General features: G+C 53.7%; 44 protein-coding genes (2 of these 44 cut by a window edge). 30 read left to right on the forward strand and 14 right to left on the reverse strand.

The genetic code is table 11. The annotated features are described in order from the left end of the window. The 10 genes from KJS42_RS13620 to KJS42_RS13665 form a co-directional block, all read left to right on the forward strand. On the forward strand, positions 1-421 hold the final stretch of the coding sequence (locus tag KJS42_RS13620) for an aldose epimerase family protein (RefSeq protein WP_213623161.1). 524 nt of this gene lie to the left of the window's left edge; 421 of the gene's 945 nt are visible here — the last part of the coding sequence; its start codon lies off the left edge, out of view; it ends in the stop codon at positions 419-421. A 41-nt stretch (positions 422-462) separates the two neighbouring features. Further along, entirely contained in the window at positions 463-2,253 is a 1,791-nt protein-coding gene (locus KJS42_RS13625) for a sensor histidine kinase (RefSeq protein ID WP_213623162.1), read from the forward strand. Further along, entirely contained in the window at positions 2,246-3,877 is a 1,632-nt protein-coding gene (locus KJS42_RS23290; protein WP_213623163.1) for a response regulator, read from the forward strand. Before KJS42_RS13625 ends, KJS42_RS23290 begins: the two co-directional genes overlap by 8 nt. Positions 3,878-4,027: 150 nt before the next feature. Then, on the forward strand, positions 4,028-5,362 hold the full coding sequence (locus KJS42_RS13635) for an ABC transporter substrate-binding protein (RefSeq protein ID WP_213623164.1): 1,335 nt from the start codon (positions 4,028-4,030) through the stop codon (positions 5,360-5,362). A gap of 66 nt (positions 5,363-5,428) precedes the next feature. Continuing rightward, positions 5,429-6,307 carry a carbohydrate ABC transporter permease gene (locus tag KJS42_RS13640; RefSeq protein ID WP_155606814.1) on the forward strand — a complete coding sequence of 293 codons (879 nt, stop codon included), beginning with the start codon at positions 5,429-5,431 and terminating at the stop codon, positions 6,305-6,307. Further along, positions 6,307-7,125, forward strand: coding sequence for a carbohydrate ABC transporter permease (locus tag KJS42_RS13645; RefSeq protein ID WP_244868474.1), 819 nt, complete (start codon positions 6,307-6,309; stop codon positions 7,123-7,125). Before KJS42_RS13640 ends, KJS42_RS13645 begins: the two co-directional genes overlap by 1 nt. Before the next feature lie 35 nt (positions 7,126-7,160). Next, complete coding sequence (locus KJS42_RS13650) at positions 7,161-9,362, forward strand: alpha-galactosidase (RefSeq protein WP_244868475.1); 2,202 nt, start codon at positions 7,161-7,163, stop codon at positions 9,360-9,362. A gap of 71 nt (positions 9,363-9,433) precedes the next feature. Continuing rightward, positions 9,434-10,288 carry a DsbA family protein gene (locus tag KJS42_RS13655; protein ID WP_213623165.1) on the forward strand — a complete coding sequence of 285 codons (855 nt, stop codon included), beginning with the start codon at positions 9,434-9,436 and terminating at the stop codon, positions 10,286-10,288. Between the two features lie 394 nt (positions 10,289-10,682). After that, positions 10,683-11,684: a copper amine oxidase N-terminal domain-containing protein gene (locus KJS42_RS13660; protein WP_213623166.1), complete on the forward strand. Its 1,002-nt coding sequence runs from the start codon at positions 10,683-10,685 to the stop codon at positions 11,682-11,684. A gap of 94 nt (positions 11,685-11,778) precedes the next feature. Continuing rightward, positions 11,779-11,985: an Hsp20 family protein gene (locus KJS42_RS13665; RefSeq protein ID WP_306433135.1), complete on the forward strand. Its 207-nt coding sequence runs from the start codon at positions 11,779-11,781 to the stop codon at positions 11,983-11,985. Positions 11,986-12,075: 90 nt separating this feature from the next. Here KJS42_RS13665 and KJS42_RS13670 read toward each other — a convergent pair whose 3' ends face one another. After that, on the reverse strand, positions 12,076-14,301 hold the full coding sequence (locus KJS42_RS13670) for a molybdopterin oxidoreductase family protein (protein WP_306433136.1): 2,226 nt from the start codon (positions 14,299-14,301) through the stop codon (positions 12,076-12,078). Next, complete coding sequence (locus KJS42_RS13675; RefSeq protein ID WP_213623167.1) at positions 14,270-15,502, reverse strand: nitrate/nitrite transporter; 1,233 nt, start codon at positions 15,500-15,502, stop codon at positions 14,270-14,272. The genes KJS42_RS13670 and KJS42_RS13675 overlap by 32 nt, the downstream gene beginning before the upstream one ends. Positions 15,503-15,981: 479 nt before the next feature. Between KJS42_RS13675 and KJS42_RS13680 the strand changes: the two genes are divergently transcribed. The 5 genes from KJS42_RS13680 to KJS42_RS13700 all read left to right on the forward strand — a co-directional run bounded on the left by KJS42_RS13680 (position 15,982) and on the right by KJS42_RS13700 (position 20,746). Further along, positions 15,982-17,406: an aldehyde dehydrogenase gene (locus KJS42_RS13680; RefSeq protein WP_213623168.1), complete on the forward strand. Its 1,425-nt coding sequence runs from the start codon at positions 15,982-15,984 to the stop codon at positions 17,404-17,406. 52 nt (positions 17,407-17,458) lie between these two features. Further along, positions 17,459-17,791, forward strand: a complete 333-nt coding sequence (locus KJS42_RS13685; protein WP_193416812.1) for an L-rhamnose mutarotase — start codon at positions 17,459-17,461, stop codon at positions 17,789-17,791. 28 nt (positions 17,792-17,819) lie between these two features. Continuing rightward, positions 17,820-18,713, forward strand: coding sequence for an aldo/keto reductase (locus tag KJS42_RS13690; protein ID WP_155606803.1), 894 nt, complete (start codon positions 17,820-17,822; stop codon positions 18,711-18,713). Between the two features lie 213 nt (positions 18,714-18,926). After that, positions 18,927-20,348: a helix-turn-helix domain-containing protein gene (locus KJS42_RS13695; protein ID WP_213623169.1), complete on the forward strand. Its 1,422-nt coding sequence runs from the start codon at positions 18,927-18,929 to the stop codon at positions 20,346-20,348. 248 nt (positions 20,349-20,596) lie between these two features. Further along, positions 20,597-20,746, forward strand: a complete 150-nt coding sequence (locus tag KJS42_RS13700) for an aspartyl-phosphate phosphatase Spo0E family protein (RefSeq protein ID WP_244868480.1) — start codon at positions 20,597-20,599, stop codon at positions 20,744-20,746. Between the two features lie 289 nt (positions 20,747-21,035). Here KJS42_RS13700 and KJS42_RS13705 read toward each other — a convergent pair whose 3' ends face one another. The 8 genes from KJS42_RS13705 to KJS42_RS13740 all read right to left on the reverse strand — a co-directional run bounded on the left by KJS42_RS13705 (position 21,036) and on the right by KJS42_RS13740 (position 31,698). After that, positions 21,036-22,616: an oleate hydratase gene (locus KJS42_RS13705; RefSeq protein ID WP_213623170.1), complete on the reverse strand. Its 1,581-nt coding sequence runs from the start codon at positions 22,614-22,616 to the stop codon at positions 21,036-21,038. Between the two features lie 160 nt (positions 22,617-22,776). Beyond that, positions 22,777-23,373 carry a TetR-like C-terminal domain-containing protein gene (locus KJS42_RS13710; RefSeq protein ID WP_213623171.1) on the reverse strand — a complete coding sequence of 199 codons (597 nt, stop codon included), beginning with the start codon at positions 23,371-23,373 and terminating at the stop codon, positions 22,777-22,779. 108 nt (positions 23,374-23,481) lie between these two features. Then, on the reverse strand, positions 23,482-24,645 hold the full coding sequence (mmsB, locus tag KJS42_RS13715; RefSeq protein WP_213623172.1) for a multiple monosaccharide ABC transporter permease: 1,164 nt from the start codon (positions 24,643-24,645) through the stop codon (positions 23,482-23,484). Between the two features lie 4 nt (positions 24,646-24,649). Next, the gene (gene mmsA / locus KJS42_RS13720; protein WP_213623173.1) at positions 24,650-26,179 is read right to left on the reverse strand and encodes a multiple monosaccharide ABC transporter ATP-binding protein; all 1,530 of its coding nucleotides are present in this window, start codon (positions 26,177-26,179) and stop codon (positions 24,650-24,652) included. 91 nt (positions 26,180-26,270) lie between these two features. Next, on the reverse strand, positions 26,271-27,365 hold the full coding sequence (gene chvE, locus KJS42_RS13725; protein ID WP_213623174.1) for a multiple monosaccharide ABC transporter substrate-binding protein: 1,095 nt from the start codon (positions 27,363-27,365) through the stop codon (positions 26,271-26,273). Positions 27,366-27,516: 151 nt separating this feature from the next. Further along, on the reverse strand, positions 27,517-28,776 hold the full coding sequence (locus KJS42_RS13730; RefSeq protein ID WP_244868476.1) for a response regulator: 1,260 nt from the start codon (positions 28,774-28,776) through the stop codon (positions 27,517-27,519). Beyond that, complete coding sequence (locus KJS42_RS13735) at positions 28,755-30,710, reverse strand: cache domain-containing sensor histidine kinase (protein WP_213623175.1); 1,956 nt, start codon at positions 30,708-30,710, stop codon at positions 28,755-28,757. The genes KJS42_RS13730 and KJS42_RS13735 overlap by 22 nt, the downstream gene beginning before the upstream one ends. Then, a complete protein-coding gene (locus KJS42_RS13740) occupies positions 30,700-31,698 on the reverse strand; it encodes a substrate-binding domain-containing protein (protein ID WP_213623176.1) in 999 nt (332 codons plus the stop codon). Before KJS42_RS13740 ends, KJS42_RS13735 begins: the two co-directional genes overlap by 11 nt. Positions 31,699-31,919: 221 nt before the next feature. On the opposite strand from KJS42_RS13740, the gene KJS42_RS13745 reads away from it, so the two are divergent. The 3 genes from KJS42_RS13745 (at position 31,920) to KJS42_RS13755 (ending at position 37,822) form a co-directional block, all read left to right on the forward strand. Next, positions 31,920-32,966, forward strand: a complete 1,047-nt coding sequence (locus tag KJS42_RS13745) for a tellurite resistance/C4-dicarboxylate transporter family protein (protein ID WP_213623177.1) — start codon at positions 31,920-31,922, stop codon at positions 32,964-32,966. A 108-nt stretch (positions 32,967-33,074) separates the two neighbouring features. After that, positions 33,075-35,624, forward strand: coding sequence for a beta-mannosidase (locus KJS42_RS13750; RefSeq protein WP_213623178.1), 2,550 nt, complete (start codon positions 33,075-33,077; stop codon positions 35,622-35,624). 272 nt (positions 35,625-35,896) lie between these two features. Continuing rightward, a complete protein-coding gene (locus tag KJS42_RS13755) occupies positions 35,897-37,822 on the forward strand; it encodes an LTA synthase family protein (protein WP_213623179.1) in 1,926 nt (641 codons plus the stop codon). A gap of 67 nt (positions 37,823-37,889) precedes the next feature. Here the strand turns inward: KJS42_RS13755 and KJS42_RS13760 are convergent, their stop codons facing one another. Next, entirely contained in the window at positions 37,890-38,309 is a 420-nt protein-coding gene (locus KJS42_RS13760; protein ID WP_213623180.1) for a hypothetical protein, read from the reverse strand. 195 nt (positions 38,310-38,504) lie between these two features. Between KJS42_RS13760 and KJS42_RS13765 the strand changes: the two genes are divergently transcribed. The 8 genes from KJS42_RS13765 (at position 38,505) to KJS42_RS13800 (ending at position 49,030) form a co-directional block, all read left to right on the forward strand. Next, complete coding sequence (locus KJS42_RS13765) at positions 38,505-39,164, forward strand: MOSC domain-containing protein (protein WP_155606788.1); 660 nt, start codon at positions 38,505-38,507, stop codon at positions 39,162-39,164. Positions 39,165-39,389: 225 nt separating this feature from the next. Beyond that, positions 39,390-42,899: a copper amine oxidase N-terminal domain-containing protein gene (locus tag KJS42_RS13770; RefSeq protein ID WP_213623181.1), complete on the forward strand. Its 3,510-nt coding sequence runs from the start codon at positions 39,390-39,392 to the stop codon at positions 42,897-42,899. 158 nt (positions 42,900-43,057) lie between these two features. Then, positions 43,058-44,029 carry a phosphotransferase gene (locus KJS42_RS13775; protein WP_213623182.1) on the forward strand — a complete coding sequence of 324 codons (972 nt, stop codon included), beginning with the start codon at positions 43,058-43,060 and terminating at the stop codon, positions 44,027-44,029. A gap of 277 nt (positions 44,030-44,306) precedes the next feature. Next, positions 44,307-45,305: a glycosyltransferase gene (locus KJS42_RS13780; protein WP_213623183.1), complete on the forward strand. Its 999-nt coding sequence runs from the start codon at positions 44,307-44,309 to the stop codon at positions 45,303-45,305. Beyond that, the gene (locus tag KJS42_RS13785) at positions 45,302-46,072 is read left to right on the forward strand and encodes a GNAT family N-acetyltransferase (protein ID WP_213623184.1); all 771 of its coding nucleotides are present in this window, start codon (positions 45,302-45,304) and stop codon (positions 46,070-46,072) included. Before KJS42_RS13780 ends, KJS42_RS13785 begins: the two co-directional genes overlap by 4 nt. 154 nt (positions 46,073-46,226) lie before the next feature. Further along, a complete protein-coding gene (locus tag KJS42_RS13790; protein WP_213623185.1) occupies positions 46,227-46,700 on the forward strand; it encodes an RDD family protein in 474 nt (157 codons plus the stop codon). Positions 46,701-46,795: 95 nt separating this feature from the next. After that, on the forward strand, positions 46,796-47,698 hold the full coding sequence (locus KJS42_RS13795) for a polysaccharide deacetylase family protein (protein ID WP_213623186.1): 903 nt from the start codon (positions 46,796-46,798) through the stop codon (positions 47,696-47,698). 36 nt (positions 47,699-47,734) lie between these two features. Beyond that, positions 47,735-49,030: an MFS transporter gene (locus tag KJS42_RS13800; protein WP_213623187.1), complete on the forward strand. Its 1,296-nt coding sequence runs from the start codon at positions 47,735-47,737 to the stop codon at positions 49,028-49,030. Positions 49,031-49,052: 22 nt separating this feature from the next. Here KJS42_RS13800 and KJS42_RS13805 read toward each other — a convergent pair whose 3' ends face one another. Then, the gene (locus tag KJS42_RS13805; protein ID WP_213623188.1) at positions 49,053-50,780 is read right to left on the reverse strand and encodes a putative bifunctional diguanylate cyclase/phosphodiesterase; all 1,728 of its coding nucleotides are present in this window, start codon (positions 50,778-50,780) and stop codon (positions 49,053-49,055) included. Positions 50,781-51,150: 370 nt separating this feature from the next. Here KJS42_RS13805 and KJS42_RS13810 point away from each other — a divergent pair, with 370 nt between their 5' ends. Then, entirely contained in the window at positions 51,151-52,632 is a 1,482-nt protein-coding gene (locus KJS42_RS13810; protein ID WP_155606781.1) for a glutamate synthase subunit beta, read from the forward strand. Between the two features lie 73 nt (positions 52,633-52,705). On the opposite strand, the gene KJS42_RS13815 is transcribed toward KJS42_RS13810, so the two are convergent. Beyond that, the gene (locus KJS42_RS13815; protein WP_213623189.1) at positions 52,706-53,692 is read right to left on the reverse strand and encodes a LuxR family transcriptional regulator; all 987 of its coding nucleotides are present in this window, start codon (positions 53,690-53,692) and stop codon (positions 52,706-52,708) included. Between the two features lie 336 nt (positions 53,693-54,028). On the opposite strand from KJS42_RS13815, the gene KJS42_RS13820 reads away from it, so the two are divergent. After that, positions 54,029-55,180: an HD-GYP domain-containing protein gene (locus KJS42_RS13820; protein WP_155606780.1), complete on the forward strand. Its 1,152-nt coding sequence runs from the start codon at positions 54,029-54,031 to the stop codon at positions 55,178-55,180. A 99-nt stretch (positions 55,181-55,279) separates the two neighbouring features. Here KJS42_RS13820 and KJS42_RS13825 read toward each other — a convergent pair whose 3' ends face one another. Continuing rightward, positions 55,280-55,438 (reverse strand): hypothetical protein, encoded by a 159-nt coding sequence (locus KJS42_RS13825; RefSeq protein WP_155606779.1) that lies wholly within the window; start codon positions 55,436-55,438, stop codon positions 55,280-55,282. A 240-nt stretch (positions 55,439-55,678) separates the two neighbouring features. Here KJS42_RS13825 and KJS42_RS13830 point away from each other — a divergent pair, with 240 nt between their 5' ends. Together KJS42_RS13830 and KJS42_RS13835 are read left to right on the forward strand one after the other, a co-directional pair. Then, positions 55,679-56,485, forward strand: a complete 807-nt coding sequence (locus tag KJS42_RS13830) for a formate/nitrite transporter family protein (RefSeq protein WP_155606778.1) — start codon at positions 55,679-55,681, stop codon at positions 56,483-56,485. A gap of 175 nt (positions 56,486-56,660) precedes the next feature. Then, on the forward strand, positions 56,661-57,671 hold the start of the coding sequence (locus KJS42_RS13835; protein WP_213623190.1) for an EAL domain-containing protein. It continues 2,034 nt past the right edge of the window; the window shows 1,011 of its 3,045 coding nt (coding positions 1-1,011); its start codon is at positions 56,661-56,663; the stop codon falls past the right edge of the window.

Raw genomic sequence — 57,671 nt, forward strand, 5'->3', positions numbered from 1 at the left:
CGAATTGACGGAGATCGAGGTCTCCTATTCCGCGGGAGAACGGTTGGGCACCTTCGGCGACAAACATGCTTGGCCGCTGGCTCACGGCGCGGCCGGAGAGCCGATCGACCTGCGCACAGTGGAGCCCAATGCCGGCCGATTCGCGGAGAAATATTATTTCTCCGGCCGGCTCAGCGCCGGCTTTGCCGGGATCAGCGATCCCGCGACCGGCGAGGCGCTGACGTTCCGCTTCCCGGCGGACCGTGTGCCGTACTTGGCCGTTTGGGCCAACTACGGCGGTTTTGGCGGCAACTACCAGCTCGCCCTGGAGCCGGCCACGGGCCGCATGGATGAACTCGCCCATGCCGTGCGCCAAGGCGAAGCCGCCACCGTTCCGGCTCGCGGCGTGTATCGCTGGCATCTGGACGTAAACATGCTATAAACTTTTGAAACTTACCATCTATGACCCCAGGGGGAACCGATATGATCAAACGTCTATTCATGAACCAAAGCATCCGCGCCAAAATCGTCTGGAGCACCGTATTGATCTCGCTGGTCCCCTTGTTGGTTCTGTCTTACCTCTTTTACCAAAACAGTACCCGTTCCTTGGAGCAGGCGATGGTGCGCAGCTCGGACCAGAACGCCGAATATTTGTCCGATTATCTGGACGAGTATTTTCGCAGCTTCTCCACATCCGCCCTTCAGGTTTACGGCTTTAAGCGGGTCATCGACCTGATGGAGTACGGCACCAATTACAACGACGCCGATATCATCGACGTCAGGGAATCGCTGGCCAGCTATTACCGTCTGGCGGTGAGCAACAACGCGGACATCATCAAAATCATGGTCTACGGGAGCGATCATACGCTGCGGGACAGCTGGACCCGTGCCGATAGCTACAACGCCATCGCGCTGGATCGGAGGATGCCGCATTACGGCGATGTCGCCGAGCTGCCGTTTCAACATTCCCTTATGTTTACGTATCAGGATCCCGCGATCAAGCAGGATCTTTTTGTCTATGCATTGCCGATTTACGATCCGTTTTACCGCAAGAAGTTCGGGACCTTATTGTTTTACGTCCTTGGCAAAGACTTCACGAAAAAAGTAGAGACCTATAACCGGGCGCCTAATGTGATTGTGCTGCAAAACGGTCATGGGGAAACCTTCTACCGGACGAACGACAATTACAAAACAGAGATCAAGCCTTACCGGCTTCCTGACGAATTGAACGACAGCAACGAGCATACGCTGCAATTTACGGAGGGCCAGAAGCTCTTGGTCAGCAGCTCGCCATTGGATCACGCCAATATCGGTCTGAATATCGTTTATCCCAGCACGGAACTCGCCCATAACCGGCAAATGACGCTGAGGATTACCCTCGGAGCGTTAGTCCTGGTTATGCTGGTGATTGCGGCGTTCTCCCTGCTGGCCCAGCAGTTCATCACGAGGCCGATCCAATATCTCGGAAAAGCGATGAAAGCCGTTCGTAAAGGCAACTTTGACGTGACCCTGCCGACGAACCGTTGGCAGGATGACCTGTCCGAACTCACCGGAAGCTTCAACTTCATGACCCGGACGATCCAGGAGCTGATTGAAAAAGAATACAAAATGCAGCTGCGCAACAAGGAAGCGCAGTTTATGGCCCTGCAGATGCAAATCAATCCGCATTTTCTATACAATACGCTGCAGACGATCGGCGGCAAAGCGGTGCTGGCTGGCGATTACGAAATCCATGAGATGTGCCGGGCCTTAGGCGATATGTTCCGCTACAGCTTTTACGAGGGGAACATGGAATCGACGATCGGGGCCGAGCTGGCGCACCTGAACAACTATTTGTATATCCAACAGTTCCGATTCGAGGAATCACTTACAACCCGATTCGATGTGCAATCGGAGTTGATGGATGCCCGGATCATCCGTTTCGTGCTTCAGCCGATCCTGGAAAATATCATGGTGCACGCTTTGGGCAAAACGAGACGGAGCGTAGTACGGATTGAGGTGTTTGCGTTGCGGGAGGACGACCATATCCGGATGTCGATTTCTGATGACGGACCCGGTATGGAACCGGACAAGCTAGAGGCTCTTCGGGCGGCTTTGGCTCATCCTGCTTCCAAGGTGTTCTCGGGAGTATCTATCGGCCTTCGCAATGTTCACGAACGGATCCGGCTGTTTTATGGGACGCCTTATGGGCTTGAGATCGACAGCCGACCGGGGCAGGGGACGACGGTAAGTCTGACGATTCCTTACAGACAAGGGGAGACTGAGGATGTATAAAGTCATGGTCGTGGATGACGAGACGCTAGGACGCAAATCGATTCGAAAAATGATCAGCGAGCTATTGCTGGACGTCGAAGTGATCGCTGAAGCCCAGAACGGCGAAGAAGCGCTGGAACTGATCGAAATCGGCAAACCGCATATCGTGGTCACGGATATGAACATGCCGGTCATGGACGGACAACGCTTTTTGGAGGCGTTGCATGAACGATATGGCGATATTCGGGTCATCGTCATCAGCGGGTATTCGCAATTCGAGTATTTGAAGGCGGCGATCCGCTATCAGGCGTGCGAGTATTTGCTTAAGCCGGTGTCTGTCCCGGAGCTGCGCGAATCCATGGTTCAGGCGATGGAGGCGATCCGTCGCTACATGAGCTTGCAGCAGCAACAGAGGGAAACGCGGGAAATGCGCCGGATGAAGCGAGGGGCTTTCCTGCAAAATGTAACGGCACAGCGGATCGCCAATCGGGCAGATATCATGCAGCAAGCAAGGGAAATGCAAATGGACGCGAGTGAGTCCTACCGTCTCGTCGTGATTCGTTTCCGCCGCTTTTCCGAGGTGGCTCGTACCGGTTTTCACGGGAATGCCGAATTGTTAATGTTCAGTATCGATAATATCTTGCGTGAAATCCTTGGTGACGAGCGGATGCCTACTTTCATCTCGGACGACGGCATGGGTTGTTGCCTGATCGTCTCGGAAGACTCTCCCGAAGGTGAAGCCTTTGCAACGGCCGAAGAGGGAGGCACCCCCGGGTACAAATGGCTGGAAGCCCTTCACAAAGCCGTTCAGCGTACGCTGAAGCTTGAGGTGCTGGCCGGTGTTAGCGGTGTGTGCGAAGGGTACGCGGAACTCCCCGAGGCGTATCGCGCCGCTGAACGTACCCTTCTTCATGAATGTCTGCATGGGTCGGGATTGACGGTGTCGCTGGCGAATCCATCGGAGCAACCGCGGAACACGGCGGCTTTGACTTCGTTTGATGCCTTGGCGATCCGTCAGGCATTTGCCTCCGGCTCCGCTACGGACTTCCGTAGACTGTTGGAGGATTACCGAACGCGAACCAACCGTTCCGTCGACATTACGATCGGACAGGTCCAGCGGGAGCTCATGATCATCCGGGAGGCGGCGGAGTCAGAAATGAAAGGCATCGCCGCGGCGCATCCTGCGCTGTACGAAACCGCCGCCGTCGCAGGGGTCACCGAACCCGGTGAGCTTCGCCGATTGCTCGCCGAATGGGCGGATGCCGCCGAGGAATACGGGGCGGGTCGGCGTGAAACGGATTCGGCGCAATTGATCGGACAACTCGTCGACTATCTGGATGCCCATTATTTCGAAGACGTTAGCTTGATTGATGCGGCTACCCGATTTCATTTGGATCCCAGTTACCTTAGCAAGCTGTTCAAGTCCGTCACTTCTGAGAACTTCATCGAATACGTGACGCGCAAACGGATCGAGAAGGCGTGTGAGCTGCTTCGTTCCTCCGAACGGAAGATCAGCGATATCTCCGAATTGGTGGGGTACGAAAACCAGCGTTATTTCAGTCAGGTGTTCAAAAAAAATACCGGGCAAACCCCCTCCGAATACCGCAATGCCCATGCGGACCAAACCGGAAACACAAAAAATTGAACATCGGACGCACAATTTATTTTATTCCGGCCGGGGCGGCGGACCGATACGATAAAGACAGGACGAAGGCGCGCCGAGCTAGGCAAAAAATGGCTCGATGCGAAGGCCGTTCGTACCGACTTTAACGACCTAGACGAGGGGGAAGCTCAATTGAAGAAGTGGATGTCTATCAGCCTCTGCATCCTGATGTTAAGCGTTTTGCTAGCCGCTTGCGGCGGCGGGAACAATTCGGCATCGCCGACCACGGATAACGGCGGCGGAAATACGAATACCGCCCAAGGTTCCGACAACAAGGCCGATTCCGGTGAGCCGGTGACCATCAAATTCATGCATTTCAAAAGCGATTTCACCGATCAGATCAACCAAATCGTGGAGCAGTTCGAAAGCCAAAATCCGAACATCAAGGTCGAAGTGCAACCGGTGAAATACGACGATTACTATACCCTGCTGAAGACGAAGCTGGCAGGCGGGGACATCATCGACGTGTTCACCCTGAACGCCGGCTTCAACACCCAGTTGTTTGCCGATGGCGGTTACCTGATGGACTTGACCGGCCAACCGTTCCTAAGCAACTTCGACGAGAATGTGGTGAAAGGCCAAGCAACCGACGGGAAAAATTACGTCATGCCGCTGAACGCCAACCCGATCGCCGTGTTCTACAACAAGAAAATTTTCCGCGACTTGGGCCTTGAGGTACCCAAAACCTGGGACGCAATGATCGCCGCCGCGGAGAAAATCAAAGCCGCCGGCAAAACGCCGTTCGCCTTGGGGTGGAAGGATGCCTGGACGCTGACCATGTGGGATACCCGCGATATGCCAAGCAATTCGGCGTTGATCGGCCAACCGGACTTCTTCGAGAAGATCGAAACCGGCGAAGCAAAATTCGCCGATAATCCGGCCGTAAAAACGACGATGGAACACGCGCTCAAGCTGTATGAGCTGGGTAACAAGGATCAGCTTGGCGTGGATTACAACGGAGCTGTCGATCTTTTCGCCAAAGGGGATGTCGGCATGATGTACATGGGCACTTGGCCGTTGCCGGACATCGAGAAGAAGAATCCGGAGCTTTACAACAATGACCTTGGCTACTTCCCGTACCCGTTCAGCAATGACGAGAATGCCAACAAGCTCGATTTCAATGCGGACGCTTCGCTGGCGATCGGCAGCAAGACGAAACATAAGGAAGCCGCTTTAAAATTCCTGGAGTTCATGAGCAGCAAGGAAGGCGGGGACGCCTGGGTCGAGAACATCAAATCGCTTAGCTACGTGAAGGGTACCTCGACGGATATCGCTCCGGCGCTCAAAGACCTGCAACCGTACTTCGATAACGCGCAAACTTACGACTCTCAGCTCTATCTGGCTAAAACGACAATCGATTGGCGCTCTCAGTTCGACCAAAACCTGCAAAGACTGTTCTTTAATAAAACGACCGTGGATCAAATCCTGGCCGATATGGACGACTGGGTGAGCAAAAATCACAAATAGAGCGAACTAGACGGAAGGCATGGGCAGGGGCCTGTGCCTTTCGCCGGTTTAGGAGAGGGTGAACCGATGGAAACTTTAAAACGCACGGCGAAAAATGAAATGTGGTACGTCTTGTTTATGCTACCGGGGATGGCTCTGTTCGTGCTGGCGGTCGTGATTCCGCTGGTGATGGGAGCCCGGTATTCGTTCACGAATTGGGACGGGGTTTCCGATTCTTTTGCTTCCGTAGGCTTCGATAATTACGTGCAGGCTTTTGGGGATCCGAGCTTTTGGGACGCCCTGTGGAACACGTTTAAATATGCCATTATTCTAACCATTCTGGTTAACGTGCTATCTCTGCTGCTGGCTTTGGTGTTGGACGCTTTCTTGCCTTTGCGCAACCTGTTTCGGACGGTCTTTTTCCTGCCGAGCGTCATCTCGATCGTGCTGGCGGGGTTCGTTTGGAGCTATAACTATAGCACGGGAATTCCGAACTTGCTGAGCCATCTCGGTCTCGAGGTATCCAGTCCGCTCGGCAATCCCGATTACGCGCTGTTCGGCTTAATCCTGATCGCTTTATGGCAAGGGGTCGGGTCGCCGATGATTATTTACATCGCCGGCCTGCAAGGCATTCCGGGCGAGTTGTTCGAAAGCGCCCGCATCGACGGGGCGGGAACTTGGAAGACGTTCCGGCACATCACGTTGCCGTTGCTTGCCCCTTCCGTTACGATCAACCTACTGCTCGTGCTCACCGGCTCGCTGAAGGTGTTCGATCTCGTTTACGTCACGACGAACGGCGGTCCCGGCTTTGCGACCGAGGTCATGTCCACCTATATCTACCGGACTTCGTTCGCCTCGTTTAAGGGAGGATACGGGATGGCGCTGTCCATGCTGTTCTTCCTCATTCTCGTCCTCGTGACGGTCGTTCAGATGTCCATTTCCAGAAGACGGGAGGTTGAGCTTTAATGAAAGCGAACAAAGCCATCACCTTCATCCTGTTTCTGTCACTGGCGGTCTTATTTCTCTTTCCGCTGTATGTAGCTCTGCTGATGTCGCTAAAAACAGCGAAACAAACGTTCGATAACTTCTACGCGCTGCCGTCCAGCCTTAACTTCGCCAACTACGTCCATGCCTGGGAGACTTCGAAATTCCCGCTGGCGATCATGAACAGCTTGATCGTCACGGTGGTCTCCGTCGTGCTGATCGTGCTGGTATCCGCTTTGGCTGGCTACTCCATTGCGAGAAGAAACAAGCCCTTTTACAACCTTATGTTCATGGTGTTTCTATCCGGCATGATGATTCCGTTTCAAGTCACCATGCTGCCGTTGTATAAACTCGGCAAAACGCTTCAGATGCTCGATACCCATTGGGGAATCATTCTGATTTACGGCGGGTTCGGCATCCAGACGGGCGTGTTGTTCTACGCCGCGTTCATCCGCCAAATCTCTCGCGAGATCGAGGAGGCAGCCAAAATTGACGGCTGCAGCACGCCGGGGATTTTTGCCCGAATCATCATCCCGTTGCTCAAACCGGTGACGGCGACAGTTGTCGTTTTGAACGCCTTATATATCTGGAATGACTTCCTGCTGCCGCTCTTGTATTTGCAGGATAACCAATATCGTACGATCCCGTTGCAGCAGTATTTCTTCTTCGGACAATACAGCAGCGACCTGAACCTGGCATTTGCTTATGCCGTCATGGGCATGATTCCGGTTATTGCGTTCTTCCTGTTGATGCAGAAGTTCATCATCAAAGGCATTGCCGCCGGAGCGGTCAAAGGCTGAGGTTAGGGAGCAAGCGGGAAGGGGAGAGTGATCATATGCCGATTAACGTGTTGGAAGCATCAAAAATATTTGAACTACGCACGAAAAACTCGTCTTACGTATTTGGCGTCAACGAAAACGGGACGTTGCAACACCTCTACTGGGGCGAGCCGGTGGAGGCTGCGGAATGTGCCGATTTGCTTCGCCTCCGTCACCACAGCTCCTTTGATGCCGAGGTGAACCGGGAACGGGAGGAGTATGGAGGTTGGGGCGGTACCTTATATGCAGAGCCCTGCCTGAAGGTGAAATTCCAGAACGGCGTTCGCGATTTGCGGTTGCGATATGAAGGGTATGAAGTCGGGAGCCGCTTGGCGGCGGACGATTTGATCGTTCGGCTGCGCGACGAGTATTACCGTTTGCGGGTGGAGCTGCGCTACCGGGTTATCGAGAAATACGATCTGATCGAACGTTCGGTAACGATCGTCAATGAGGAGGACGTTCCCGTTCGAATCGATCAGGTCATGGCGGCGGCCTGGTCCGCTCCGGCCGAGCCTTCCGTCCGCCTGACGCATGTGACCGGCCGCTGGGCCGGCGAATATCAGCTCCGGCGGGCGCCGCTCACCGAAGGCAAGAAAGTGCTGGAATCGCGGCAGGGTTTCACCGGTGCGCATGCCAACCCTTGGTTTGCGCTGGATGACGGCAAAGCGGACGAGTTGTCCGGGAACGTCTGGTTCGGTGCGCTGGGTTGGAGCGGCAACTGGAAAATCGTCCTGGAGTCCTCCACCTTCGGCCAAGTCCGCGTCGTCGGCGGGGTCAACGACTTCGATGGGGCGTTTACTTTGGGACCGGGAGAGAGCTATACATCCCCCGTGTTTACGGGTGGTTTCGTCTCCGGCGGCTTCGGAGAGATGAGCCGGAAGTTGCACAACTATCAACGGGAGTACGTGCTGCCCGGATCCCGGGAACGGAAAGTGTTGTACAACTCCTGGGAAGCGACGGAATTCGCGGTGAACGTCCGGGAGCAAATCGAGTTGGCCAAACAAGCGGCCCGGATCGGCGCGGAGCGGTTTGTCGTCGACGACGGTTGGTTTGGCGCGCGCCACAGCGACCGGGCCGGTCTCGGCGATTGGCAGGTGAATCCTCAGAAATTCCCGAATGGGCTGCAGGAGCTGATCGACGAGGTGAAACGGCTCGGCATGGACTTCGGATTATGGGTCGAACCCGAATCGGTCAATCCGGACAGCGAGTTGTATCGGAACCATCCCGATTGGGTGTATCAATTCCCCACGCGCGAAGGAACGCTGCTTCGCAATCAATTGATGCTGAACTTAGGCAAGCCGGAGGTCAAGGCGTTCGTGCTTGAGTTCATGACGGGGCTGCTCAGCACCTACGACATCGCCTTCATCAAATGGGACATGAACCGAACGATCACGGAGCCGGGGGCCATCCCGCTGCGCGAGCATGCGGAGGAATCGGTGTGGATCAAGCACGTCGATAGCTTGTACGAGATTTGGGCCGAGCTCCGGCGCCGTTTCCCGCGGGTGGAGTTCGAGACCTGTGCCGGGGGCGGCTCAAGGATCGATCTCGGCATGCTGCGGTTTGCAGACCAGGCTTGGATCAGCGACAATACGGACGCCCGGGACCGGCTGACGATCCAGGAGGGCTTCTCGTACGCTTACAGCCCCTCCGTCATGATGTGCTGGGTAACGGAATCCCCGCATGGCCTGAACGGCCGGCGGCTGCCGCTGTCGTTCCGCTTCCACAGCGCCATGCTAGGCGGGCTCGGCATCGGCGCGAACATCGCCCGCTGGTCGGAGGCGGAAATCGTCGAAGCCAACCGTTATGTGGCGCTGTACAAACAGGTGCGCCATTTGGTTGCCGAAGGCGACCTTTACCGGCTTGCCTCCTTCGCCGAAGGCGATGTGGCCGCGTGGCAGTATGTCTCGCGAGACCGGGACGAAGTCGCCGTGTTCGCTTTTCGGCAGGCGCAGTATTTCGGCGACACGGAGCTGCGGCTGCGCCTCCAAGGCTTAGAGCCGGATGGGCGGTACCGGGTAGAAGTACCAGAGGAAGAGCTGACCGTGGAGGCGAACAACACCGCCGATCAGCGCGCGGCCGAATCTACCGGCATCACCACCGACTTGGCCGCAGACAACGTCCGGCACGGCTCCACCTTGATGCGCCTCGGCCTACCGCTGACCTTGGCAGGCGATTACGCCAGCCGGTTTGTATACTTGCGGCGACACTCTGTGACCTAAATTACGTCCCTTGCCGTGGGCCATACGCTAGAATGAGGACGAAACGAATCCATATGGAGGTAGGATAGCGGATGGCCCATAACAAGGGGAGCAATCGTAACGGCAGCGGGAAACCGGTTCCGAACAACAAGACGGCGTACAACAGGACAACCCAAGGCAAGAAGAACGCCGGTAAGGGGACTGTAGGCAAATCTGCGGGCGGAAAAGGAACAGGCCGGGGGACTGCGAAATCCGGTCTGATTTTTGTGATCTCGTTGATATTGATCGGGGCCTTGGTAATCACCCTGGCGATCGTTTTTCTCAAAGATTCGGGTTCTTCCAGTTTGAAGGATCTCCCAAACTACACGGAAATCAAAGGCGACTACGCCGCCGAAGGCTTGAAGTATGAGAAACAGCCGCATTTGGGAGAACCGAGCGCGAAGGTCAAGGTGATTGAATTCGCCGATTTTAAATGCCCGGCCTGCAAGAAGTGGGAAGAAACCTACATGCCTCAGCTTCAAAAAGACTTCATCGATACCGGAAAAATTGAGTTGTTCTTTACCAACTTCGCGTTCATTGACCGGGATTCGATCATGGCGGCCAGCGCGGGCGAGGCGGTTGCGGCGCAGAGCAACGAGAAGTTCTGGGAGTTCAAGAGCAAGTTATATGCGCATCAGGGCGATGAGACAAAAATTTGGGCGACACCCGAATTTTTGCTGGACTTCGTGAAGAAAAATATCAACGGTATAGATTACGACCGCTTCGCAAGCGATCTGAAAAGTCATGCCTACATGTTGCCGGTCAAAGAAGATTTCAAAACCGCCGGCTATTACGGAGTAAACGGAACGCCGCAGTTCATGGTCAACGGGGAATTGCTGCCGAGCTCCTCTTACGAGGAATTGGCGGCGGCGATCGAAGCGCAACTGGCGGAGGTTGGCGGGCAATAGGATCATTTCGCACGCTTTGCACGATTATCCCCTTTGATCAGATTGCCGAGAACTGGAGAAGAGCTCGACTCACTCCGGGTTCCTGGCCCTCCTGAATGAAAGGGATAATCGTGCAAAGGCAGCATAAGGGACATCAAGGCGCGCCGGAAATCGGCGCTGATGCACACAAGGTAGAAGTTAGCACCGGCCGACCGAGGACATCGGCCGGCTTTTTCTTATGCCGCATATTTTTCGATCGTTGGACCGGATTTCTCATACTTGCTTTTCGGCAGGAATTCCGACATGTCGGCGTTCCGGAAAAAAACTTTGTTGGCGCCCCCCACAATTTTTGATAGGGCAACGTAATAAACAACAAACCCCAATTAACGACAATCATTGAGGAGGACACAACAACATGAAAAAAAGCTGGATGATCGCATTTTTCTGCGTGGTGGCATTAAGCTTGACGACCGGCACGGCGTCGGCGAAAGCGGAGCAAGGGAATAACGGCAAGGGAGCCGATAAGAAAACGGAGGCCGGCATCCAAGTGGATGCACAGCAAACGAAAGCTAACGGCAAGAAGGTAGAGAAGCAGTTGGAAGGGACGGTAGAGGAGCAGGCGACGGAGGAAACGCAAACCCCGGAGGGCGAAGAATCCACGGATACGCAAAAATCCGAAAAGCCGGGCCACAACGGCTACAAAGGTTTGTTGAAAGCGATCCAAAACGTCAAGGACAAGCCGTCGGGCGCGGTATTGGCTGATTTGCTCCTGACGAAATACGATACTAAACTCACGGATGAGATGAAGGCGGAGCTTACGCAAATCAAGGAAGATGCGGCGGCTTTATCCAAGGCGGCGGACCTGTTGGAGCAAGAAGGCAGCGTGACTGATGCTGTTTATTTGCAGGAGGAAGCGGTTTTGGCGGACTTCACGAACATCGAATCGTACAAGAAGCTCGGCAAACTCTATGATAAGCTCGGGAAAAAAGGAGTTAAATTGTTCGTCAATGGCGAACAGCCTACAACAGACGTAGCTCCAATCGTACAGGATGGCAGCACGCTGGTCCCATTCCGGGCCATCTCCGAAGCCTTGCAGGCGGAAGTCGCCTACAACCCGGCGGACAAGTCGATCACGGTGACGAAGGACGGCGTAACGCTGAAGCTAATCATCAATAGCAAAACGGCTTACGTGAATGGCGAACAACAGACGCTGGACGCGCCGGCTACCGTCATTGACGGCAGCACGGTTGTTCCGGTCCGGTTCATCAGCGAGGCTTTTGAAGCGGTCGTGCAATGGGAGCCTAGCTCCCAATCGGTTGTCATCTATAATGAGAGCGCCGATCCGGCGGCAAGCAATGAAACCACGACCACGACCACAACCACCACGACAACGACTACTACAGAACAGCAACCCTAAATCGAAATAGGAAAAAGCGACCTTCCCAGGTCGCTTTTTATATTTGAACCGCCATTGATATAGCTCGAAGGTCAAATAAAATCAAAATACAGGATTGGCCGCGCCTTACCGTCTAGAGGACACGAAACAGCAAATCCTCCGTAAGGAACGCCGGTACGGTGAATACATGCGGAGGTTTTACGTGCAGGACATCGAGGAAGAAGGGATCCGCGCCTCTTTGAAGGATGGCGTCCTGAAGCTGGAGGTACCGAAACGGCAGCCGACCCGCTCCAAGCGCATCCAAATTCAAGATGGCGATTAATATACAAGTGGTTATTCCGCCAGTGGTGCTTTACAGGAGGGATAGCCCCCTTCTATTGTGCATTTTGCAGACTAACAGGAAACAATCCGACTAATCGCTGAGGGCGTCGGCCTTCGCCGAATGGACTAGGGCGGGGGCGGCCTCCTCAGTCCTAGCCCGTTCCGCTCGGACGGCGCAGATTTTGAATTCAGGCATTCGGCTGACGGGGTGCAGGGCATCGTTCGTCAGCCGGTTGATCGCTTGGTCGCCGCCCCAGTGGAACGGAACAAAAATCGTGCGCGGATGAATGTCCGGCGTCACCTTGGCGGCGAAATCCAGCGACCCGCGCCGCGTGGTCAAGCGGATGCGGTCGCCTTCGCGCAGGCGAAGCTGCTCGGCCAGAGCCGGGTGGAGCTCCGCCACCGGCTCCGGCGCCTTCTTCGCCAGGGCGTCCGTGCGGCGGGTCTGGGCGCCGCTCAGGTAGTGCCCGCCCAGCCGGCCGGTCGTCAGCAGATACGGGTACTCCGTATCTGCCGTTTCCGCCGGCGACTGCAGCGTGATTGCGTGCAGGCGGGCCCGGCCGCCCGCACGGAGGAAGACGCCGCCCGCGAACAGGCGCGGCGTCCCGGGGTGCGCCTGGCCGGGCCCGGGGCACGGCCAGAACAACCCCTGCGCTTCCTGCAGGCGCGAGTAGCTTAAGCCGCTGTAATCGGCTTTGCCCCCGGCGGAAGCGCGGCATAACTCGTCGAACACTTCGCTCATCGACGAGTAGGAGAAATAGCGCCCTCGGCCCAGCCGTTCGGCGAGGGCGCACAGCAGCCAGGCGTCCGGCATGGACGCGCCGGTCGGCTCAAACACCCGGGGCCGATAGAACACCCGGCCCTCAAGGTTCGTCATCGTCCCTTCCACTTCGAGGAAGGACGTGCCGGGCAGCAGCCAATCCGCGTAGGCGGCCGTCTCCGTCTCGAACAAGTCGACGACGACGAGCAGGTCCAGCTTCGCCAGCGCCTCGGCGACCCGGGCGTTATTCGGGCTGGACACGACCGGATTGGAGCCGAGAACGATCATCGCTTTGATGTCGCCGTCCAATACCTTCCCGAACAGCTCATACGCGGAGACCCCTTTGCCGGGCAGTTCGCCGGGATCAAGTCCCCAGACGCCGGCGACATGCGCCCGGGCGTCCGGGTCCTCGATCGACCGGTAGCCCGGCAGTTGGTCGGCCTTGAGTCCATGCTCGCGGCCGCCCTGCCCATTGGCCTGCCCGGTGACGGAGCCGAAGCCGCTGCCCGGTTTACCGATGTGCCCGCACAGCAGGCACAGGTTGATGTACTGCAGCGTATGCTCCACGCCGTTCACCTGCTGCTCCAAACCCCGCGCGGTCAGGATGATCCCGCGCTTCGCCCCGGCGAATCCCCGGGCCACCTGCCGGATCGTTTCCTCAGGGATCCCGGTGAGGACGGACACTCGGTCGGGCGAGAACGGCCGCACAGCTTCCTGCACCGCTTCAATCCCTTCCGTATGTTCGGCCACGAATTCCGCATCGTACAGCCGCTCTTCCAGGATCACATGCAGCAGCCCGCTGATTAGCGGCGAATCCTGTCCGGGTTCGATCGTCAGCTGGTGGTTTGCAATCTTGGACGTCATCGTCCGCCGAGGATCGATGGTGACGATGACGGCTCCTTGTTTTTTGGCAGCCAAAAGGTAAGGCATCAAGGTCGGTTGGCATTCGGCGATATTGGTGCCGGCAAGGATGAGGTAGTCCGCTTGGGGAATATCCTCGAGCGGAAAGGAGAGACCGCGGTCGATCCCAAACGCCAACTGCTGGGCCGCCGCTGCGGAAGACATGCAGTATCTTCCATTGTAGTCCACGTAGCGGGAGCGCAAAGCGACCCGGGTAAATTTGCCGAGCAGATAACACACTTCATTCGTCAGCGAACCGCCGCCAAACACGGCTACGCTGTCAGGACCGTACTGTTCCTGGAGCTGCCGAATGCGCTCGGCGATGCCGTCCAGCGCTTCGGGCCAAGCTGCGGGAGACCAAGCCGACGAGGTTCCTTCGGAGGACCGAGACCCCGCCTCCCCTTTGTCCCATCCCTGTTCCGAAAGCCTGCGTAGCGGCTGCATCACCCGTTCTGGATGAACCGTATGGTCCAAGGCGTGGAAGCCCTTTTGACATAATCGACCCGTGGCTACGGGGAAGTCTGGACTGGGCTTAACTTCATACCCCGCGAAGGAACCGGGGGCTGAGTGCAACCCCAGACTGCATTGCATACTGCAGAAGGGACAGTGGGATCGCATTCGTCCGTCAGGATGGGTGGCTGTAGGGGTAAGCGTCATAAGCAGCCTCCTTCCGCTCCAGAAACGTTCGTTTCCACTCGCCGTGAATCAGGATCACCGTGAGAATGCAAGCCAACGCGATGCCGCTTAGAATGAGGAAACCGGGCGTATAGGAACCGGTCCACTGCTTTAGGAGGCCAAGAATGTTCGGCAAGAAATAACCGCCGAGCCCGCCGGCTGCGCCTACAATGCCTGTGATGACCCCGATTTCCTGTTGGAAGCGTTGGGGGACGAGCTGGAACACGGAGCCGTTGCCCATTCCCAGACACATCATGCCAATGAATAGCAGCAGGGTCACGATCGACAGCGGCGGTAATGACGACACCAACGCCATCATGAGGGCGACCCCCGCGTATAAAGCGAGCAGCATGCGTACTCCGCCGACCTTATCAGCCAGCCAGCCGCCCACAGGGCGGAAGAAACTCCCGGCGATCACGCACAAAGTCGTGAAATCGGCGGCCCTTACCGCGCTAAGCCCATATTCCGTGTTAAAAAATATCGTCAAATAGTTTGACAACCCGACGAAACCGCCAAACGTCACCATATACAACAGGCAGAACAGCCACGTATCCCTTTGGCGGAGCACGGCGGCGTAGTCGCGAAGTTTTTTCGGCTCCGGTTGGTTGGGACTGTCTTTCGCCAGCAGCGTAAAGACGAGGAAGACCAACGCTACCGGGATGAGGGCCAACCCGAACACGACTTCCCAGCCTCCGTAATGCTGGGCGATCCGGTTGGCGAATAAGGTGGAGAAGACGGTGCCGCTATTACCGGCCCCGGCGATTCCCATCGCCAATCCCTGGTATTGCGGCGGGTACCAGCGGCTGGCCAAAGGCAGGGCCGCTGAGAAGGAAGCGCCGGCAACGCCCAGGAGCAAAGCCACCACATACAATTCGCTGAGCGAATCGACGAATTGCCAGCCCCAGACGAGCGGCACCAGGGTGACGGCCATACCGATCTGGCCGGTCCGTTTGGGACCGATCCGGTCGGCCAGCACGCCGAGCACGAGGCGAAGCGCGGAACCGCCGAGGATCGGCAGAGCGACGAGATTGGCCTTTTGCGCCGCATTCATCGGGTAATCCTGCATCATGATCACGGCCAGCGGACCGATCAGAACCCATACCATAAAGCTAACATCGAAGTACAGAAAGGCGCTCAACAACGAGGGCTTATGCCCACTTTTCATAAAACCGGTACGTTCCATCCTTTCATCTCCTCTCCAGGATTCATCCCCTTCAACCGGGACGTTTCTGTTTTCTTTGACATGCCCCAACGAGGGGCGCAAAACAAAAAGGAGCCCCGGGCAATCTAAAGATTGCCCGAATGGCTCCTTTGCCAACCGGCGGCACAGCGTTGTGCGAAACCGGATTATATGCGCCACGACGTTGTGAACGTAGTTAAATTATAGAAGCTTGAAAAAGATCATGTCAATATAAATTACAAAAAACGTTCATAAAGTTAACCGAAAACCATCTTGACGGTTGTGTAAACATGTATAATACGTTTAAAATCATAATTTTACTAATTTATATGTTAGTTAATATGACATAAACAACCTTTCTAGTTTACAAACCTATGCTGAGCCCATCATTCGTGTCGAAAGATGCCCAGCGACCTAATTTCGGGTTACAATAGAAGAACAAACCTAAATGACGCCGAATTCGAGAAAAAGAGGGATCCGCCTTGAGTGAAACCGAGAATCCGACCCAAGCGCCTACCGATGCACAGCCACCCGAGCGATCCGTCGCAGCGGTCGTTCGCGCTCAACAGCAATTCGTCCGCAGCGGCGCCACGCGACCGGTAGAATTCAGGCTGCGCCAACTGGAGCGTTTGAAGACGGCCATTGCCCGTTACGAAACGCGTATTTTGGAGGCGCTGCAGCGGGATCTGCGCAAACCCGAGCTTGAAGGCTACAGCACGGAAGTTGGCTATGCTTACGACAGTATCGGATACGTGATGAAGCGACTAAAGCAGTGGGCCAAACCGGAGCGGGTCCGTACGCCGCTAACCCATATCGGCTCCAGCAGCTATATCTACCGGGAGCCTTACGGCTCGGCGCTGATCATCGGCCCGTTTAACTATCCGTTTTTGCTGGTGATCGATCCGTTAATCGGGGCAATCTCTGCGGGAAATGCCGCGATTGTTAAGCCGTCGGAGTATACGCCGCACGTCTCCGGGGTCCTTGCCGAGATGCTCGGCGAATATTTTGATCCCGAGTACATCCGGGTCATGGAGGGAGGGCAGGAGGTCACATCCGCGCTGATTCATGCCCCGCTCGACTTTATCTTTTTCACCGGAAGCATTCAGGTTGGAAAAATTGTGATGACGGCAGCCGCTGAACATCTGGTGCCGGTCGTGTTGGAGCTTGGCGGGAAAAGCCCTTGTATCGTCGATCGCGAGGCGGATCTGGAGTTAGCCGCTCGGCGGATCGTTTGGGGGAAGTTTCTGAATACGGGTCAGACTTGCGTGGCCCCGGATTATGTGCTCGTTCACGAGTCGGTCAAAGCGGAGTTGATCGCCAGAATGAAGACACAGATCACGGCATTCTACGGGGATGATCCGCAGCAAAGTCCGGATTATGGGCGGATTGTGAACGAGCGGCACTGGAACCGGTTGATGGGGTTGTTGGACTCGTCGAAGGTAGCGGTCGGAGGCACTGGGGAACGTGAGGATTTGTACCTAGCGCCGACGATTATGGAGAACGTAAGCTGGGAAGACCAAGTGATGCAGGAAGAAATCTTTGGGCCGATTTTGCCGGTGCTGGACTATCTGGATCTGGATGCGACGCTTCGGAACATCGCTGAGCGGCCCAAGCCATTGGCGTTATATTTATTTACGAGCAACTCCGGAACAGAGCGGAAGGTGATGGAGTCGGTTTCGTTTGGCGGCGGGTGCATCAACGACACGGTCATGCATCTGGTCAGCCCGTATCTGCCCTTTGGGGGTGTGGGGTCCTCCGGCATGGGGGCTTATCATGGACGCTACAGCTTCGAAACCTTCTCTCACCGAAAAAGCGTGCTAAAGAAGTCAACGCGGATTAACCTCAGCTTCATTTATCCGCCTTATACCGCCGGTAAATTGAAGTTGATCCGACGCTTTATGAAGTGAATGGGGATCTGAAGGTGTCAAAGTAAATGAATTTTTCATGGGAGGGATTTTCATGGGAATCAGTCCAAGCCGGAAGTTCGCCTGGACCTGGCGCGTGAAGGAAGACCAGTTGGAGGCCTACGTTGACCTGCATTTGAACCCTTGGCCGGAGGTGCTCGCAGAGCATACCCAAGCGGGCATTCGAAACTATTCGATTTTTCAGCAGGGGAATCAGTTCTTTTATTGCTTCGAATGCGATGATCCGGACGCGGCCTTCAAGTACATTGCGGATAGTGAGGTTTGTCAACGGTGGAACGCGATTACGTCGGGGATGGTCGAGGGTTCGTTTGACTTTAACGAGCCACAGCCGATCGTGCCGATGCGCGAGGTTTTTTACTTGAAATAGAATCAATTCACATCGGGAGGATTGGAAGATGAAATATCGCAAATTAGGCAAAACCGGCCTGAACGTTTCCGTGGTCGGCATCGGTACTTGGCAGTTCGGCGGAGAGTGGGGCTTGAATTATACGCAAGCGGAAGTGGATGCTATTTTGGACCGGGGCCGGGAGCTTGGCATCAACCTGATCGATACGGCGGAGTGCTATGGCGATCATTTGTCCGAATCGTTTATCGGAGATTATCTAAGTCGGCGAAACCGGGAAGATTGGCTGGTTGCCACGAAATTCGGGCATCAGTTCCATGAACGGTTCACGCGGACGGATCGGTTTGAAGCTGAGGCGGTACTGCAGCAGCTAGACGCTTCGTTAAAGGCGCTGAAGACCGATTATATTGATTTGTACCAATTCCATTCCGGGCCGGATGCGGCGTTTGATCATGATGAACTCTGGACGCTGTTGGATAAGCAGAAGCAAGCGGGGAAAATCCTTCATCTAGGCACTTCGATCGGCAGCAACGATAACCTTCATCAGACCGAGGCTTCGTCCAAGGTTGGTTCGGAGGCGATCCAGGTGGTTTATAACCGACTGGACCGCGTGCCGGAGAACCGGGTGTTCCCATCCTGCGAGCGCCAGGACTTGGGCGTGCTTGCCCGGGTACCGCTGGCAAGCGGTTACCTCAGTGGCAAATATAAACCGGGTGCAGTGTTCGGCGAGACCGACGTACGCCACCATCATGACCCGGAAAGTACCCGCCGCAAGCTTGAGGAAGTAGAGGAGATCCGTCGGAATGAAGTGCCGGAGGGCGTAGATATGGCCCAGTGGGCTTTGGCCTGGTGCCTAAAGAATCCGATCGTTAGCACGGTGATCCCCGGCTGCAAAAATCCGGCGCAAGTGGAAGCGAATGCGGCTGCGGCGGAGCTAGAAATCTAGGAAACTACAATTAGACCGATAAGCAGACAAAATAGTTGCTTATCGGTCTTTTTTCTTATTGACGACTGTCAAATTTAGGATTATTATGTAAACATAAATTGGAATTTTAGAAGTATATGGTGTTGCTTGATGTCATTGGATGTCGTTTGGTTGCTCTATCAGTCGAGATTATTCGGCTCATAGAAGTAAGCGGAATTGGGGGGCGATAATTTTTTGATATCCACAACCACGATTCGCGCAGAACTGGAAGACTACATCAAGAGCGAAGGGACAACCCTACATCGCTTTTCGGAAACTGCCGGAGTTAATGTCGGAACGTTAAGCGGAATTATTAACGGAAACCGACCTATTGCGATCGGACAGTTGGACCGAATCACAGCGGCAATGGGGCTGTCTGAGGGACACTTCTACGATTTATACGCTGATGAGTGTTTTACTTCAACTGCTCCGCATTGGAGAAGGTTACGACCGTTCCTTCTAAGATGCGCTGAATTGCAGAAGCATGATTGCATTAATCAGGTATTAAGCCGATTACTAGAGGATTTGAAGCAGATTGCGGGGATTTTCGATACGGCGGAACAAATGTTTGTTCAGGGGTTGAAAGAAGCCGCCGTCATTCTGTATGAAGCCGTAATTGAAAGCGAGCGATCCAGTCATTCAGAACGGCTTGCAATGAGTTACTATAGAATCTTTCAAATTTTTCAAAGAGATAGTCTCCGGGGTTTTAAAGCAGCTTTGCAATTTTTACCCTATCGATACCGATTACCTGAAGAACTAGCACTTGACGGATTGTTAATGCTCATTCAGGTTTATGCCTTTCGATTTAATTGGGTGGAAGTTGAAAATTATGCGGATGAACTAAGTAAGTTGGCCTGGGCTTTCTATGAAAGGAAGATTTGGAAGCAGCCAGACTTTAAGCCGTCCCGACCTCTAGTCTTTTATTATGGCAGGGCCTTTTTGTTTAAGTCAGGCAGCTACGAATACCGCGGGATGTATGAAGAATCGAAGAAATGGATTGCTGAATATACGGATTTAAGCTGGTTTGAGGGGCTGGATGACGAGGCAAGGGAAGAAGTAGAACAATTAAAGATGTTCGCTAAAGCCAATTATTTATGTGTAGATGTTAAGGCTGGCAATCATTTGAGGATTCCTGAATATGTCTCTTTTCTTGAGTCTCATCCGGATGAGATTGTCGAAGGCTTAATCACTTTAGCAGAATCCGCCAACAGACACAATTTTTTTATTGATGAGGTATTCAATAAATTTGCCGACGAAATCGAAAAATATAGGAAATTCGGCAGGGATACTTGGCTGGCGAATGGAGCAACGAATATTAATTTTTCTAAGGATCCTCCCTATGTATTCCGTTATTCTTCCTTCTTTCAAAACTACGCGATTTATCATCTTCGAAGAAAATCATATGAAGAAGGATTAAATAACATCTTGGACAGCATGAAAATGTCCCTCCAAGTAAGCGGTAGGGATCTCCTCGTAAATACTGCTATGGCTATTTTTGAGCTTCATCGGCAGTATGCTTCGGAGGAGCAGATTCAAGAATACAATAAATTATGTAGAAGGGTGTGGGAAAATGAAAAACAAAATGTCTTGGGTGGTTTCGGGTATTCTAATGCTTAGTTTCACGGTGGTTAGCAAAGGTTTGATTACTACATTTATGCACGGCTGGAGCTAATAGTTTTAAATAGAGAAATGATTACATAATCTTGGGTCAGCTTACCGCTGGCCTTTTTTATTTCTATTTCAAAAAATGGAATTTTTTTGTTTCTTGCATTAGGTTTCATTATGCAATATTTGGCAACCTCTTCTAATATGTTCCTAGGGTGATAGCTATGAACAATTCTGAAAAAATCAGATTCCGCATTGAAATGGAAAGACAGGAATTAAATCGGTTAGCGCAGAGATATGGCTTGCGGCATGCACGGGTACTCCATCAGTCGGTTGTGCTTGACCGGTTGTTAAATAAATATAGTAAGGTCACGTACTCTGATTACCGAAGAAAAAAGCCCATCGCGTAGATGAGGCTTCTTTATCCTTCGGTCAATTTGTAATTGAATATTTTGTTGACTTCTTTGATCGGGAATGGGGTCGTGTCGGTGGCTTTTCTCCGACTTGTTGGACCGAGGATAATCTCATTGCTATGGACGAACAACACTTCCTTACTAAAACGCAAAAAAAGCACACCACGCACGCCAAGGATTGACGGATGCGCGAGTGTGCTTCGCTTCGCTTATGGATGGGATTCGATGCTGCCTAGCTTATCTGAAATAAGTCACTTTGGAAATACGGTTTCACTCTGCCCCGGACTTACCGGAAGGAGGTGACCAAGCCCTGCAGCAGCGTGCGCACATCGTACTGGTATTGATTGATCGGGGCAATGGGCTTATTTAACCCTAACAGTCCATACACCGCCATACGGGCTGCACGGACGGAATATTCTTCGGTGAATACGACATCGTCCGGAATTTCGCAGAATTGACTGATCAACGCCAGGTTGGTTGAGCCGTCCGGAATGACCTTTGGCCGATCATCGATCGCTCTAGGCATGAACTGCGCGGTGATGAACGGCATCATGCATGGAATGCAGTTCGCCGTGGAAATGATCGCCTCCATGTCCTGGTCGAAGTGGAGATGGTGCAGTAGCTCGGTTAGAATTTCCTCGCCGGTGCATTCGGACATTTTCTTAGGCACGTAATCCCCGACGCGATCCGGGAATAAGCCGTATCCCCAGAAGACCTTGACCTGCTCCGGCTGATTGCGGAAATGCGGCTGATGGGCCAGCACGATGGACATCAACCAGCTCGAATCCTTAAAGGTCACGAGCGCGCCGGTTCCCGCCTTGTTGCGGGAGAAGGCCTCCATCCGGTTAAAGAAGCGCGAGTCCTGACAGGTGACCGTAAACGACTCCCATTTTGACCCGTCGATATGATCGTCAAAAGAGGAGGGACGACCAAGCCCCGGTTTCTTTGCGGCCATGCGCTCCCACAGCAGCCAAGAGCTCCCTTTGCCGTTCAGCTTCGGCGCCGAGGTCATTGAGCCTAAGCTGTAGCTCTCCGTCATCGAACCATTGGTCACAATCACCAGATCTCCCTCTGCCAAATCTAGTTCCCCCGGAACCCCCTCCTTCAGATAGTGCATTCGGGTAACGGTGATCTCATCGCCTTCGCGGAAATCCAGATCCGTGACCGTGCATTTCAGCGAAAAGTCCACGCCGTGCTCCTCCAGATATTTTTGCAGCGGCAAAATAATAGAGTCGTACTGGTTATACGGCGTGCGGGTGACTCCCTCCAATGTATGGATTCTTGGGAACTCATGCATGAATCGAAGCATGTACCTTTTGAACTCCACAGCACTGTGCCAGGGTTGGAAGGCAAACGTCGTCGCCCACATGTACCAGAAATTCGTCTCGAAAAAATGTGGCCCAAACCAATCGTTAATCCGCGCTTTGCCCATTTTCTCCTCGGGGGTCATCATCAGCTTGACCATCGCTAGCCGGTCCGCCATATCAAAGCCCATGGAAGTGACGTCCTCCACCTGGCCTTCGCGGTTCACCAATCGGGCGTTGGAATGCGTCGGGTGGGCGTTATCGAAAGCGATGATTTCATCCCGCACCGAAAGCCCCGGATGGTCTATCGAAGGGATGGAACGCAGCAAATCCCAAGTGTTTTCGTAAGTCTCATCATTCAGCATCCTGCCGCCGCGGATCACATATCCTTGTTCACCGTTCCCGGCGCCGTCGTTACTGCCGCCCAGCACCTTCATTTCCTCCAATACGTGAATATTCTGACCGGGAAAATCACAGTCTCGCACCAGGAAAGCGGCTCCCGCCAGCGAAGCGATTCCTCCGCCGACCAAATAAACCTGTCTCGTGTTAAGTTCTACTGACATTACCTTCGCCTCCAAGGAATGTGATGAATGGAACAATCTCAATGTAATCTCTCTTTGAAGGAAACAAAATCATCAATGGAGCGCGGCTGTATAAAAAAAAGACACTCCTCAGGGAGTGTCTAGGATTCCGACGAAATCGGCCTTATTTCGAGCAAAACCATTAACGTTGATGACTTGAAACTTTGGACGTGCAGGCTTTCTGTTCATATCGCTGCAGCGCTCGTTCGAAATGGCCGTCAGCCAGTTCACCAAGCTTATCGACGATGTTCTCCGGACGTTCCTTCATGCCATCTTGCATCCATCTAACGATCAACCCGACAAACGCCAACGCATAGAAATTTGCCAGAAACCGTTGATCCGCTTCATCCACCTGCATTCCTACGGACACTTCTTCCACGACCTCCATGACCAGATGGTTTGTGACGTTATACAGGTACGAGTCCAGATGGCTTCGTGCCAGGGAATTCAGCGTGTTCAAACAAAATAATCGGTTCTCTTCGATATATTTGAATATTTTCAGAAAGCCGCTGGACCAGGTGTGGTAGCCGTGCTCCCCGGCGATGGCATCCACCGCTTCGGTCTGGTAAATCCAACCCAGGAGCTCGTAAATGTCCCGGAAATGATAATAGAACGTTTGCCGGTTTAGGCCGCAATCGTCCACGAGATGCTTAACGGTAATTTTATTGAGGGGGGTATGGTTCATCCTGTTTTTCAGCGCGGCGGCAAGCGCCCTTTTGGTGAGATGGGAACTGGACATGAGAATCACCTGCTTATGGAAAAAATAGGTGCATAATCCTGCCTCCCATTATACTCCGGCATGGGTGCGTATACAAAAAGGGCCCTCGGTTTCCGGAGGGCCCTAGGTTTAATTCGTCTTCGACTTATTATAAATATCAAAGGCGACGGCAAGGAGCAGAACAAGACCTTTGATCCCTTGCTGCCAATCGACCCCGAGACCGATGAGCGACATGCCGTTGTTCATGACGCCCATGACCAGACCGCCGATAATGGCGCCGATGACGGTGCCAATCCCGCCGGAGGCCGAGGCGCCACCGATAAAGCAGGCCGCGATCGCGTCGAGCTCAAAGTTCGTCCCGGCTTTCGGCGTCGCCGAATTGAGGCGGGCGGCGAAGATCAGTCCGGATAACGCGGCCAAGGCGCCCATGTTGACGAACACCCAGAACGTCACCTTCTTCGTCTTGACGCCGGAGAGATTGGCGGCCTTCTCATTGCCCCCAAGCGCATAGATATGGCGTCCGGCGATCATTCGGTTCATGACGAACGAGTAAATGATGATCAGGAAGAACAAGATGATCAAGATATTCGGCAGCCCGTTATAAGTGGCCAGCACAAAGGTAAACACGTTGATGATGGCAACGAGCAGCACGAGCTTGGTTACGAACATCCAAATCGGCGCTACCTCGAACTGGTATTTGATCTGGGTCCGGCGCTCCTTCCATTCCTGCCAAATCAGGAGGAGGGAGAGGACCAGGCCAAGGAGAACCGTCAGGGTGTGGAGGCTGCCGCCGCCGAACCAGTCGGGAATAAAGCCGGAACTGATCCGCTGGAACGATTTCGGGAACGGCGCGATCGATTGGCCGCCCAGCACGATCATCGTCAAGCCCCGGAACAGCAGCATCCCGGCTAACGTGACGATAAAGGCCGGTATTTTCACATAAGCAACCCAAAATCCCTGCCAGGCGCCGATCAATCCCCCTATCACCAAAGAGATGATAATGGCTAGGAACGTAGGCAACTGAAGATCGACCATCATGATGGCGGCCAAAGCCCCGATGAAGGCGGCGATGGAGCCGACGGATAAATCGATATGTCCTGTGATGATGACTAATACCATCCCGATGGCTAACACTAGAATGTAGCTGTTTTGCAAAATCAGGTTCGTAATATTAAGTGGCTTCAACAAGATGCCGCCTGTCAAAATTTGAAACAGCACGGTAATGAAGATTAAAGCGATAATCATACCGTACTGGCGGATGTTTTTTCTGAAAATCTCGCTAACCGCTTGCATCGGTCTACCCCCTGCCTCGAGTCATTGATTTCATCAGTACTTCCTGGGTGGCGTCCTCCCGTCTGACTTCTCCGGTGATCCGGCCTTCGCTCATGACGTAAATGCGGTCGCACATCCCAAGAATTTCCGGAAGCTCCGAGGAGATGAACAAAATGCCCTTGCCTTCGTCCGCCAACTGGTTGACGATCGAATAAATTTCGTATTTGGCTCCGACATCGATGCCGCGCGTCGGCTCATCAAGAATCAGAATTTCCGGCTGTGCGTAAATCCACTTGCTGAGAACAACCTTCTGTTGATTGCCGCCGCTCAGGTTGACCGTTTTTTGCAAAATGCTCGGCGTTTTAATGTTGAGCTTGCTCCGGTATTCCTCGGCGACCCCTACTTCCTCGCGTTCGTCGATGACACCGCGACGGGAGAGCTTCCTTAACGAAGCCAATGAAATATTGCGTTTGATATCATCGATCAGAACCAATCCGTATTGTTTACGATCCTCCGTGACATAAGCGACGCCATGCTTGATCGCTTGACTGATGTCATTAAACCGCACCTCTTTACCATGCAAGAAGAGTTGGCCTTTTATATGCCTTCCGTAGGAACGGCCGAATAGGCTCATCGCCAGTTCTGTCCGGCCTGCGCCCATTAAACCGGCGATCCCGACGATTTCCCCGCGGCGGATATTCAGGTTAATGCCGTCCAGCACTTTGCGATCCTCTTGCTGCGGGTGGGTTGCTTCCCAGTCCCGCACCTCGAAGATCACCTCGCCGATCCGGGGAACCCGCTCTGGATAGCGGTGGGTGAGGTCACGGCCAACCATGCCCTTGATGATAAGATCCTCGGTCACCTGATCGGCTTTCATATCCAAAGTCTGGATCGTCTTGCCATCGCGCAGAATCGTGATCGAATCGGCGACTTTGCTGATTTCGTTCAGTTTGTGCGAAATGATGATAGAGGTGATGCCTTGTTTCTTCAGCTCGAGGATCAGCTCCAGCAGGTTTTCGCTGTCGTTTTCATTCAAGGCCGCTGTGGGTTCGTCCAGAATCAGCAGCTTGACCTGTTTGGACAACGCTTTGGCGATCTCCACCAACTGCTGCTTACCGACGCCGAGTTCTAATACGTGAGTGGCCGGTGATTCATCTAAACCAACGCGTTCCAGCAGCGCTTTCGTTTTGACCGTCGTTTCGTTCCAATCGATTAGCCCACGTTTGCTTTGCTCATTACCGAGAAAAATGTTCTCCGCGATAGAGAGATAGGGGATCAGCGCGAGCTCCTGGTGAATAATAACGATCCCTAGCTGTTCGCTTTCCTTAATGTCCTTGAATTCGCAGACCTTCCCTTCGAACAGGATCTCGCCTTCATAGGAGCCGTGAGGATATACGCCGCTGAGCACTTTCATTAACGTCGATTTACCGGCCCCGTTCTCTCCGCACAGGGCATGAATTTCCCCGGAGGTTACCTTTAAGTTGACATTGTTCAGCGCCTTGACGCCCGGGAAGGTTTTCGTAATGCCCCTCATTTCCAAAATCGTGTTGCTCATTTGCGCCACCTGGCCTTTCGCTCATGGTAAGGGCATAGCGACGGCCGCCCCAATCCGCGTCCGCCGCTATGCCAGTCACCGTAAGTTGATGTTAGAGTCCCAGATCCTCTTTGGAGTAATAGCCGGTATCGACAAGCGTCTGTTCCACGTTGTCCTTGTCGACCGAAACCGGTTCGAGCAGATAGGATGGAACGACTTTGACGCCGTTATCGTAGGTCTTCGAGTCGTTGACTTCGGCCTCTGTGCCTTCCAGAATGCTTTGGACCATGGAGACTGCTTTTTTCGCCAACTCGCGCGTATCCTTGAAGACGGTCTGCGTTTGTTCGCCGGCAAGTATCGATTTGACCGAAGCCAGCTCAGCATCCTGGCCGGTCACGATCGGCATCGACTTGCTTCCGGAGCCGTAACCAACCCCTTTGAGCGAGGAGAGGATGCCGATGCTGATCCCGTCATAAGGGGAAAGAACGGCGTCAATGTTCTCCGTGCTGTAATGGGCGCTCAGCAAATTGTCCATGCGGGCTTGGGCGGTGGCGCCGTCCCAGCGCAGGGTAGCGATTTGCTCCATTTTCGTTTGTCCGCTGCGCACCACCAGCTTACCGGAATCGATGTAAGGCTGTAGTACGGACATGGCGCCGTCATAGAAGAAGTAGGCGTTGTTATCATCCGGCGAGCCGCCGAACAACTCGATGTTGAACGGGCCTTTGCCGTCCTTCAGGCCAAGCTTCTCCTCAATGTAGGAGGCCTGCTGCACGCCAACCTTGAAGTTGTCGAAGGTGGCGTAGTAGTCGACGTATTCGCTGTTCATGATCAGCCGGTCATAGGCAACAACCTGGATGCCTTGGTCGTGGGCTTTTTGCAGGACGTCGGTCAAAGCGCCGCCGTCGATAGCAGCAATGACGAGGACCTTTACACCTTTGGTGATCATATTTTCGATCTGCGACACCTGGTTTTCGATGACGTCTTCCCCGTATTGCAGGTCGGTACCATAGCCAAGCGCCTTAAACTCCTTGACCATGTTGTTGCCGTCGTTCACCCAGCGTTCGGACGATTTCGTGGGCATGGCGATGCCGATCGTTCCCTTTTTGCTCTTGCCCGATCCGCTGCCACCGTCGTTTCCGCCATTGGCGCAAGCCGCGAGGGCCAATACCATTGCCAGTGCAAGTAAAATGGCCGTTACCTTTTTCAAAACCGATTCCCCCTATACCTGAAATGAATGCGTTTACAGTAGGGAGTATAGCAATCGATGGGGGAGGTCGTATTTACAGTGAATTGACTCTTTTTATAAAAATCGTACCTTTGTGGAGGTTGGGGGGGATTTATATATCTCAGGGGGAGCGTTACTCCCCCTGAGCGTCTTCGCGTCCAAACGCGCCTTTGCGGTATTGCAGCGGGGAAAGGCCGGTCGCTCGCTTGAACGCCGTGCTGAAGTAGTGCTGGGTTTCGTAGCCGACTTGTTCAGCGATCTCACCGATCGTCAGGTCCGTGGCATTTAACAGCCGGGTCGCCCGGCGAATGCGAAGCTGCGTCAAATAGCTGTTGAACGTGGTCCCCAGCTCCTGTTTGATCATGCGGCTCAAATAAGCGGGGGAAGACTGCAAGGCTTGCGCCATCGCTTCCAACGTGAATCCGCTATCGCCGAAATGCTCCAGCATGTACTGCTTGGCCCGGCGCACCAGCGGCGAAACGACGGTTTCTCTCATCACGGCGGATTTGGCTTTCCGGTAAACGGCAGGGAGCCCTAGTACGTCGCCGGTAGCCTCGGCCAAGTGAACCTCGGCGGCAATTTTCAAGTGGGTACGAACCAAAGTTTCGATGCGGTAAAAATCGGCTTCGGCTTCCAAGCTCCAGAGCAGGATGACGATGAGGCCGAAGGGATCCCGGAAGATCGTCTTGGGGTAAGGGGCGAGCACCTCGGCCGCGATATTATCGACGGCAAATCCATAAAGCTGTCGATCGTCCTCCTTGAGGACAGCGGCGGAGCTCGCCGACTCTGGCAAACGGATGACACCCAGCCAATCGGGGCAGGCATCCGGCAGCTTCAAGAACTGCAATTGCTCGGCGATTTCCGCGGCGGTCATCCCACCGTCTAGCCATTGCTGGCAGAATCGCTCTCTTAGAAGCGGGTAGCTGCGCGTAATCTGCCGGGAGGCCTCCTGCCACTGTTGCTGTCTGGACGTCTCTTCCTCTAGTTCTCCGCGAACTTGGCGCAGCACCTTCGCCAGCTGCGCGGGATTGGCCGGCTTTAGAATATAATCCTTCACCTGAAGCCGGATCGCCTTTTGCGCATATGCGAACTCGTCATGACCCGTGATGATGACGATTTTGCAATCCGGCAGTTGTTCGCGGACCCGTTTCATCAATTCGATGCCGTCCATGATCGGCATGTTAAGATCGACGAGCATGATATGGACGCCATGCCGGATAGCTAACTCCAGGGCTTCCTCGCCATCCTCCGCCTCGGCGGCTACGGTAAGGCGCATGCCCTCCCAGTCGACGCTGTCGCGGATACCTTCGCGGATAATTTGCTCATCGTCGGCGATGAGCACCTTCCAGCGGAAATCGGATAATGCTGCGTTCATGATTCGCTCCTTTCCCATCGGGCGGGTTCCTCCCGAATGATAGGGTGGGTGACGGTAACGACCGTTCCACGGCCTACTTCGCTCTGGATCGTCATTCCATATTTGGCGCCGAAGGTCAATGCGATTCGGGCTTGCACGTTCAGCATCCCATAACCCTGGCCGACGTCACCTGCGCCGGATGAGCCTATCGGTTCAAGTCCCTGTTCCCGTCCATCGGCGGCAACCGCGGCTTGGAGGTCCTTTTGCAATTGGGCCAGTTTATCCGGCGGGATTCCTTTCCCGTCGTCCCGGATAGAGATCACCAGCATGCCGCCGTCTTCGACCGCTTCGATCACGACATGGCCCGGTCCTCGGCGTTCCTTGATTCCATGGTAGATGGCATTCTCTACGATGGGCTGAAGGATCAGCTTCAAGACATAGACGCCGCGAATTTCCGGGGCGATATGCAAAGCGTATTCGAGTTTGTTTTGGTAACGGACATGTTGAATTTGCAAGTAGCTACGGACATGCTCGATTTCATCATTCAGCGGGATGATGTCATTCCCTTTGCTGAGTCCGATTCGGAATAGCTTGGAGAGGGACTCCGCCATTTCTGCGATATCCTCCGCTCCTTTGCGGCGGGCCATCCAATGGATCGTATCCAGCGTATTGTACAAAAAATGCGGTTTGATATGCGCCTGTAAACTCCGCAACTCCGCTTCCCGTTTTTGTCGCTCCTGCAGTTCGGTTAGAGAGAGCAAGCGGTGAATTTGCTGCAGCATGGCATTGAATCGACGGCCGAGCAGGCCGATTTCGTCGGTTCGGTCGCTCCAGTGGCGAATCGTCAGATCCCCGGATTGCGCCTTCTGCATAAAGGAAGCCAATTGACCGATCGGCCTGGAAATCGTATGGGCCAAATAGAAGGAGGCCGTCATCCCCAACAGGCAGACGACAAAAACAAAGCTAACCACGTAAAAGCGAATTTCCCGCATTTCGGAGGCGGACTCCGCCATGGAAAATACGCCGACGGTCGTCCAGTTCGTAAACGGCGAGTGCCGGTAAATGAATTGCAGCTCGCGTCCGCCCATTCGCTCCGCGTAGGTTCCCGAAGCGTCCTGGCTAAGCCGCTCCAGCGGGACACGGTCGATGTAGGGATCCGGCGGGGCATAGATCAATTCGCCGTTTCCGTCCACCACCGTTAGATAGCCCGTTTTCCCCAAACGGACGTCCTGGGCGGTCTCAGCGATGACCCGCAGCTTGAGGTCGATTAATACGACACCTTTCACCTGCTGGGTCTCGGGGTCGAGAATCGCCCTTACGGCCGAAACGACCTCGCTGTCCTTGTAGTTCACATGCGTGGTCACGTTACGGCCCCGCGGATGGCCGATAATCTTAAAAATTCCTTTATTGCGAACCGCCTCTTGATACCACTCTTCCCGGGTCAGGCTTCCATCGGTCCTGGCATACATTTCATTGCTGATGTAGTCGCCGCGGCTGTTGACAATCAGCACCCCCGCGACTTCCGAATACAGGGTGGTAAAGCCCTGAAGGAACTTGCGAATTTCGTAGTGGTCGGCTTCGGCTTCAGCTACGGTTCGCGGTTGGGCGTCCGTGCTTCCAGTGAGGCGAGGTTCCCCGCCAGACGGTGTCGTTGAACCGTCTATCCCCATATCAGTGCGGCCCTCGAGGAACTGCAGCACCTCCGGGTTAAAGGAGATAAAGAACGTCATGTTTTGCAAATTTTCCACATAGGTCTCCAGCGACCGGTTGACCTTGCCGATGAGCTGAAGCGTATTGTCCGTGATCTGGCGTTCGATGATGCGGTCGACGGTCCAATTCGTCAGCACCCCCAGGCCGATGGAAGGCAGGATGCTGATCAGCAAAAAGTGAACGATTAATTTATAACGGATCGGCAGATTGTTAAGCGAAAAATCGCGGAACTCCCAGGACCGTTTTCCATACCTATTTCGCATAGTAATCATTCACATTCTGCCGCGTAACGACGGTGATGCCCGTATCCAACCGCTGCGGGACGCGGGGTCCGGGATGCTGGGATCCGTCCGGATCATGCTTCAGCGAAAAGAGCAATTGCAGCGACCAGTACCCCATATTCCAGGTTCCCTGGGCCATCGTGGCGGAGATGTCTCCGCTTTTGACCAAGTCCAGGGTGCCTTTATCGGTGTCAAAGCTGATGATCTTCGGACCGGAGGAGGTCAAGCCATATTCACGGACCGCCTCCGCAACGCCGATGCCACCGTTGGCTTCGGTGGTGAAGATGCCGGCGATCCCGGGGATATCTCGCAAAATCTCTTCTGCCGACTGCCGGGAGTAAAGCTCGTCGCCTTTTCCGTTTTTTATCGCGGCGATGTGCATGTCGGGAAACTCCTTTGAAACGGTGTCCGCAAAGCCGTCTGTGCGCTCCTGGTGATTTTGCTGATCCGGGACGGTCACGATCGCCACCTCGCCGCGTCCGCCGGTGAGCTCGGCCATTTTTCGTGCAGCCTCAATTCCGGCGGAGTAATTATCCGTACCGAGGAAGGAAAAGGCTCGGCTACCCGGGGCGTCGGAATCGAATAGAACAACGGGGATGCCGGCGTCAACCGCTTTATTGATCGTGGCGGTGAGCTCGGTCGGATGGATGGCGGAAATGGCAATGCCAGCCGGTTTTTTGGCGATAGCTTGCTCCAGCACCGTGATTTGCTCGTGAATGTCGCGCTGGGTGGAGCCGCGGTATTCCACGGAGACGTTGAGCGCTTGGGCCGCGTCCTCAAATCCTTTCAACCCGCTTTTCCAATAATCGATCCCCCTTTGAAACGTCACCATCACGTACTTCTCGTCGATGGATCCCTGCATGCCTCCGGAATTCCATTGGTCGTTTAAACGGGTCTGCGAGCGATAATCCAGCACGTATAACGCAAAACAGGCAAATAACAGCAAATATACAATCCAAATCTTCTTCATATGTAACCCCTTTCATGAGAACGTTCCAAAAAAGAGATGGACTTCGACATCATCATACTATGATTCGCCATAAAAGATAATGATGTAATTTAGGAGATCCCTCGGGTTGGGGTTAGCAGAGTCACAAAGCCGTAGATTCTCATCGTGCTAAATTGAAATTAGGTTTCTCGTTGGCTGGTAAGCACCGGGGGCTGAGTCTTTTGAGGCAGGGATGGATAACAATGTGGAAGACAATTGAACAGAAAATTGAACGTTTATTTCCGGGGTATTTCTCCATGGCGATGGCGACCGGAGCCTTGTCGATTGCGATGAAGTTGCTGAAGATTCCGCTTGCTCCCGAGATTCTGCTATATCTGAACACCTGCATTTATATCACGTTGTGGATCCTCACGTTGATTCGCCTAATCCAATTTTTCCCGCGAGTGCGGGCCGATTTGACGAGCCATAGCCAAGGTCCCGGTTTTTTTACCTGCACGGCAGCGACCTGCGTATATGGCAGCCAGTGGGTCATTGTGGCGCATAACGGTACGATATCGACCGGGTTGTGGTTTTTTGGCATTTTGCTTTGGGTTGTTATTATGTACACCTTCTTTACGGCCGTTACCGTGAGAAAAGAAAAGCCGTCTCTGGCCGAGGGGATCAACGGTGCGTGGTTAATCGCCGCTGTCGCCACCCAATCCGTTTCCATTCTGGGTACGCTGATCTCATCCTACCTAACGGAGGGGCGTGAGGTCGTGTTGTTTTTTACGCTATGCATGTATTTGCTGGGGTGTATGCTTTACCTGAATATCATCACCTTAATATTCTACCGGTTTACCTTTGTCGATCTGAAATATGCTGCGTTGACCCCGCCCTATTGGATCAATATGGGCGCCGTTGCGATTACGACCCTGGCCGGCTCCACGTTGATGCTGCATGCTGAAAAATGGCCGTTTTTGACGGAGTTGATCCCCTTTTTGCGCGGATTTACGTTGTTCTTCTGGATTACCGGCAGTTGGTGGATTCCGTTATTGTTTATTCTGATGATATGGCGGCACGCCTACCATCGTTACCCTTTGACGTACGACCCCCAGTTTTGGGGAATGGTGTTTCCGTTGGCCATGTATACAACCAGTACGTATCAGTTGTCACAGGCATTGAAGTTGCCGTTCTTGGTCGCGATTCCGCGCGTCATGATCGTCGTTGCCCTGACGGCTTGGGTCGTTGTAATGACTGGTTTTCTCCATCACCAGGTGCGCTCGTTCCGATGGGAGGGGAAAACGAGATGACAATAACAAGATCGCTCCTTGTTGAGTGAAGGTGAATAACAAAAATATAACAAGTTGCATCTAAATTAGTATATAATAGAGCATAACTTACGACTTCATGGAGGGCTTATGAACAATCATAACTATGCGATCCAACATTGGAAATTCAAGGCTTGCGACGAAAAGGAGTGGAAGCCGGCCCGAGTACCGGGCACGGTGCATACGGATCTGCTCAGCAACGGGCTCATCTCCGATCCGTTCTATGGAACCAACGAACATGACCTGCAGTGGATTGATCGAAAAGATTGGGAATACGAGGCCTCCTTCGATTTGGATGAGGTTTGGTTCGCTTTGCCGCAAATTGAACTCGTCTTTGACGGCTTGGATACGTATGCCGACGTAACGGTCAACGGGGTACACGCCTTGTCGGCCGACAATATGTTCCGCGTCTGGCGAATCGATGTGAAGCCGCTTTTGCGCCAAGGCACCAACACAATTGCCGTTCGCTTCCGCTCGCCGATCGCGGAGGATTTGCCCAAGCTTGAGAAGCTGGGTTACGACCTCCCGGCGTCGAACGACCAATCGGAGCTGGGCGGTTTAGGCGACCGCCGGGTCAGCGTGTTTGCCCGTAAAGCACCGTATCATTACGGTTGGGACTGGGGGCCCCGCTTCGTGACCAGCGGAATCTGGCGCGAGGTTCGGCTGGAAGGATGGAGCGGTCCGGTGATCCGTGACCTGCACATCCGCCAGGACCGCGTGAACGCCACGGCTGCAGAGCTCACCGCATTGGTTGAGATCGAAACCGCCGAGCGCTGGGAGGGCCAGCTACGGTTATCCACCGGCGAACTGGGTTGGATTCGTTCGGTTGCTTTGGAACCGGGAACTCACATTGTGGAGGTGTCCGCAGTGATCAACCAGCCGAAGCTGTGGTGGTGCCGGGGGCTGGGAGAACCGGCGATGTACCATTTCCGGGCCGAGCTCGTCGTGGTGGGCGGGCAGGAAACGGTCGCTCAGGCGTCCGTCCATACCGGGCTGCGTGACATCAAGCTGGTTCGGGAGAAGGACGCTGCCGGAGCTTCCTTCCGATTCGAGTTGAACGGTGTACCGGTGTTCGCCAAGGGTGCAAACCATATCCCGAACGACAGTTTTTTAACGGAAGTAACGGACGAACGCTATCGCCATGAGATTGCCTCAGCAGCTGAAAGCGGTATGAATATGCTTCGCATCTGGGGCGGCGGCATTTACGAGCAGGACATTTTTTACGAGTTGTGTGATGAATACGGGATTCTAGTTTGGCAGGACTTCATGTTTGCCTGCAGTATGTATCCGGGCGAACCAGGGTTTCTGGACAGCATTGCCCGCGAGGCGGAGGACAACGTCAAACGGCTGCGGAATCATCCAAGTATCGCATTATGGTGCGGCAACAACGAGATCGACTCGGCGTGGGCTCATTATGAGGAAGATGGGGGCTGGGGATGGAAGAAGGATTACACCTCGGAGCAGCGTGAGAAGCTATGGGCCGATTACGAGGCAATTTTCCATCGCATCTTGCCGCAGGTGGTGGAACGTCATGGCGGCGGTGTGGCCTATTGGCCGTCTTCGCCGCTCCGTGAGCTGATGGGGGATGCAAACCAGCATGCGCTTCAAGTGACCGGTGAAGGCGACGTCCATTACTGGGGCGTGTGGCATGCCGTCGAGCCGTTCGACAACTATAATCACCGAGTCGGTCGATTTATGAGCGAATACGGCTTCCAGTCCTTCCCGGAGCTGAAATCGGTGCTAACCTATGCCCCGGAGAGCGAGCTGGCGATCGAATCTGATATCATGCTGGCTCACCAGAAGAACGGCCGCGGCAACCAGTTGATCAAGGAATACATGGATCTTTATTTACCCGCGCCAAGGGACTTCAAATCATTCCTGTATATGAGCCAGGTGCTCCAGGCCGAAGCAATCCGTACAGCGATTGAAGCGCACCGCCGCAACAAGCCTTACTGCATGGGAACGCTGTATTGGCAGATGAACGATTGCTGGCCGGTGGCGTCCTGGGCGGGGATGGACTATTACGGACGCTGGAAGGCACTGCAGTATACGGTTCGCAGAAGTTACCGCGACTTGATGCTGGTGATCTACGAGCCGGAGGAAGGTCCGATCTCGGTCAACCTCATCTCCGATCTGCAGAAACCAGTGGGAGGTCAGCTACGGTTATCGCTATACGACATGCATGGTGCCTTACTAAAAAAACAGGTGTCGGAAGTTCGCGCAACTGCGGATTCGGTTGTTGAAGCCGCCGCGTTCACTCGGGAAGAATGGCTGGAAGGCCGGGATCCGCGCCAGGTCGTATTGCACGCCGTTCTGGAAGCGGACGGGCATGAAGTAGACAGCAAATCCTTTTATTTCGTATCCGACAAAGAGCTTTCGTTGCCGCAGGCGAACATTACCCTTCTGGAGGAGGACGGCAGTGGTGGCAGCCGATATACCCTGGTAAGCGACGCCTTGGCACGCCAGGTGTGGATTTCGGCGGAAGAGGAGGGGATCTTCTCCGACAACTACTTCGACCTGATCCCAGGCATTCCGTTGACGGTGGAGTTCCGAAAGCGGGGCGGTGAGGGCAGCGCGGAACCGTTTGTAGCGGGGCATCCGGGCAAGCTAATCGTTCGCTCCATGGCTGATTTCGTGTGAATTCGACTCTGGATTTTACCGTGTTATAATAAACGAATAGAAAATCGTGTGTTATTAGAGGATGTTCAAAAAGTCGTCTTCCCATGACGAAGTAGTTCATGGAGTCAAACCGACATCGAATCTTGAATTCAGCCGGGCCTTGCGTTGCTCACGTAGATCTGTCTACGCTCCGCTACTCAGTCCCTAGCTTCATTCAACCTTCTCGGTCCTGAAAACCCCGACTTTTTCAACTCGTAATTTATGTAAACACGGGACCAATCTGGAGAAAAGAGATGGGAATCATACGTAACTCAAACCGAATTCATTTTATTGCAACGTTCGCGCTGATCGGTGCGAAGCTGTTATTGCTGCGTTATTTTTTCTATGGAAGTATTGGAGCTCAGGGATTACCCGGCGAGTGGCTGTCGGTGCTGGCGCTGCTGTGTCTGGTTGAGCTATTAACGCCGATCAAGGGCAAATGGGGGGCGTATCTCGGATTTAACTTTGCCCTATCCTTCATCCTGTTTGCCGCAACGGTGTATAATGCCTATTTTGGTACGGTACCTACCTATGCGGTGCTAAGCGGGTTAAACCAGGTGCCTGAGGTTAAGGCGAGCGTAGCCTCGTTATTGCGGCCTGAACAATTTCTGTATTTCATCGACCTGCCGGTGTTGATTGCGGTGCGTATCCTCCGGGCGGGGCGGCGTCGCCGGGCTTCGCGAGGATTCCATCTGTCGGGAAGCCTCAGCTTCCGCACGGACCGGCCGCGCGCCTCGTTGATGTGGAAGGTGGGAGTTGCGTTCGTCCTGATCGTCAGTCTGATGCTTTCCGGGCTGTACATCCGTTCGGGGAAGAGCATCGATAACGAACTGGTGCGGGCCGAAAGCGTCGGGTTCTTTAACTTCCAGGTCGATGCGGCAATCCGCGACCAAGAGGAGGAGCGGATGATCGCGGAAGGCAATTTGCAAGAGACGGCAGCCAAGGTCCGTCAGCTCCAGAGCAGCTATCCTTACCAAGAGGTAGCGGCAACGGGGGATCCGGCATACTTCGGCGCCGCCCAAGGGATGAATCTGATGATCGTGCAAATGGAATCATTCCAGAACTTCCCGATCAATCTCAAGCTGAACGGTCAAGAGATCACACCTGTGTTGAACGGTTTAGCGAAGGAAGGCTTCTACTTCCCGCACGTGTTTCAGCAAATCGGACCCGGCAATACGTCGGATGCCGAGTTTATGTCCAATACGTCGATTTATCCGACGGCCGCAGAAGCGATGTCGACCGGTTACGGCGATCGGCAGATCCCAAGCCTTCCGCGCTTGCTGCAAAGTCGCGGGTACACGGCAAACACGTTCCACATCAATAAAGTGACTTTTTGGGACCGCCATAAAATGTACCCGGCGTTGAACTTCGATAAGTATTATGACAAGCCGTATTATACGAACGATCATTTTAACGATTTTGGAGCCTCTGACGAGGAAATGTACCGGGTTGGCATGGAAAAGCTGACGGAGCTGACAGCGCAGAACAAGCCGTTTTACGCCCAGTTTGTCACCACTTCGAGTCATAATCCGTTTGTGGTGCCGAAGGACCGCCGCCATTTCGATCTTCCGGCGGACATGGAAGACACGATGCTCGGGAATTACATCGAGGCAGCCAACTATACTGATTACGCAATTGGGAAGCTGATCGAACGGTTGAAAGAAACGGGTCTGTGGGAGAACACGATGCTGGTACTTTACGGAGATCACTTCGGCCTCCAGGAGAAAGACGTTCCCGCGAAGGAAATCAGCGAGAAGCTGGGGATCGCTTACGACGAGCGGATCAGCCGATTCAACATCCCGCTGATCATCCACATCCCAGGACAGCAGCACGGCCAGGTGGTGGAGCGTGCTGGCGGACAGGTTGATATTTTGCCGACGGTAGCCAATCTCCTTGGCATTTCGCTGGAAAAGGAAGGGTTTACCGCGTTTGGGCATGACCTGCTGAATATGGACCGCAACGTGGTTGGAATGAGGTATTATCTGCCGACAGGCTCCTTCTTTAATGATGAGGTCATGTTCGTGCCGGGAGCCGGCTTTGGCGACGGTACCGCGATCTCCCTGGACTCGCTGCAGCCGGTTGCCGATATCGCGTCGTATCGCAGCGATTACGATTACATTACGCAGTTGATGAAGCTCTCCGACGAATACGTCAAGCTGCTCCCCAAGCGGGGAAAATAACCAAAGAAGGCCCTACCGGATACCGCAAGCGGTTATCTTGTAGGGCCTTCACTTTGATTTCGTCAGGTTAACCGAGGATGGTATACCTGGTTCGCGCGCTCTGTGCCACGAGTGCCGGGAGCTCCTGCAACTGAAGTTCATAAGCTTCTTGGGTTAAGCTTCCTTCGTTCAAGCGTTTCTGCAACTGCTCCTGCAGCTGTGCGACCTGCAGCCGGATCACCCGGTCCGCGTCTTGACCACGGGATTCGGCGATGTCCGCCAACGACACGCCTTCTAGCAAGGCGTCGTAGACCTCCTTGTCGGAGGCAGCGCCGAGAAGTCCGTTAAGCTCGTCCTCCGGACGCTCCGCATGATTGCTAGTGCTGGATTGCTTAGATGGATGAGCCGCATAGGCCAGGCTGGTCAAATACCCGGACATACTGGGATTTATGGTAATGACGAGGGCCATCGTACCGAGGATGACCACTTTTTTAAGTTTGAATTTCATGGATTGAATTCCTCTCTTTGAATAAGGGATAGACATGCGCGAAGCAATGATTCCTAGTAGTAATACGGATGAGCTGCCCTGTAAGTTTCAGTTGGCTGGTCGTCTCTTGGAATGTAGGGTGGTGTTGTCAGAGGTCCTCCCGTATAATGGAATTCAATATAAAGGTGATTTCGGAGCAGAGGAGTGCAATAGGAGATGGTAGAGCAAGTAGCGATCCGTTCGCTGAATGTAGGGAAGCCGATTGAGGTTGAGCATCAAGGCAAGACGGTCCGTACGGGGATTTTCAAAATGCCGGTGAAGGACGCGCTGCATCTATCGACGGTGAATTTTGCCGGGGACGCGCAGGCAGATCTCCGATTTCACGGAGGGCCGGATAAGGCCGTTTGCGTGTACCCCTTCGAGCGGTATGCCTACTGGGAGGAGCGGTTTGGGATCGCATTGGAGTTAGGGGCATTTGGGGAAAATATCACGACCGAAGGGATGCTCGAAGAGGAGATCCACATCGGCGACCGGTTTCGATTGGGCGAGGCCGTCGTTCAGGTTAGCCAACCCAGACAGCCCTGCTTCAAGGTGGGCGTTAAGCATGGCTTGCCCGAGCTGCCGCTGGAAATCCAGCAAACGGGCTATACCGGGTATTACTTCCGGGTTCTTCGTGAGGGGGAGGTTCGCCCCGGGGATCGGTTGGAGCTGATCGAAAGTCACTCGGCAGGCGTCACGCTGGCCTTCGCGAATCGCGTGATGCACCTGGACAAGGAGGATGCCGAGGGAATTCGGCGCGTTTTGGCCGTGGAGGAACTGTCGGACAGCTGGCGTGAAACGTTGAGCGCCCGGTTAGATAGGCTCGCGGGGGAATAGGTCCTCATGCTCAACCGCTTTCCCATGAGGGGGAGCGGTTTTTTTGCGCCTTTCGAATCAGTTGAGGGGGCTTCAGACCCGGGACTTCCGGGCTTCTTGGTTCAAGGCTAGGCGTCCAGGGGTAATTTTTTTATGCGACAGGAAAACATAGAAACTTTTACCTGAGATGATACGTCAAATGGGAAGAGTTATTTTTCTGTAGCTCTGTTCATGAGCATGGGGAGGATGAGATTTTTGAAAAAACTATGGGCTTCGCTCTTAGCCGCATTTCTAATCATACCAATGTTTCAACAATCGACGGCGCAGGCGGCTACGCCGATCAGCATCTACATCGATGGCAGCCGGTTGACCACTGATCAGGCGCCGGTTGTCATCAGCGGGCGGGTCATGCTGCCACTGCGGGCCATCTTTGAAGCGCTGGATGCTACGGTCAACTATAACCAGACGCTGCAAACCGTCACGGCCCAGAAGGACGGCACGACCATCGTGCTGAAGCTAAAGTCGCGTTCGGCTACGATCAACAACGACGCGGTGCTGCTCGACGTGCCGGCGCAAAGCATCAAAGGCAGAACGATGGTGCCCGTTCGCTTCGTCAGCGAGGCGCTAGGCCAGCAAGTCGGGTGGAATAACTCCACCAAAATCGTCACGATCAACTCCGGCTCGGGCACAGGCGGATCGGATGGCGGCAGCTCGGATCCTAGTCCGGTCGCTTACGTATCAGCCCGCGATGTGGGGAATAACGGGGACGGCCGGGATTTGGAAATCAGCTTCTCGAAATCCTCGAACGAATCGCGCGTTGAACAGTACCGCGTGATGATCGTGAAGTCCTCGAATGCTTCCGTCTTTAATCTGACGGCAGCGCAAAGGATCTCGTCGGCCAATTACACGTCGTTGTCGCCGTCGGGAACGGATCCGGTCGTGAACCTGTCTTCCGGTGCACGAGACGTCGATGGGGCTGCAATCCGTGAAAATCAATCTTACGTTGCCTATGTATTGGCCATTGGGAAGGGCAATAGCGCTAATGCGTTGTCGAATCCATCTCCGGCCATTACGTTGTCCAACGGCGCGGCCGTGGCCGCTCCAACGAACGTGAAGGTCAGTGACGTGAGCGATTACGGCGATGGCCGTGACTTGAGCGTCACCTTTACGCGGGCTCAGAACGAGAGCAGCATCGCTAACTACCGGGTGTTCGTCGTCAAGACGAAGGACGCCGGAAGCTTTACCCTGAGTACGGCGAACAACGTGCCAAGCTCGTATTCTACGGTCGTGTCCAAATCGGGCAGCGGTTCGACGCTGACCGGTCAGTTGGCTTCTTCCGCTCGGGATACATCCGGCGATCTGATTAAGAACGGTGTGTCCTACACCATTTTTGTGCAATCGGTAAGTAATAATTCTGGCTTCGCTAACAAATTGTCGTCCGCCTCTTCCGCGATCTCGCTTGCGATAGGCTCGGTCATTTCGCCGGTCATTACGAAGGTCGAAGACTGGAACGACTACGGCGATGGCCGTGACCTGCGCGTCAGCTTCAATCGAATTTCGGACGAAACGCGGATTGGCTCTTACCGGATTTTCGTCGTCAAGGCCAGCGATTATGCCAACTTCAGCCTGGCAAAGGCGAACGGAGTATCCAGCGCGAACTACACCCAGGTCAATAAGACGGGCTCGAACATCACATCGTATGCCTTGTCCTCTAGTGCGCGGGATGTGGATGGAGCGACAATTCGCAACGGCGTCAGCTACCGGGTGTTCGCCATGGCCGTGGGCACCGGAAATTATGCAGGAACGAATACATTATCCGCCGCTTCGAGCGCCATAACGCTGACGAACGGCAACACGGTGGATACGGTATCGAACGTCACCGTTGAAGACGTGAGTGATTATAACGATGGTCGCGACCTTCGGGTGACGTTTACCCGGGCTTCAAACGAGACGTACATCAGCAACTATCGGATTATGGTCGTCAAAACCTCGGATGCAGGCAACTTTACGTTGTCTAAAGCTAATAATGTCAGCAGCTCGAACTATACCACCGTAAGCAAAAACGGCTACACCCTTTCCACGGTCCTTAACTCGGGGGCAAGGGACGTCGACGGAGCGACGATTCGTAACGGGGTGAGCTATCGGGTGTTTGTTCTCTCGGTAGCCAGCAGCGGATATAACCTGAGTAACGCGTTGTCATATTACTCCTCGCCGATTACGCTGTCGTACAATGCGGTTGGTTCCATCTCGAATCTGAATGCCGCTGACGTCAGCGATTACGGTGACGGCCGCGACTTGTGGGTATCGTTCAACCGTGCCGCCGATGAATCGAATATCAGCCACTACCGGATCATGGTAGTAAAATCGGCAAACGCCGGTAGCTTTAATCTGTCGAAGGCGAATGCCGTATCCAGTGACAGATACACGTATATCAGCAAGGGCAACTATACGTTAACCGGTATCCTGGCTGCGGGGGCCAAAGATGTTGATGGAGCAGCGATCAAAAACGGCGTCAGCTACCAAGTCTTTGTCTTGTCGGTTGGCAGCAATGGCTATACAGGCAGCAACACGCTTTCTCCTGCTTCCAACGTCATTACGCTATCGGGAGCGGCTGTTGGGACGGCTTCAAATGTAGCGGCCAATGACGTAAATGATTTCGGCGATGGCCGGGATCTGCGGGTGACGTTTACCCGGGCCTCGAACGAAACCTATATCGGTCAATATCGTGTGTTCGTGGTGAAGGCATCGAAGTACGGAAGCTTTAATCTGAACGCAGCCAATTCGTCTAATTACTATACACCCGTCAATAAAAATGGGGTAACCTTGACCGCTGACCTTGGGGCAGGGGCACGAGATACCGACGGGGAGCTTCTCCGCAACGGTGTGGCTTATCGGGTTTACGTCCTATCGCTTGCCGTTAGCGGCGGTGGATCGAATGCGTTGTCGGGGGTTTCGAATGAGGTTACGTTGAATGACAACAGTTCCGTAGGTGCCGTTTCCGGTTTGTATGCTCAGTTGAACTCGAATTATAATGGCACATATAGCAATATCGTGGTTAGCTTTAATAAGTTGGCCAATGAGAATAACGTGGCTGAGTATCGGATTCTGGCGGTTCCGGTAGGAAACGCCGGCAACTATAAAATTTCCGATGCCAACGCTGTAACCCAACCAGACCGATACACATCGGTAGGAGTTCCGAATGCAAGTAACATTACGAAAACCTTGGATAAACCAAACGATGTCTACGGTAACCCGATCAACAAAGATACATCTTATCAATTCTTTGTATTGACGGTTGCACGGAGCGGAGCCAATAATTTGTCTGCGGCCTCCAATGCCGTTCAGCCTATTCTCAAAGCGGATAATATTGCTGTCGCACCTGTAACTCGGGTGAGTGCGGTAGCTAATGCTTCCTCCATAACGGTTGAATTTGATTCACCCGGTGATAGTCGTATTAGTTCGTATCGAATTCTTGTAGTTACCGAGGGCCAAACCCTTAACGTAGATGCGGCTGTCGGTCTCAAAGATAAGGGCATACAGGTGGCTGCTAATGGTCCGCTTACGGGCACGGTTAGCGTAGACGTTTATGATTCTCCGATTACTGCTCAGAGCTATAGGGTCTATATCCTGTCAGAACCGGATATGATTAATGCCAAGGGATATGCGCTCTCCAACCCAGTTCTGGTAACTGTTGCTCCAGCTGCAGCGCCAACGGGCACGGATCCAATTACATCTCCAACTCCAACTAATCCGTAACCAGAATCAAATCAACTCTATATTGATTAAAAAGAGCGGTTCGCCTAAAGGCGCCGCTCTTTTTTTCGCCCACAACCCCGTTCCAAGACAGTAGATTGACAATCTTTTCAAAATTTATGTACCATTAAGGTCAAACTAGGGAGCGGGAAGGATAGCGAATGCGGAACTTGGGTGAAGCAGTCAAAGCAGATGGAACGCTGGACGATAACCGGATATGGCGCAGGGAACCGATGTATCAAGGGATGAACGGGCGATGGGTGGAGCGGTTCTATACCCATCCGGAGCACAGCTATATCTTCAAGCCGCTCACGAACGGCGAATCGGTGGATCGGGAGGCGTGGGTGAACCGGAACATTCTGGCGAAACTCCCCGAGATTACGGCACCCAAGCTGTTGGCGGCCTCCCTGGAAGGGAAAGGAACCCAGGGATGGACGATCTTCGAGGATTTGGGGCCGCTGAGACATTCCTACCGGCTAGAGTATGCTCAAGTGGCGGCCAGACAGCTGGCCCGCCTACACGCCGCACCGGCGGAACAATGGCCGGGCATAACGGCCCAAGGCCCCAAGCCGGGCATTGAGGTCATTGCCGCTGATGTGCTGCGACGGCGGGACGAGGCACTGGCCGTCCTTGGCGGGCAGGGACTGCCGATTCAATGGCTCGACTGGGAGATCGTCCCGGCGGTTCGGGACGGGTACGGCTTCAACGTCAGGCGGCAGGTGTTGTCGCATGGCGACCTGCATCTGGGGAACTATGCCGTGACGAAGGAAGGGGGCGTGGTTCTGCTCGATTGGGAGCACACGCATCGGAATCTCCCCTACTGGGATCTGTACCACCTCATCGACATGTCGCACCCGCGGTTTCCAAAGGCGATGCCAGTCGAGGATCGGGTGAAGCTGCTTGAGACTTATATGGACGAAGCGGACAAGCAAGGCACGCCATGGGCGAGGGAGGTATTGGTCCGGGAGTATGCCTGGTTCGCTGCGATCTTTTCCCTATGGATGCTGCTGTTGGTCGAAAGCGACTTGCGGCGGGGAGGCGGCGTTTGGACGAAGGAAGGACTGCTGCGGCAGCGGGAAGAGACGGCGAAAGGCTTGACTGGATGTTTGGAACTGCTGGAGAACCATGGGTAATATAAGAACACTTACGATCTGCTAACGGACCGTAGTGACCTTATCGACTCATTTCCCGAATATTTCCCGGAGTAACGGACTTGTAAGCCGCTATTTGGGCTACAAAGAGGTGTTTTTGCCGGATTTGCCTACAATAAGGTCTCTCAAGTCCGTTAAAACCTCGTAGTCCCGGATTCGTAGCCAATAACGTCCCTCAAGTCCGTTAGCGGTTGACGAAGCAAGACATGACGTGGCAATCCATCCACTACAAGACAATATAAACTAGAGGCGGGATCCTATGAAGAAAGTCGGTTTAGTGATGCGAAAAATCCAGTTCGCGGAAGCCCAAGGCCCACGTGTGTTTGCGGAGCGGTTGCGCGATATCGGCCGTGAACTTGGCGTGGACGTTGTATTTATCTCCCCGGAACGCCATGTCAGCGGGCATGATTGGCTTCCCGGCTACGAGCACGAGAAAGGCGATCTGGTCAATTACGATGTCGTATTGGACCAAATCCATGCGCACCAAATCGAGCATGTGATTTATACGGTCTCCGGTTTTACTTTTCTGAAAATGTTCCTCCCGAACAGCGTACTGTTCCCGCATAGTTTCCCTGACCCTGCGTTAACCGGATACGAAATGATGAAGCCTTTCTACGGAATCGTGGACAAGGCGATCGTGCAAACGGAGTTTTTGCGACGACAGTTGAACGACGTGTTCGGAGTAAGTGATGTGGATGTGATCCCCATCGGATTTAACGAATCGCTGGCGGAGCGTCATTTTGACCCGACAGCCGTCGTCGATAACCGGGTATTGTGGATCGGACGCGATGAAGAGAACCGGCGGCCGGATCTGGTGCTGGAGTACGCGCGGCAAAATCCGGACAAAGATGTCGTGATGGTGTTCGGCGGGGAGCGTTACAAGGAAAGTATGAAAAAATACGACATCCCGTTTAATGTCACCTTGCAGTTCGCGTTAAGCCAGGACGAGGTGTTTGCGTTGATGAACTCGGCCAAGGTGTACTGGAGTTGCTCTAAATTCGATACCTTTGCCATGCCGCTGACCGAAGCGCTGGCAATGGGCAAAATCGTCGTCAAGCCGGAGCATCCTTGCTACGGGCATATTAGCTCCCGCCATGCCTTTGCGGGCAATGAGAAGAACTGGTTCGAGCTGGTGAATATGGCGGCGGCCTCGCCGCAGAAATATTCCGCCGACAACCGGGAATACGCGTTTTCGAAGTTTTCGGCTACAGTGATGAAGCAAGGATACGAGCGATTCTTTGGGGAGTGGTTGAAATGAAACGTTTATCTGTGGGGCCTGAGCTTGCCAGCGCGATAGAGCAGTTGGCAGCGAGCGGGTGGCCACCGAGCGAACTCGAGTCACTTGGCACCTGGAGGCTGAGGGCCAACGGCGGTGTTACGACGCGGGCGAACAGCGTGCTGGCGGCGGGGCCGTTTCCGGAGGGCGAGTGGTTGGAGGGAGTTGAGCGTTTTTACCGGGAGCGTGGACTTCCACCGTGTTTTCATGTCAGCGACTCCTCGCCCAAAGAACTGGAAGGGCTCCTTGCTGCGGCCGGTTACGAAGTTTCGATGAATTGTCTGTTGCTGGCAGCCTCCATCAAGGAGGTGCTTCAGCGCTCCACAGCTTACGAGATTGGCGAAGCAAAAGTTACTTTGACCGCACAGCCGGAGGAGCCTTGGATGAATGATTTCCTGCGGATGGAAGGATTTCCGGAGGAACGGCGGGCCGGGTATTTGGCGATCTTCAAGGCCATGCCGAAGTCCAAGACGTTTGCCGCCATTTATGAGGCGGGAAAGCCGATGGGAGTGGCCACCGTGGTGATCGAGGAAGGCTGGGCGGGAATCAGCAACGTTGTCGTCGACTCGCGTCATCGCCGCAAAGGCGTTGCTGGCCGTCTACTGCAGGCGTTGGCGTCATGGGCGGCCGAGCACGGCGCGGAAGGCATGTACTTGCAAGTGTTGGCGGGTAATGCGCCGGCGTTGGAGCTTTACGGCAAGCTGGGCTTTGAGACGATTTCGGGCTATCATTACCGAATTCGCAAATAGCAGGAAGCGAGGGCGACCTAACAAGGGTCGCCTTTTTTTGCGTCGGGAGGAATAATTTGGGGATATCGCGAAATTTACTATCCAGGGAACTAGAGGCTGGGTTTCTTACATAAACATGGAGTAGACGTATCGGCCAAAGAAAGGATTGGAATGCATGGCACAAACACTGCTGTACCAATACGGCCCTGACCATTTTGAGCCGTCATCGCCGGAAGGTGAGGCGCGGAGGGAAATGATTTACCGAGATCCCAATCCGGTGTATGTCGGTTTCTGGAGAAGGCTGCTCGCTTATTTCATTGATGGGCTGATATTGACAGTGATCGATTGGATCCTCCCTTTCTCCGACTTCATGCAAAGGCTGCTTGATCTGCTGTACTTCGTGATCCTGCCGGCCACCTCTTGGCAAGGAACGATCGGGAAACTGGCGGTAGGAGCGAAGATCGTGGATGGGGAGGGAGAACGAATCTCCATTTTGCGATCCATTGGTCGATATTTTTCGCAGTTCTTATCGGCATTGCTCTTGTTCATTGGTTTCCTCATGATTGCTTTCAGCGCGGAGAAGCGTGGCCTGCACGATTGGATTTGTAATACGTTCGTGCTGAATCGGGACTCGGAGTTGTATCCGTAAACCAAAGGGCGGCCGATGATCGGCCTCATGAGTTATGTAAGCGTTTTATTCCGGGAACGGAAAAAGCTATTTGCTAAAACGGAGGGGGAAGACAGATGACACTGGCAGAGCGATTGGGGTATGGGCGGGACACCAAATTGTTAATCGTCAATGCGGACGATTTTGGGATGTGCCATGCGGAGAACACGGCGATTATCCAACTGCTGCAGGAAGGTGCGGTTTCCTCGGCTACGGTCATGGTCCCTTGCGCCTGGGCTAAGGAAGCTGCGGCCTGGAGCGTCGCCAATCCAGAATACGACGTAGGGGTGCATTTGACGTTCACCAGTGAATGGAACGGTTATAAATGGGGACCGATCACCCGCGATGGAGACGTGCGAACGCTGGTTACGGAGGAAGGTTATTTTCCCAAAGACGTGGCCCGCTTCGAATTGCAGGCGAGTCGCCCTCAGGTGCGCTTGGAGATGATCAATCAGGTGGAGACCGCGCTGGCGTTAGGCCTCGCGCCTACGCATCTCGACAACCACATGGGCAGTTTATACGGGTTGGCAACGGGTCAACATTTCCTCGACGTAACGTTCGAAATTTGCGCCGATTACGGTCTGCCGTTCCGTTTGCCACGCTCGTTGCCGCAGGTAGGCAAACTGCCGCCGGAGGCTGCTGCCTTAGCCCGCCAGGTCACCGAGCTGGCCGACCGGATGGGCGTCATCCTTCTCGACGATCTGATCGGGCTGCCGTTCGGCAAGCAGCCGGGTGAAACGTACGAAAGCTACAAGCGGGAGATGATCGCCGTTCTTAAAGCGCTGCGCCCCGGTGTATCCGAAATCATCATACATCCTGCGCTGGCAACGGAGGAGCTGAAGGCCATCCATTCCGAGTGGGAAAAAAGACAGTGGGATTTTCAGCTTTTCCGCGATCCGGAGATCAAGGCGGTTCTGGCGGAAGAGCACATCGAATTGATCCGCTGGAAGGATCTGCAGCAGTTGCAACAGCGGCCCTAGAACAGGACGGATTTCAAAAATAAGGAGGTGGGGCGGATGATACGTCATGTGAAGCAGGGCAAGCGGTCGGAGATTCATAAGGTGGCCTATAGTTCGGGGAATCTGGCGGTAAATTTGATGTCGCAGGCCTTTGCCACCTATCTCGTTTACTATTATGTCGACGTGCTGGGCGTCCGCCCGGCCTTAATCAGCTTGGCGATGGTGTTCCACGGCGTGCTTAATGCCTTGCTTAATCCGCTGTTTGGCCATTTGTCCGATCGGACCCGCACACGGTTCGGCAGACGGCTCCCTTATATCGGGTTCGGCCTGGTTCCACTGGCCGCAGCCTTTGCGCTGTTATGGACGCCTCCGGCGGATGAAGGTGCGGCTTTTCCCTATTTTATAGGAACCGTAATGCTGTATGATGCGTTGTTCGTGTTAGTGGTGCTGAACTACTCCGCATTGTTCCCGGAGATGTTCCAAAGCATCAAGGACCGGGCTTACGTATCCTCCTGGCGGCAGATGTTGGGCATCGTCGGCATGATCGTGGGTGTGGCGATTCCGCCGCTCCTCTATTCGCAAATCGGCTGGGGTGCAATGGGGGGCATATTCGCAGCGTTGTCGGCCGTTTTCCTGGCCTTGTCCCTTTGGGGCAGCCGGGAAAATCCCGATGCATCCCGCACAACGTTCCGCTTGACCACGGCGGTTCGGCATACGTTGGGGAACCGTGCGTTTGTCCTGTATGTGATCGGTAGTTTTCTGGTGCAGTTCACGTTTGCCCTGCTGCCGGCCGGCATACCGTTTTACACCAAATACGTGTTGGGCCGTGAGGAAAGCTTTAACACCCTGCTGTTAGGGGCGATTTTTCTATCTGCCATTCCGTGCGTATTCCTGTGGGGACGATTAACAGCCAAATACGGAGCGCGGCAGGGTATTCTGATCGCTGTTGCTTGCTATGCGTCCGCCCTGCTGCCGTTTGGCTGGGTTACGAAGGAGGGCGGCGCGATTGCCACCGCAGTTGCCGTGGGGATTGGATTAGCCGGGCTGCTGGTGCTGCTTGATGTCATGTTGTCCGAGGTGATCGACGAGGATGAACGGCGTACCGGCGCACGCCGGGAAGGTATGTACTTCGGCATGAACGGATTTATCGTGAGGTGGGGCGTTTCGCTGCAGGCTGCCTGCATGGGGCTCATCCTGGAGGCAAGCGGGTATGAAGCCGGCTTAAAAGAACAGCCGGCATCGGCCGCGATCGGCATCCGATGGATGCTCAGCGGGATACCGGCTGCGGCGCTGCTGCTGGCGTTGCTGTTTTTTTACTTGTACCCTTTGGGCAAGCGGCAGTCAAGGTCGTAGTCACTTGATACCGTGGCGGCCATTAACTAGACTTCAACAATCCCTCTATCGCTTCAGCGTTCAGCGGTCGACTGTAGTAGTAACCTTGAATCTGATCGCAGCCGTTTTGCTGCAGGAATTCGAACTGGGCTTTCGTCTCGACGCCTTCGGCCAGCACGGTCATGCCCAGCGATTTCCCAAGCTGGATGATGGAACGAAGCAGGGAATTGTCGCGTTCCGAGCATGGCGTTTCCTGCACAAAGGTGCGGTCTATTTTTAGCACCTGAACGGGCAGCGACTTCAAGTAATGGATGGAAGAGTAACCGGTCCCGAAATCGTCCACGGACAGCGAAATGCCGCGTTTCTGCAAGGCGGTTAAGGTATCCCTGATCAGCACGTGCTCGTTCAGCAGCGATTCGGTCACTTCGAGCTCCAGAAATTGTGGAGCGAGCTCCGTTTCGGCTAGCACCTGTTCAACCGTACGCAAAAAGTGCGGATGTCTGAATTGTACCGCCGAGACGTTGACGGACATCGGCAGCTGAGGAAGCCCGGCCTCCTGCCATCGTTTGTTCACCCTGCAGGCTTCAAGCAGAACCCATTTGCCCAATTCAACTATAAACCCATTGTCTTCGGCGATCGGGATAAAAGTGACCGGCGGAATGTATCCCTGCACGGGGTCGTTCCAACGGATCAGCGCCTCAAAGCCGGTCAGCTTCTCGGTGACCGCATCGATTTTGGGCTGGAAATGCAGCTCGAACTGCCCTGACGCCAAAGCTCGAATCATCTTCTTCTCTAAAGTCAACTGGGCCATTAGGCGGTCCATCAAGTAATAATCAAAGTAGTGCGGGCCTTCCAGCGCTTCCTTCTTCGCTTCCTTCATCGCCATTTCGGCATGTTGCAGCAATTGATTTACGTCGGACCCGTCATCGGGGTAGAGACTGATCCCCATCCCCAAACCGACATGGAACGTTTCACCGGAAAGGGTATAAGGCTCCTTTAGCGCGTCATTCAAATCAAGTGCAAGTGTATGTATATACAAGGGATCGGACACGTTTGATACCAGCACGAAAAATTCATCCGCAAAGTTGCGGCACATCGGCGTTCCTTCTGGAAAGGCACGGCCCAATCTTTCGGCGACCTGCCGAAGCAGCTCATTGCCGTCGCATTCGCCATAGCTCTCGTTGATATGCCGGAACCGATTCAGATTGATGCACATGACCGCCGCCATTGTATTCTCGGCTTGGGCAGAACGAAGCTCGGCGTGCATGAGTTCCTTGAAACGATTGGAATTCAACAGGCGGGTGACCGGATCAAAATGGGACAGCTGGCGAAGTCGTTCTGTTGATGCCTGCTGTTGCTCCACTTCTTGGGTCACATCGAACTGAAGTCCGATGAAATAGAGAGGGTGGCCCTCTGAATCCAGTATGGGGCTGATGACGAACTGGTTCCAGTAAGTACTGCCGTCCTTCTTGTAGTTCTTGATTCTTACTGTAGCCGATTCGATCTCCTTTACCGCTTTCCGTATAACGTCGAGATGTTCTTTGTTGGTCTCTTCTCCCTGAAGAAAACGGAGATTCCGCCGCAAGACTTCCTCACGATTATACCCGGTAAGATGTTCGAACCCTTGATTTACGTAAACGAGAGGGTTGTCCTCGAGATTAGGATCTGTGATGGCCAAGCCGACGCCCATCCGATCAATGGCGCGAAGCAGGGCCGAGGCAGTGAGCATGGATTCTGGTCGGAATGGGGAGCTAGCCTGGTCGTCTTCCACGAAATAAAAGCCTCCTCGAAATGAACCGCTTGAGATGTAGTTAACCGACGATGTCCGTCATACGGGAGCGTCCGATCAAAGCCAAAGCTTATAACCCCATCATACATGCGGCATAGTGCCGCTGGCAATCGGTTTTTCGAAAAGACACGACAATCGTCGCATGCCCATATGCCTAGATAAGTAATTTTTTTTCACGATGGTGATCTTCTTCATTCTGAACGGTCTGGTCACGGTGATAACATGGGCTTATTTAAATGCAATGCGTAAAGTTGCAGCTGTACATTTCATTGCTTTATAGCGATAACGCGAGAGGACGATGGTAGTTCCGGTTCATGCAAAAACGAGCGTCATTTAGATCAGGAGGTTGGAGATGGGAAAGGCTACCGGTTTTTTGGAATACCGTCGAGAGGTACCGGGCGAGATTCGGCCACAAGAGCGTATCGGCTCTTGGCAGGAATTCGTCGTACCGCTGGAGGAGGAGAAGCTGAGAATGCAGGGCGCGCGATGCATGGACTGCGGGACTCCGTTCTGTCATGCAGGACAGCTGCTGTCGGGAATGGCTTCCGGCTGCCCGGCGCATAACTTGATTCCGGAATGGAATGATCTTGTGTACCGCGGCAGTTGGAAGGAAGCGCTAAAACGACTGCAAAAGACGAGCAATTTCCCCGAGTTTACCAGCCGGGTCTGCCCGGCGCCGTGCGAAGGAGCGTGTACCGTTGGCAAGAGCGGTCAGCCCGTGACGATCAAAAGCATTGAAAGGGCCATTATCGACCACGGATTCGAGGAAGGCTGGATACGGCCTCGGGTCCCTGCCGCATCCACCGGTAAGAAGGTGGCGGTCGTGGGATCCGGTCCTGCAGGGCTGGCCTGTGCGGATCAATTGAACAAAGCTGGGCATGCCGTGACCGTGTACGAAAGGGCGGATCGCATCGGCGGGCTGTTGATGTACGGCATCCCGAACATGAAGCTTGATAAGCAAATCGTTCAGCGCCGCGTTAATTTGCTTGCCGCCGAAGGGATTCGCTTCGTCACCGGGGTCGAGATCGGCGAGGAGCTTCCGGCCGACCGGCTGCGGACGGAGTTTGACGCCGTGGTGCTGTGCTGCGGGGCGACGCAAGCCCGGGAGATGAAGATCGAAGGCCGGGAATTGAACGGCGTTCATCAAGCCATGGAGTTTTTGTCCCGGAATACCCAAAGTCTATTGGATTCGGGGCTTCAGGATGGCAACTTCCTATCGGCTAAAGATAAGCATGTCGTGGTTATCGGCGGCGGAGACACGGGAACCGACTGCGTCGCTACGGCCATCCGTCAAGGCTGTAAGAGTGTGACTCAACTGGAAATCATGCCGAAGCTTCCGCTGTCCCGGGGGCAGGATAATCCGTGGCCAGAGTGGCCGAAGGTGCAAAAGACGGATTACGGGCAGGCAGAGGCGGCCGAGATGTTCGGACAGGATCCCCGCAGGTATGAAACCTCGACGAAATCGCTGCAGGGGAATGAACAGGGCCAAATAACCGGAGTCCATACGGTCCGCGTGGAGTGGAACCAGGTAGACGGGCGCTGGATACCGGTGGAAACTCCGGGAAGCGAGCAGGTTCTTCCTGCCGATCTGGTGTTGTTAGCATTAGGATTTGCAGGTCCGGAGGCGGTCCTACCCGAGCAACTCGGCCTGGATCAGGATGAACGCACGAACGTGAAAGCGGAACTTGGCGATTTTCGAACGAATGTAAAGGGCGTATTTGCCGCCGGAGATATGCGGAGAGGTCAAAGTCTTGTTGTTTGGGCGATGTATGAGGGGCGGCTCGCCGCCCGCGAGGTCGACCGATATTTGATGGGCAGCACCATGCTGCCGTAACTTTATATCGTTTTACACTTTACGCCGTCCGAATCGGACGGTTTTTTTTCGAAATAGGACCCCCATTGGCGGTTTAATCCATCAACAACTTGAGCAGCTGTGTCCGGTTGCTAGCGCCTACCTTTTGAAATATGGACCGCATATGCTTCTTGATCGTGACTTCACTAAGGAAGAGGCGTGAGGCGATGTCGCGATTGGTCAACCCTTCGGCGGCCAGAGCGGCAACCTCCTTCTCACGATGGGTCAAATCCGTACGGGCGTAAATCGCGGCCTCTGGTTTCGTCATCGGCATCTTCTCCGGCGTTAGACCGAATGTTATCGCTTCAGGATGTCTCTGATCGCCGTCATCTCGTAAGCTGGGGAAGACCACTTCCCCGTTATTATGCCCGCTAAGCCATGAGGCCAGCATCAGGGGTAAACCGTCGGTTTGTTTCCAGATGCGGTAGATCTGCTCTGGCTCAACGATGCCGCAGGTCCGCAGATAGGCGACAACGCTGTTAAAATCCAGATTCGTGAGCGGCATCCGATAGATGGATCGTTTCCAGAAGGGACTTTCCGTCCATTGACTGGACAGTGGGTTTCGGCCGGAAATGACGCAAAGGCAGCGGTCTTTGATTTGCGGGATATAAAAATCGCGAAACCAATCATCCATCGGTTCTAGAAGCTCATACGTATCGATAAATAAGAACGCAGGACCAAGTTTGGATCGTTTCTGGATGGCATCGATGGAGGCTCTGATGATAAAGTCAGGATCGGAAAGGGAGGAGAGGGAGTCCAATAAATCAAGCTGGTACAGGACTTGCCTGCTGAAATCTTCCGGTACGGTTCTGATTTTCGCGGCGTCGATGGCGATAACGGTAGCTCCTAACCTGGTGGCTTGTTTTTGAAACTCCTCAGCCAACGCGCTTTTTCCTACGCCAGCCGAGCCGTAGATATTAAGGATTCGTTCCATATTGGAGTAGTGCTTTAGATATACGGAAAAGATCTCCGACTCCCACTCTCGTCCTAGCAATCGAGGGAGTTGTTCCAAGTCCTCGTACTCATGAAATGTCAAATTCATAGTTCTTCATCCCCCCTCACCAACTTCAAATTTTCGCTATTATTATTTAGAATATCGTTGAAATGTAAGATAGAATAGTGACTTTTTGTATAGTAATGTCGAAAGACCCTTTTACAAAGTATACTTTGGGGTAATGTCTCAATTGCTGCCGTCATGATAAATTTTATTTTGTCGAATAGGAAATTTCTGTGGTCTGGACTACAATTCTTGAATTATTATAGGAAGATAGGAAGAAAACGATGATTAGGCCGAAAGGCGCAGTTAATAGACCATGACATAGGGCGAAGGCGTTCGTCATAACTAGCTGATCTGCAATAAGGATGAGGTGATGATGTCATGAGACAGGTTCATGTCAGAATGCTCGAACCAGGCGACGTTTTAGCCGAGCCTATACTAAATCAACACGGGATGACCATGCTAGGAGCGGGAACCGCGTTAACCGAAGGCCATATCGTACGCCTTAAGAAGTTGGGGATTCAAACGGCCATGATTGGCAAGAAAGAACCGGTCGGTTCCTTCCGCGATGAAGACATCCAGGGGACAAGCCCCATCATGAAGTTTCAGGATCTCAAAGAGAAACGCGAGGCGCGCAAGCAAATCCGGCAAATGCTGGTTCGTTTGGCCGATTCCGACTTGGGTTTTGGGCGACCGTCCACCCCGCAGTTGGACGAACAATTTCGCCGCATGTTCCGGAACATTTTATACGAAATCACAAGCCATGAGCAAGTGTTGGATGGCTTGATCCGCCTGCAACAAAGCGATCCCTACTTGCTTGAGCATTCCTTTCACGTGACAGCGTATTCGGCTATTCTTGGCATCGCGGGTCAATACTCCGGGGCGGAAATGATCGATCTCTGCGTCGGCGCGTTATTATTCGATATCGGAATGACCGAATTGCCAGCCCACACGATCCGGCGAAACGGCAGCTTGACCGGAGCCGACCGTGAGGCGCTGCGTCGGCATCCGGAGGCGGGCTTCCAAATCATTTGCGATATGGAAGGCGTATCGAGACGTTCGGCCCTATGCGCATTGCAGCATCATGAGCGGTATAACGGGGCGGGATATCCCTCCCGACTGAAACATCACGAAATTGATGAATACGCGCAAATCGTCGCCATTGCCGATACCTACCATGCCTTGATCTCACGGCGGAACTACCGTCTGGCCTATACTCCGGGAGAAGCGATTGAATATTTGCTGGCTGCTGGAGATCGTTATTTCAGCCTGGAACTCATTCAAACTTATCTGCGCAATATCAGCATTTATCCTCTTTCCTCCGTAGTGAAGCTCAGCAACGGCCAACTCGGCATCGTATCCTCTCTGGATTCCAGCCTGGTGCATCGTCCGGTGGTTAAGATCATCCGCGAAGCAGACGGTTCAAACGTAAGATCGCCTTATGAAGTGGACCTCATGCGTAAAACGGATTTGGTGATTACTGAAATGATGGAGTCTAGCGGGGAAGACTTGCAGATGTCTGTAAGGGTCTAACCCCATCTGGGCTTCATGGAATTCGTGTTCATGCAAAAAGCGCGAGCTTGGGAAGCTTTCCCTAAGCACGCGCTTATTTTTATGTGAACCCTATCTATTCTATTGACTGACGTCGGTGAACTCGGACTGCATCATTTCCAGCTTGCGGATAATTTCCTTTTGCCACTGTAGGTCGCCTAATTGGGCGGCAAGATTGAGCAGATCCAAGTAGTCATCGATGTTCAGCCTTGTCTTTCTGCGGGCGGATAGCAATCTCATGGGCGTTCGTCTCCTCTTGGCCGTTTTCGGTGATAAACCGGAGTGATCTCGAAGATAATAATGATAATCATTATCAAATGAGTCTTTTTTTATTATGCACAATTTCGTACCCCTTGTAAATAGCGGCGAGACCGTTTAATCTAAAATTTGAATGAATTGGCACATTGCCGGATGGCAATGGCTAACAACGGATAAGCTAAATGAACACGAATAACAGAACAGAGAACAATGGGAGGCGTTATGGAGACAGAATCACTGTTGAAAGTCGAGGAGCTGGCGCTCAAGAAGTATAAAATTTTTATGCAAAGCCATCTCCGCTATATTGCTAGAGCCATGCTGGCGAGTATGTTTATCGGTTTTGGGGTGATCGTTGCTTTCAAGAGCGGGAACTACTTTTACCTAGAGCATTCGCCGCTGACCTATCCGATGGCCGCCATCACCTTTGGCGCTGCTATTATTCTGATCGCATACGGTGGCGGGGATTTGTTTACCGGGAATACATTTTATTATACATACGCCGCTTTAAGGAAGCGGCTGAAATGGCGCGACATCACGAAGTTATGGGTGTTCAGCTATATCGGTAACATCTTGGGAGCAGGGGCCTTCGCCTTATTAATCTATCTGACCGGCTTATTTGCCGATGCCTCGGTCAACACTTTCTTGTTAAGTGTGGTCGAACATAAAATGGCTACCCCGATCATGGAGTTGTTCTTCCGGGCGATTCTATGTAACTGGCTGGTATGTCTGGCGTTCTTTATCCCGATGGCCCTGCAAGGAGACGGGGCCAAAATGTTTGCCATGATGCTGTTCGTCTTCTGCTTCTTTATTTCCGGCTACGAGCACAGCATCGCCAATATGTGCACCTTTGCCATCGCTTTGGTACTGGATCACCCGGACACAATCTCGTTTGGCGGTGTCGTGCATAATCTGATTCCGGTAACGCTCGGCAATTTGGTTGGCGGAGTGCTGCTGATGGGCTTCATGTACTATTTCGCCAATAAACCGTATTTGGATGCGGAGGAAGCTTCCAAAACCCCGCATAAATAAACATATTTTCAAGGTAGGCGCCTCCGCTTTCGGAGGGGCCTATTTTTCTTGTCGATCCGGGTATTTTAGCCTATGGGTTCCAGCCTAACTATGATAAGATGAAACAAAATATGCATATTTTCGCGATTCGATGGGGGAACCCCACTCTTATCCTACCGTAAAGGGTGTATCGCTTATGAAGCGGGTCCGAATGTTGTTAATAGCAGGTATGCTCGTGTTTTCGATCATGGCGGGGTTAGGCGCTGCGACGGTCGAGGCGGAACGAAAGGTGGTTCGTTACCAGACGGAGCTGGACTATCCGCCCTATAAATTCAGCCAGAATGGGTTCGAAATGGGCTTCGATCTGGAATTGACTCATCTGATTTTTAAGGAGAGGGACTACACGCTGTTCTATTCCGCCTCCGATTGGAAGGAAGCTTATCAGGCGCTGGTTGGCGGTTCGGCGGATACGGCAGGTTTGATGGCAGTTCAGGAGAATCGGAAGCAGGATATTCTTTTTTCTAAACCGATCATGCAGACCTACATAGGCGTCTATGCCGGAGAGAGCTTTCAGGGCAGGCTGGGTACGGATCAATTGAATCAATATACCGTGGGGGTCGGCGCGGGTCAATATTCCGAGGAGATTCTGCAGTCGGAAGCCGGCGTAACGTCTTACCGTACATACCCTACCGTTGAAGCGGCCCTTATGGCTTTAAACCGGGGAGAAATCGACCTATTGTTTGAGAATGAGAACGTCGTCGATTATTTGATCGTGAAGCGGGAAATGACCGGTGAGGTTCATAAGGTATTGGAGGATCTGTATCCTCGGGATGTGGCTTATGGAGTCAGCAAAAAGACGCCGGAACTGGTCGATTACATCAACGGCCGAATGGATGAACTGAAGCGCTCGGGGGTCTATGAGGAGCTCTATCTGAAGTATTTTTTCACCCATTCGGAGTCTTTCTCGAACGCGATGCGGAATCGACTTATCCTTGTCGTCGGCTTGTTAGTCGGTGGAGTGGCAGCTAGTTATTGGCTAATCCGGGTCTACATCATCCGTTTGCGGCGCACGATTCATGGAGAACGGGGATTTTCCAAGGAAGTGCTGGATCATACCAATCTATTTATTTGGGCGGTGCAAAGCGACCGGACAACGGTGCGTTTCAATCGATATGCCGAATGGATTACAGGCATCCGGGAGGGAGAA

Origin of the sequence: Paenibacillus sp. J53TS2 (genome assembly GCF_018403305.1) — a bacterium.
GTDB classification, from domain to species: domain Bacteria; phylum Bacillota; class Bacilli; order Paenibacillales; family Paenibacillaceae; genus Fontibacillus; species Fontibacillus rhizolycopersici.

Coding starts and splice junctions, on each gene's coding strand:
- KJS42_RS13755 (WP_213623179.1), top strand. CDS start 35,897: ATGGGAATCATACGTAACTCAAACCGAATTCATTTTATTGCAACGTTC.
- KJS42_RS13760 (WP_213623180.1), bottom strand. CDS start 38,309: ATGAAATTCAAACTTAAAAAAGTGGTCATCCTCGGTACGATGGCCCTC.
- KJS42_RS13645 (WP_244868474.1), top strand. CDS start 6,307: ATGAAAGCGAACAAAGCCATCACCTTCATCCTGTTTCTGTCACTGGCG.
- KJS42_RS13820 (WP_155606780.1), top strand. CDS start 54,029: ATGAGACAGGTTCATGTCAGAATGCTCGAACCAGGCGACGTTTTAGCC.
- KJS42_RS13730 (WP_244868476.1), bottom strand. CDS start 28,776: ATGGGAAAGGAGCGAATCATGAACGCAGCATTATCCGATTTCCGCTGG.
- KJS42_RS13800 (WP_213623187.1), top strand. CDS start 47,735: ATGATACGTCATGTGAAGCAGGGCAAGCGGTCGGAGATTCATAAGGTG.
- KJS42_RS13625 (WP_213623162.1), top strand. CDS start 463: ATGATCAAACGTCTATTCATGAACCAAAGCATCCGCGCCAAAATCGTC.
- KJS42_RS13825 (WP_155606779.1), bottom strand. CDS start 55,438: ATGAGATTGCTATCCGCCCGCAGAAAGACAAGGCTGAACATCGATGAC.
- KJS42_RS13740 (WP_213623176.1), bottom strand. CDS start 31,698: ATGAAGAAGATTTGGATTGTATATTTGCTGTTATTTGCCTGTTTTGCG.
- KJS42_RS13705 (WP_213623170.1), bottom strand. CDS start 22,616: ATGTCAGTAGAACTTAACACGAGACAGGTTTATTTGGTCGGCGGAGGA.
- KJS42_RS13650 (WP_244868475.1), top strand. CDS start 7,161: ATGCCGATTAACGTGTTGGAAGCATCAAAAATATTTGAACTACGCACG.
- KJS42_RS13710 (WP_213623171.1), bottom strand. CDS start 23,373: ATGTCCAGTTCCCATCTCACCAAAAGGGCGCTTGCCGCCGCGCTGAAA.
- KJS42_RS13815 (WP_213623189.1), bottom strand. CDS start 53,692: ATGAATTTGACATTTCATGAGTACGAGGACTTGGAACAACTCCCTCGA.
- KJS42_RS13750 (WP_213623178.1), top strand. CDS start 33,075: ATGAACAATCATAACTATGCGATCCAACATTGGAAATTCAAGGCTTGC.
- KJS42_RS13790 (WP_213623185.1), top strand. CDS start 46,227: ATGGCACAAACACTGCTGTACCAATACGGCCCTGACCATTTTGAGCCG.
- mmsA (WP_213623173.1), bottom strand. CDS start 26,179: ATGAGCAACACGATTTTGGAAATGAGGGGCATTACGAAAACCTTCCCG.
- KJS42_RS13775 (WP_213623182.1), top strand. CDS start 43,058: ATGCGGAACTTGGGTGAAGCAGTCAAAGCAGATGGAACGCTGGACGAT.
- KJS42_RS13780 (WP_213623183.1), top strand. CDS start 44,307: ATGAAGAAAGTCGGTTTAGTGATGCGAAAAATCCAGTTCGCGGAAGCC.
- KJS42_RS13640 (WP_155606814.1), top strand. CDS start 5,429: ATGGAAACTTTAAAACGCACGGCGAAAAATGAAATGTGGTACGTCTTG.
- KJS42_RS13770 (WP_213623181.1), top strand. CDS start 39,390: ATGAGATTTTTGAAAAAACTATGGGCTTCGCTCTTAGCCGCATTTCTA.
- KJS42_RS13745 (WP_213623177.1), top strand. CDS start 31,920: ATGTGGAAGACAATTGAACAGAAAATTGAACGTTTATTTCCGGGGTAT.
- KJS42_RS13830 (WP_155606778.1), top strand. CDS start 55,679: ATGGAGACAGAATCACTGTTGAAAGTCGAGGAGCTGGCGCTCAAGAAG.
- KJS42_RS13690 (WP_155606803.1), top strand. CDS start 17,820: ATGAAATATCGCAAATTAGGCAAAACCGGCCTGAACGTTTCCGTGGTC.
- KJS42_RS13700 (WP_244868480.1), top strand. CDS start 20,597: ATGGAAAGACAGGAATTAAATCGGTTAGCGCAGAGATATGGCTTGCGG.
- KJS42_RS13795 (WP_213623186.1), top strand. CDS start 46,796: ATGACACTGGCAGAGCGATTGGGGTATGGGCGGGACACCAAATTGTTA.
- KJS42_RS13660 (WP_213623166.1), top strand. CDS start 10,683: ATGAAAAAAAGCTGGATGATCGCATTTTTCTGCGTGGTGGCATTAAGC.
- KJS42_RS13670 (WP_306433136.1), bottom strand. CDS start 14,301: ATGACGCTTACCCCTACAGCCACCCATCCTGACGGACGAATGCGATCC.
- mmsB (WP_213623172.1), bottom strand. CDS start 24,645: ATGCAAGCGGTTAGCGAGATTTTCAGAAAAAACATCCGCCAGTACGGT.
- KJS42_RS13765 (WP_155606788.1), top strand. CDS start 38,505: ATGGTAGAGCAAGTAGCGATCCGTTCGCTGAATGTAGGGAAGCCGATT.
- KJS42_RS23290 (WP_213623163.1), top strand. CDS start 2,246: ATGTATAAAGTCATGGTCGTGGATGACGAGACGCTAGGACGCAAATCG.
- KJS42_RS13685 (WP_193416812.1), top strand. CDS start 17,459: ATGGGAATCAGTCCAAGCCGGAAGTTCGCCTGGACCTGGCGCGTGAAG.
- KJS42_RS13675 (WP_213623167.1), bottom strand. CDS start 15,502: ATGGAACGTACCGGTTTTATGAAAAGTGGGCATAAGCCCTCGTTGTTG.
- KJS42_RS13810 (WP_155606781.1), top strand. CDS start 51,151: ATGGGAAAGGCTACCGGTTTTTTGGAATACCGTCGAGAGGTACCGGGC.
- KJS42_RS13735 (WP_213623175.1), bottom strand. CDS start 30,710: ATGCGAAATAGGTATGGAAAACGGTCCTGGGAGTTCCGCGATTTTTCG.
- KJS42_RS13655 (WP_213623165.1), top strand. CDS start 9,434: ATGGCCCATAACAAGGGGAGCAATCGTAACGGCAGCGGGAAACCGGTT.
- KJS42_RS13785 (WP_213623184.1), top strand. CDS start 45,302: ATGAAACGTTTATCTGTGGGGCCTGAGCTTGCCAGCGCGATAGAGCAG.